Here is a 46,813-nt window from a genome sequence, read left to right on the forward strand (position 1 = left end):
TACGGCTCGATCGCCTGCAACCGCTGATCCTCCGGCGCCACCTCACGCATCTTCTGCACATACGGCCAGGCCTGCTCCCGCTCCCCCGCCAGGGCATGCAGGTAGATGAGCGAATACAGCAGGTCCGCATCCTCCGGCGCTTGCTGCAAGCCACTGCGCAAGGCTTGCAGCGCCTCGTCACGGCGGTCCAGGCGCGACAGCAGCAAACCCTGGTTGTAGCGAATGCGCGTATTGCCCGGCAACGCCACGGCGGCCTGCTCCATCCAGCCCACCGCCTCGTCCGACCTGCCACGCTCGGCCAGCAGCAAGGCAAGCATGTAGGCAAGGTTGCCTCGGTCAGGCGCCGGCATCTTCTCCAGCGCCACCCCGTCGCGCAGCAGCTGTTCGGCATCGTCCAGGCGCTGGCTGCTGCTGGCCAGGGTAACCAGGTTGACCCTGGCCGGGACGAAATAGGGGTCCATGCGCAAGGCCTGGCGATATTGCTCCATGGCCTGCTCGTCGCGGCCCTGGCGCTGCATCAGCACCGCCAGGTTGAGCCGCCCGCCCGGCAGGTCGGCGTTGCCGCGCAGCCGCTGCTCGTAATCGGCGAGCATGGCGGCGTATGGCTGGCGGTCGGCTTCAGGCAGCTGCGCGGCAGGCACGTCGGCCAGAGCCCGCACGGCTTCGTCACGCACCGCCAGGGCCGGGTCCTGCAACAACGGCAGCAAGGGCGCCACGCGCTGCTCGGGCGGCACGCGGCTGAAGCCGTTCACCGCGTAGGCGCGCACCACCGCGTCCCGGTCCTGCAGCGCCCAGCGCAGGTTGCTGCTGGCCGCAGGCCCCATGCCCGCCAACTGCTCGGCGGCGGTCGCCCTGACGATGGCAGGGTTGCTCTTGTCTGCCAGCACATAGCCCAGTCGGCCAAGGCCAGTACCGGGGTCTTCGCGCACGGCATGGAAGCTCTCGCCGTAATGGGCCGGGCGCTTGGGGTTGGCGAACCAACTGTCGATGGCGCTGGCGGCCCATGCTGGCTGGCGGTCCTTATGGCACGCCGTGCAGGCATCCGGGCCGATGCCCTGGGCAGCCAGGTCGGGCCGTGGAATGCGCAGGGCGTGGTCGCGCCGAGGGTCGACGACCATGTAGTCCTTGCTCGGCATGTGGCAGTTCACGCACTGCGCACCGGGCGAACCGGCAGCATGGTGATGGTGCTCGGGGCTGTCGTAGTCCTTGGCCTGCAGGCCGGCAAAGCGCGTGGTGTTGGGCTGGGTGTTGTGGCATTGCAGGCACAGGCCGTTGCCTTCGATGCGCACCTGGGTGGTGTGCGGGTTGTGGCAGTCGGTGCAGGTGACCCCGGCGGCATACATCTTGCTCTGGGTGAACGAGCCGTACTCGTACACTTCGCCGTCGATCTGCCCGTCGGCGTGGTACAGCCCATTGCGCAGGGTGGCCGGCAAGCTCTGGTCAAGCTGCGGGTGCCCAGGCAACTGGCCGGTGCCCAACCCCTGCCGCCGGCTGTGGCAATAGGCACACTGTTCCACCAGCCCCTTGCTGCCCAACGCCTTGAAATCCACTGCCAGCCCCTGGGCAGGCGAGGCACCCGGATTGCGCGTGGCCCAGTCGACATGGGCCTGGCTTGGCCCATGGCAGCCTTGGCAACCCACGGTCTTTTCCTGCCAGGTGCTGGCAAAGCTGTCCTTGGCATCGTCGTAGTGCTTGGCCAAACCGGTGGAATGGCAGTCGGCGCACATGCCGTTCCAGTTCTGGTAACGGCCGGTCCAGTGCAGCGGGTCGTCCGGGGCGAAGCGTTGCCCGGGATACAGCGAGAACCAGCGCTGGCCGCCCTGCTCTGCCGGCCGGCTGTCCCAGGCGATGGTCAGGGCCTGCAAACGTCCCCGCGATAGCGCCACCAGGTATTGCTGCAGCGGCGAATAGCCAAAGGTGTAGAGCACCTTGAAGTCGGCCGGCTTGCCGTCCTCGCCTTCGATATTGACGAAAAACCCATCGCCCTTGCGATAGAAGCGCGCCTTGACCCCATCCTGGTCGTAGCGCACGTCATTGAAATTGCCCAGCACGTTGGCCGCGCTGGCATCGCGCAGCGCCCAGGCATGGTCGGAATGCTGCCACTGCCCGGCCTGTTCGGCATGGCAGGCCTGGCAACTGCCGGCATCGGCGTAGCCTTCGCGGTCCTTGGCCTGGGCCGGCAACTGGCCCACGCTTGACGCGGCTGTGCTGAGCCCCGCGAAGCACAGGGCCAGCAACATCACACTGATTCCGACAAGCACCCGCAACCCCTGCACTGCCTGTGCACACCACCCCATTGGTCAGCTCCACGGTCATTACTGTTCGCCCTGTAGCAGGCTGTTGTGATGTATCCATGCCCCGAAGCATTGCTTCACCCTAGTACAGGCCGTTCGTTCCTGCGCGTCGGCGCCCGCGACGACTGGCCACAGGAGCCTCTGTGCCGCGCGATTGGGCAAAGTCCAGTTTCCTTTCTAGTATGAGAATTCGAACCGTTTGCGCTGCGCTTCAAGAAGTTTCTCAGGAAGGAGTCGAGGATGCCGTTGCCCGTCGTTAAACACCGTTACCTGCCGTTGTTGCTGGCCCTGGCCAGTGTCGCCGTACATGCCGAGCAAGAAACTACGGGCGAAGACCCGCAACTGATCCGCGTGCTGCTCGCCGCCGAGCTGGAAACCACCCTGTCCAGCCAGATGAGCGGCACCTTGGGCGAACTCAAGACCCGCTTTGGCGAGCATGTGGCCAAGGGCGCCACCCTGGCACGTTTCAACTGCAACGAGGCCCAGGCACGGGACAAGGTCGCGGTGGCGGAGCTGGCCATGGCGCGGCAGAACCTGGAAGCCAAGAAGCAGCTGCGCAAGCTCGATGCCGTGGGCGATATCGAAGTGGCCGCGGCCAACACCGAAGTGCAGAAGGCCGCTGGCGCGCGTGCCATGGGTGAGGCGCAGATGAGCTACTGCCAGGTGCTGGCACCGTTCTCCGGGCATGTCGCCAAGGTGTATGTAAAGCCCTACCAGACCGTCAGCGCCGGTACGCCGCTGTTCGACCTGGTCAGCGACGGCGCCTTGAAGGTGCGCCTCAATGTGCCTTCCAGCCAATTGAAATCCCTCAGCCCCGGCCAGCCGCTTCAGGTGACCGTGCACGAGACAGGCAAGACCTATCCCGCCAAGGTCAGCGTCATCAATGCCCGCGTCGATGCCGTGGCGCAGACCGTGGAACTCGAAGCGCGCTTCGATCAGCGCTTCCCTGAACTGATGGCCGGCATGAGCGGCACCGCGCGGTTCGACCATGACCGTGAATAGGCCGCTCCCGCACCCGCAGTTGCTGCTGCAACTGGACGCCCTGCGCGACAAGGCCATGGCCGCCGAAACCCTGGGCGCCCTGGCGTTCAGCATGGCCAACGACCTGTACCCGCTGCTGCCCTTCCACCAGGCGCTGGTGTTCGAGCAGAACAAGGCCGGCCTCGATCTGCTGTGCGTCTCGGGCCTGGCGCGGCCCAGCGAAGACTCGCCGTACCTGGTCTGGCTCAAGCGCGCCAGCCGCTGGCTGGCCGAGCGCCTGGTCGAACCACAGCCCACCTGGTTGACCCAGGACAACGCCACGCCGCCGGAGGACATCGCCCAAGGCTGGGCCGAGTGGTGGCCCAGCGGTCTATGGTGCATACCGCTGCACGGCCCTGATGGCGAGCGGCTCGGCGTATTGGTGCTGCTGCTGGAAGCAGAACCACCCGCGATGCTGCACCAGCAGCTCGACGGCCTGACGCGCACCTGGGCCTACTGCTGGCGCACGCTCACCCGGCGTCGGCACATCAGCCGCTGGCGCCCCAGCCGCCGCCAGGTGCTGCTGACACTGCTGGTGGCCGGTGCGCTGTTGCTGGTACCGGTGCGGCAGACGGCGCTGGCACCGGCGCAGATCGTCTCGCGCCAGGCACTGATCATCAGCTCGCCCATCGATGGCGTGATCGCCCAGGTGCTGGTGCGCCCCAACCAACCTGTGGAAGCCGGCACGCCGTTGTTCACCCTCGATGAAACCACCCTGCGCAGCCGCGCCGAGGTGCTCGGCAAGGAGGTCGCGGTGGCCGATGCCGAGCTGCTGGCCGCCAGCCAGCGGGCGTTCGACAACCCGCAAAGCAAGAACGAGCTGACCTTGCTGCAAGGCCGGGCCCAGCAGCGCCGGGCCGAACTGGCCGCCGTGCAGGCCCAGTTGCAGCGCACCCAGGTGGTGTCGCCGCGGGCCGGCGTTGCGGTGTTCAGCGACCCCAATGACTGGATCGGCAAACCGGTGTCGACCGGCGAGCGCATCCTGCACGTGGCCGACCCGGCGCAACCGGCGATGCAGATCCAGCTGGCCGTGGCCGACGCCATCGCCCTGGAGCCGGGCGCCGAGGTCACGCTGTTCCTCACCGCCTACCCGCTCAGCCCGCTCAAGGGCAAGATCCTCGAAACCAGCTACCAGGCCAAGGCCGGCGACGACGGCGTGGTCGCCTACCGCTTGCTGGCCAGTATCGACGAGCACTCCGAACATGCCCGCCTGGGCCTGCACGGCACCGCCAAGCTGTATGGCGGCCGAGTGATGCTCGGCTATTACCTGCTGCGTCGCCCGCTGGCCACCGTGCGTGCCTGGAGTGGCTGGTGATGCTCGACCTCAGCGACCTGCCACTGCCGCCGCTGCGCGAAGACCTGCGCCTGTGCGAAGCCGCCGACAACCGCGACGGAGAACCGGCGTGGATGATCCACGACACGGTGATCAATCGCTTCTACCGCATCGGCTGGCTGGAATTCGAATGCCTGCTGCGCTGGGGCCAGACACCGCGCCAGGTCAGTGAACAGGTGTCGCGTGACAGCGCGCTCAAGCCGGATGTCGAGCAGGTGCTGGCGCTGCGTGCCTTTCTCGAACAACACAACCTGTTGCGTCCGGGCGCCGAGCAACTGGCCAGGTTGCAGAGCGCCTTCGATGCGCGCACCTGGTCGAGCTGGCGCTGGTGGCTGCATCACTACCTGTTCTTCCGCATCCCGCTGCTGCGCCCGCAAGCCGGCCTGCAACATCTGGCCAAGGCCCTGGGCTGGCTGTTCCATCCACTCACCGGCGTGCTGGTGATCGCCCTGACCCTGCTGGGGGTGATCCTGGTGATGCAGCAATGGGACAGCTTCACCCATGCGGTGGTGGAATCGTTCTCCACCGAAGGGTTGTTCAGCTTCGCCCTGGCGCTGGTGGTCGCCAAGACCTTGCACGAGCTTGGCCATGCGCTGGTCGCCACGCGCCTGGGCTTGCGCGTCGGGCACATGGGCGTGGCGTTCCTGGTGCTGTGGCCGATGCTGTACACCGACACCGGCGAAAGCTGGAAGCTCAAGCGCGCCCACCAACGCCTGGCGATCGCTTCGGCGGGCATCGTCACCGAACTGTCGCTGGCAGGCCTGGCCACCTTGGGCTGGGCCTTGAGCGACGACGGTGCCCTGCGCAATGCCCTGCTGTACCTGGCGACCACCAGCTGGGTGCTGTCGCTGGCGCTCAACGCCAGCCCGTTCATGCGCTTCGACGGCTACTTCATCCTCAGTGACCTGCTCGATTTCCCCAACTTGCACGAGCGCGCCTCGGCCATGGCACGGGTTGCCCTGCGCCGTCACCTGCTGGGGCTGAACGAGGCCTGGCCGGAGCCGTTTCCCGTCGGCCAGCGGCGCCTGCTGGTGGCGTTCGCCTTCGCCACCTGGCTGTATCGCCTGGTGCTGTTCCTGGGCATTGCCGTGGCGGTGTACCTGTTCTTCTTCAAACTGCTGGGGATCGTACTGTTCATGGTCGAATTGGCGTGGTTCATCGCCTTGCCGGTAAAGCGCGAGCTCAGTCACTGGTGGCAGCAGCGGGCGTTCATTCCCGGGCAGCGCAAGCGGCTGTTCTACCTGTGCCTGGGCCTGCTGGTGCTGGCCTTGGCCGTGCCGTGGCACAGCCAGGTGGATGCCGTGGGCGTGGCCCGTGCCGAACACCAGCTGCGCGTCTACACGCCCTACCCGGCACGGCTCAAGAGCCTGCATGCCCCTGCCCAGGTCAAGGCCGGTGAGGTCCTTGCGGTACTCGATGAACCGGACCTGGATTCGCGCATGCGCAGCAGCGAAGCCAGTGCGCGCAGCTACCAGGCGCGGTTGTCGGGGTTGCTGGCCGACCCCAGCGGGCTGGCCGAGGATGCCGCCACCCAGCAACGCCTGAGGGTGCAGAACGAAGAAGCCCGCTCCGCGCGCAGGGAGATCGCCCGCCTCAACCTGCAGGCACCGTTCGCCGGCAGCTGGCTGGACGTGGACCGCGACTTGCAGCCCGGCCAGTGGCTCAACCGCCAGGAGCCGCTGGGCATCCTGATCGACCCCAGCCACTGGCAGGTCGATGCCTACGTTGCCCAGGACCAGGTGCACCACCTGGCCGTGGGCAACCCGGTGAAGTTCTACCCCGAAGGCCAGGCCACCGCGCTGCACGGCAAGGTACTGGCCATCGGCAGCACCCGCGCCGGGCAGTTGGCCCACCGCATGTTGTCTTCGCATTTCGGCGGCCCGGTGCCCACCAGCGGCCAATCGCTCACGCCCAACGCGGCGTTGTTCCAGGTGCTGATCGCCCTGGATGAGCCGCTGGCCAGCGTGCGCGAAACCCGCGGCAAGCTGCAGATCGAAGGCGAAAAACGCAGCGTGCTGGGCGAGCTGGGCAAATGGTTGCTAGGGGTTGGCCTGCGCGAAAGCGGCTTTTGACACTACCTCTCGGCGGCTGCTTAACCAGCTTCAAAAAACCCGTCTAGGATTGCTTAAGCTCCCGAATTTGCAGTCGAAAACTTATGAGCAGGTAAGGACATGGACATCAAAAGCAGAGCCGGCTTCGCCACTGCCTTGCGCCCCCGGTCGCAAACGGTAGCCCTTGAGCAGCGTATCCTGTTCGACGGGGCCGCCGCGGCGGCGGTCGACCAGCAGCACCACAGCGACCCCGGCACTGCAGACGCCAAGGACAGCAGCCACCCCGCCCCCACCGCCAGCGAAGCACAGACCACCGCGCAGGCCCCTGCGCCACGCAACCTGGTGGTCATCGATGCTCGCCTGGAAAACCGTGACCAGCTGGCCGCCAACCTGCCGGCCGGCACCACGGCGGTGGTGGTCGACCCCGGCCAGGATGCCATCGCCGCCATCAGCAATGCCCTGGCACAGATGGGCAAGGTCGACTCCATCCAGGTGTTCTCCCACGGCGCCTCTGGCCAGTTCACCCTGGGCAACCAGGTGTTCACCCAACAGAGCGTCGAACAACTGGGCGACCGCCTGAGCGCCTGGCGCGGTGAACTCAATGCCGGGGCCGATATCCAGCTGTATGGCTGCGACGTGGGCGCCGGCAGCGCCGGCCAGGCACTGGTCAACGAACTGGCGCGCTGGACCGGCGCCGACGTCGGCGCCTCCAGCAACGCCACCGGCAGCCAGCTGGCCGGCGGCGACTGGCGCCTTGAAGTGCGCAGTGGCGATGTGGACAAGACCATCGCCCTGGCCGCCGCCACCCTCGACAGCTTCCAGGGCCTGCTGGCCGATGCCAGCCCCACCGCCGGCCTGAGCAGCGGCGGCGCCGAGGTGCAGCTTGGTACGCAGTTCAACTTCACCGTGAGCTTCAGCAACCCGTCGACCCAGGAAGGCTACGCGCCTTTCATCGATGTGTTCATGCCGGCCACCGGCCGCGACGGTGATGACGGCGCCAGCTTCGTTTCTGCCACCTATCTGGGGCGAGCGGTAAACAGCATCGTCATCACCTTCGATGCCAGCGGCAATGCCACCCACCCGCTGGCCAAGGACGCCAGTGGCAATCCCCTGGTGATCAACGCCGCCAGCGTCGGGATGAAGCCCGGCGACCAGATGGTGGTGCTGCAATTGCCCTACGCCAGCGTCACCAACGGCCAGCCGAGCATCGACATCCTGATTACCGCGCAGCTGAGCAACCTGGCCGACACCACCTACTCCGACGGTGCGCCCAACCTCACCATCAACACCCGGGCCGGCTTCGAGTACGGCAACGACTCGGTGAACAACCCGGTCCAGGACCCGAGCCTGGTGGAAAGCGCGCTGCACAGTTTCATCGTCACGCCGACCCTGTTGCAGGTCACGCAAACGGTCAACATGCCTGAAGGCGAAACAGTTACCGGGCCGAACTTCACGCGCACCCAGACCGTCACCGTGACCCCGGCACCCGGCCAGACCCTGAACAACGTCACCGTGACCCAGACCGTGCCCGACCAGGTGCATGTCAGCGCCATCACCCCGGGCCCCGGCGGCACCCTGACCTCGGTCACCCTGCACGACGGCACGGTGCTCACCGACCCCGCCGCCATCGCCCTGGCCCTGGCCAACCCCAATGCCTTCGTGGCCAGCTACGACATCCACTACGACACCCTGAGCGGCGCCAGCGAAACCCAGGTCAACTTCTACGTGCCGGAAATCGACGCCAACGGCCGCCCGGTGATCGACCCGACCACCGGCAACCCGGTGACCATCAACTTCGGCACCGCCAGTGTCACCGGTAACTGGAACCCGCTGGACCCACGCGACCGCCCTGTCGACCCGAACGGCTACCCGTTCAGCGAAACCGGCAATGGCCAAGGCATAACCTTCGTCGCCAAGTCCATCACCCTGCTCAAGCAGGTCAACCTGCAGAACGACGTCGGCACCCCCGGCCTCACGCCCGGCGACACCCTGCGCTACACCATGGACGTGGCCATTTCCGACTTCTTCGCCTTCGGCGAGAACATCCTCGAGCAGGGCCAGTTCACCCTGACCGACCTGCTCAGCGACGGCCAGACCTTCGACCCGAGCAACCCGCCCACCCTGATCATCCAGCAGCATGGCGCTTCCCAGGCCATCACCCTGATCTTTACCCAGACGGTGAATGCCGACGGCAGCACCACGCTGGTGTTCGACATTGCCGAATCGATCCGCCGGGCCATTGCCGGCCCAGGCGTTGCGGCACTGTTCGGCGACCTGTACGCCGACGACAACCTGCAGGAAGGCGCCACGCGCATGAGCATCGTCTATGACGCGCTGATCGACGCCACCTACACCTCCGATCACCCGCCCCACGACCAGCTCAACGAAGGCGACAGCATCGGCAACAATGCCACGGTGGATGCCACGGTGCTGCGCGATACGCTCAACATCGGCGGCACTCAGACCGATGGTTCGAGCACCACCAGCACCATCGATACCTCCACGGTCGATATCGAGCTGACCCAGGTCAACGGCGGCAACCCGCCGAGCAACGGCGAACTGCGCCCGGGCGATGTGGTGACCTTCACCATCAGCTACGACCTGCTGGTGGCCGACTACGAGAACTTCAAGCTCACCGCCTACCTGCCACTGCCCCTGCTCGACGCCACGGGCATTACCTGGAGCATCGGCACCGGTGTTGGCCAATGGACCTTCGGCAGCGGCAACAACATCCTCGATGTGCCCGACAGCGTTACCACAGGCCCCGGCAACTCGATCATCTTCGACTTCGGCAACTTCGTCTCCGGCGGCCTCAACGGCGGCACCGTGCAGGTGCGCTTCACCATGAGGGTTGGCGACCAGCCCTTCGCCGACCAGCGAGCGCTCGACGTGCTGGCGCAATCGAGCCAGACCACCACGGTCGACAAGACCGTGCTGACTTCCTCCGACGTGGCAGTGATCGAATCGATCGCAGAGCCGGTGCTGGATATCAAGCATGGCGTGGTGTCCAGCAGCAATGGCACGGTCACCGGCACCACCGGCAGCTGGACCGCCCCCGGCACCACCGGTGTACCGTTCACCGGCAATGTGACCAGCCTGGCAGCAGTGGACGGCAACGTCAGCGGCATCGATGGCGCCGATACCCTGCGCCTGGCCACCGCGCTGAAGAACAGCGGTGGCGGCGGTGCCTTCGATGTCAGCACCAGCATTACCCTGCCCGCCGGCCTGTCGTTCATCGGCGGCAGCCTGGCGGCGGCCAACCTGCAGATCTACCGCGGCGACGGCACCCTGCTGGTGGCGGGCACCGACTACAGCGTCAGCGGCAACACCATCACCTTCAACGACCTGAACGGCCAGGCCGCCTTGCTGGCCGGCCGCAGCGGCACCGCCAACGACCTGTCCGGCGCCAACGTGGTGGTGATCACCTACGACGTCACGGTCGACAATGCCATCCTCGCTTCCAGCACCCTGCAAAGCACGGCGGCACTGACCAAATACGCCAGCGTCGACAATGGCCAGGACTTCACCCCCACCGACCTGGTGGAGGTGGCCAACCAGCAAGTCGCCGCGCCGACCATCAGCAAGACCTACAAGGACGGCAGCCTCACCAACGATGATTCCAGTGCCGGCCACACCACCGGCAGCAACCTGGTGATCGGCGAAAGCATCACCTACGACATCGTCGTCACCCTGCCCGAAGGCGCCACTGGCAGCCTGCGCATCAACGACCTGATCCCTCCGGGCCTGCGCCTGGACCCACGGTTCAATGGCAACCTGGGCTATGAAATCATCACCTTGACCAGCGGCAGCGCCGCCCTGGGGGCGAACTTCAATGGCGTGCTCAACGTCAACCCGCTGACCCTCGACGGCAGCGACGGCGCCGACCTGATGCTGGTGTTCAGCAATGCCGGCGCCAACGCCGACAACGTCACCGGCAACAACAGCTTCGTCATCCGCCTGGTGCTGGTGGCCAGCAACGTGACCGGCAACCAGCAAGGCACCACGCTGAACAATGGCGCGCAGCTGGTTTATAGCGACCCCGACGGCGATACCCCCAACGGCGCGGTGGCGGTGGACCGCAGTGTCAACAGCGCCCAGCAGCCCGGCGTGACCATCGTCGAGCCGACCCTCACGGTGACCCAGCAGATCACCTCGACCCCGTCGTTCGGCGGCTTCGACCAGGGTGATACGGTGACCTTCACCATCACGGTGGCCAACAACTCCGGTACCGATGCGTTCGACATCAGCCTGCTCGACGTGCTGCCGACCGAGATCGACAACCTGGTGATCAGCGGCACCATCCAGTACATCGGCGGCGCCACCAACAACGGCGGGGTCGATTTCGTCATCCTCAACGGCCAACTGGTGACCGCCAACGGTGCCAACATCGACATCGCCAACGGCGGCAGCATCGTCATCACCCTCACCGGGGTGGTCAATGCCTCCGCTGCGGGCGAAGCGGCGATTCCCAACAATGTCCAGGTGCGCTGGAGCAGCCTGGACGGCACCAACAACACCACCGATACCGTCAATGGCGAACGCAGCGGCGACGATGGTTTGCTCAACTCCGGGGTACTGAACGACTACCGCGTGGTAAGCGCCTTGCTGATCCCGGTCACCAACGGCATCCAGGTGTCGCGCGTCGGCGGCGTGACCGATACGCCGCCCGCCAACAACACCAGCGGCGCAACCGATACCAGTGGCCTGCTGGAAACCGTGGTGGTGGGCGAAATCATCCGCTACCGGGTGGCGGTACTGGTGCCGACCGGGGAGAACACCGATTACCAGATCCGCATCGAGCTGGCCGCGGGCCTTGAGTTCATCCCCGCCGACCTCAACAACATCCTGATCGCGATGGTGTCGAGCAACCTCGGCGGTCTGGTCACCGATGCCGGTAATCTGGTCATCAATGACCCGAATACCTTGTACATGCTCGGCAACCAGAACAGCGACGTCGCCTTGCCGATCCACACCGACCTGGGGGGCACGGTCCCCACCGGGATCTTCGACATCAACAACAACCGCCTGCAGATCATCACCAACGCCGATGGCAGCCAGACCATCACCTTCAACCTCGGCAACCTGACCAACACCGAGATCAATGACAGCGATATCGAAGGGGTGATCCTCGAGTTCAACGTGCGTGTCAGCAACGTGATCGGCAACCAGGACACCTCCGGCCAGTTGGGCATGACCGTGTTCGAGCACGTCGGTCCGAACGGCGGCGTCGACCGGGGCCGCAGCGACACGATCTTCGAGCGTGTGGTGGAACCCAGCTTCAGCAACATGGACAAGTCGGTCATCAACGTCGCGCCCGGCACCGTCGCCGGCACCACCGACGCCACGGTGTCGGTCAGCTTTACCCAGAACGGTGGCGTGGCCGCCTACGACACCCACCTGGTCGACCAATTCCCCAATGGCAGCAACTATCAGGTCCAGAGCATCCTGCTCAACGGCGTGCCGCTGAACCTGCTCAACCTGCCCAGTGGCATCAGCTTCAGCGATGGCACCGGGATCACCGTGGACTTCGCCCGGCTGGCGCCCAATGACACGGTGCAGGTGATCTACACCGTCACCCTGCCCAACGTGTCTTTTGCCGACAACGCCGCCAGCGCCGCCGTGCTGACCTGGACCAGCCTGCCCAGCGACTTCGAGAGCACCGGCTGGGGCGGCTCGCTGCCCGCCACCGCCGGCGGCGCCACGGGCGAGCGCAACGGCCAGGACGGCGCCAGTGGCCTGAACAACTACATCCTCAGCGACGGCGCCGGCATGGGTGTGATCCAGGGCAGGCTGTGGGACGACACCCAGAGCGCCACGGACAGCGTCACCCCTGACGGCCCCGGTCTGGACGGCATCGGCGTGACCCTGACCTGGTCCGGCGACGACGGGGTGTTCGGCACCGCCGACGACCGCGTCTTCAGCACCACCACCGCCAACGGCGGCCAGTACCAGTTTGCCCTGGTGCCTTCCGGCAGCTACCTGATCGCCGTGGACCAGAGTCATCAGGCCACCCCGGGCGGCAACTTCCGCGTGCGTATCGACACCGACACCGGTGCGGCGGTCGCGGGCCTGGGCAGCATCAACCTGACCCTGGGCGAAGGCGCCACCGGCACCGCCGACGCCGGCTACGTGCATGTCAACGAGGCGCCGGTGAACACCGTCTCCGACCAGCACGGCCAGGAAGACACGGTAATGCACATCGGTGGCCTGGCCATCAGTGACGTGGACGTGAACGCCGGCAATGCCGACGGCATCATGACCATTACCCTGAGCGTGCTGCACGGGGTCCTCTGGCAAACCGCCACCCCGCCCGCCGCCACTGCCACGCCACCCGCGGGCGCCGGCCGCACGCTGGTGCTCACGGGCACCCTGGCGCAATTGAATGTGTTGCTGAGCCAGCTCTATTACAAAGGCGACCAGGACTTCAACACCTTCCGCAACGCCGAAACCCTGACCATGGTCACCAATGACCAGGGCAACTTCGGCGATGGGCCGCTCAACGGCGACGGCATCCCCGGCCAGAACCCGGCCGATGCACTGACCGACACCGACGTGATGAACATCATCATCGACCCGGTCAACGATGCCCCGGTGGCCCACGCCGACCTGGCCATTGCCGTGGAAGCCGGCGGCTTCAAAAACGCCGACCCCGGGGTGAATCCCACCGGCAACGTGCTGGACAACGACACCGACGTCGATATCCAGACCAACAACGACGTGCTCACCGTCACCCACATTGCCAGCGTCACCAACCCGGTCGGCGTGCCGGTGGATGGCAACCTCGTCACCGTGATCCAGGGGCAGTATGGCACCTTGGTGATCAGGCCCAACGGGGGCTTCCAGTACATCGTCGACAACAGCAACCCGGCGGTGGAGGCGCTGCGCACCGCCGGCAACTTCCTCATCGACACCTTCGGCTACACCATCGTCGACAGCGGCGGCCTGACCAGCAGCGCGATACTGCAGATCGACATCCATGGCACCAACGATACGCCGATAGCCAATGGCGACGTCGCCACCGCCATCGAGGCCGGCGGCACCAACAATGGCACGCCTGGGCAAGACGCCACCGGCAACGTCCTGACCAACGATACCGACGTGGACTCCGTGGCGCTGGGCGAAACCAAACAGGTCAGCGCGGTGCGCTTCGATGGCCTGGGCGGCGGCCGGATCATTCCGGTTGTCAGCGGCCAGCCGACCAGCATTCTGGCCAACTTCGGCACCTTGACCATCAACGCCGACGGCAGCTACCGCTATGTGATCGACAACAGCAATGCCGCCGTGCAGGCGCTGTCGCCCGGGGATTCGCTGGTCGAGCAGTTCACCTACCAGATGGTCGACGCCGGTGGCTTGAGCTCGGTGACCGTGCTGGTGATCACCCTCCAGGGCGCCAACGATGCACCGGTGGCCGTGGACGACCGTGGCACGGCCACCGCCGGTGCCAGTGATGGCAGCCCGGCGCCGGTCAATGCCAGCGGCAACGTGATCACCGGCAACGGTGGCATCGGGGCCGACACCGACGTCGACCGCCTCGACCAGCCGACCGCCACCCAGCTCAAGGTGGACGGCGTGCGCAGCGGCCTTGAAAGCGCTGGCGGCACGCTCACCGCAGTGGCCAACGGCGCACCCGCGAGCATCGTCGGTACCGTGGCCCGCCTGGCCAACAACAGCCTGATCAGCGGCAACTTCGGCCAGCTGACCCTGAACGACGACGGCACCTACACCTTCGTGGTCAACAGCGCCGACCCGGCCATCCGCGCGCTGGCGGCCGGGCAAAGCCTGGACGTGATCTTCACCTACCAGATCCACGACAGCGGTGGGCTGACCGACCAGGCGCAACTGGTCATCACCGTCACCGGGGTCAATGACCCACCCGTGGTCAACCCGGTCATCATCGACGCCATCGAAGCCGGCGGGCTGAACAACGCCATCCCTGGCCTGAACCCCAGCGGCAACATTCGCACAGCGTCCAGCGACCCTGACGGCGACACCTTGACCATCAACACGGTGATCAGCCCCACCGGCAACATTGCCACCCCCGGCCAGGCGCTGGCCGGCAACTATGGCAGCCTGGTGCTGGATGCCCAAGGCAACTACCGCTACGTGGTAGACAACAGCAACAGCGCGGTGCAGGCCCTGCGCACCAATGCCGACCAGCTGACCGAGGTGTTCCAGTACAGCGTCAGCGATGGCAACGGCAAGGTCGTCACGGCCACCTTCACCGTGATCATCCATGGCCGCAACGACACGCCCATCGCCGCCGATGACGCCGCCATCGCCATCGAGGCCGGCGGTGTCAACAACGGCACGCCGGGCCAGACGGGCAGCGGCAACGCGCTGGGCAACGACAGCGATGTGGACGCCGGCGACAGCAAGACGGTCGATGGTATCTACCTGGGCACCCTGGCCGCGGGCGGTACCTTTGTCCAGGTCACTGCCGGGGCCACCGTGGTGGCCGGCACCTACGGCACCCTGAGCATCGATGCCAACGGCAACTACGTGTACACCGTCAACGACAGCCTGGCGGCCGTGCAGGCGCTCAAGGCCGGCGAGCAACTGCGCGAAACCTTCACCTACCGCATGCACGACACCGACGGTGCCAGCTCCCGGGCGCAGATCAACATCACCATCGAAGGTCGCTATGACACGCCGGTGGCGCGCGACGATTTCGCCTTCGCCGCAGCCTTGAACGACGATGGCAGCGGCGGACGCAACCCTACCGGCAATGTGCTGAACAACGATACCGACGTGGATGCCAACGACACCAAGGTGGTTACCGCCGTGGGCGCGGGCGCGGAAAGCAGCAACCCGACCCTCGACCCGCTCACCGGCAGTGCCACCGTCACCACCAACTACGGCACCCTGACCCTCAACGCCGACGGCAGCTACCGCTTCGTGGTCAACTCAAACGACCCCGACATCATTGCCCTGGGCCCGCTGGGCTTCGTCATCCAGAACTACACCTACCAGGTGACTGACGGCGGTGGGCTGAGCGATACCGCCACCCTGACCATCTTTATCCGCGGCGAGAACCAGCCGCCGATCGCCGGCCCCGACCAAGGCCAGGCCATCGAGGCTGGCGGCGTCGACAACAGCATCCCGGGCAGCAACCCCAGCGGCAACGTGATGGACAACGACAGCGACCCGGACACGATCAACATCCTGTTCCCGGAAACCCTGGAAGTGCTGGCGTTCTGGAGTGGCGACGGTCCCCTGCCCGGCAATGCCAGCCTGGTCGGGCAGACCTTGCGCGGCCAGTACGGCGACCTCACGCTGAACGCCGACGGCACCTGGAACTACGTGCTCGACAACAGCCTGCAAGCCGTCCAGGCCCTGCGCGTCAGCGGCCAGACCCTGGTCGACAACTTCACCTACCTGCTGAGCGACATCTGGGGCGGCACCGCCAATGGCTTGCTGAGCATCACCATCGACGGGCGCAACGACTACCCGCAGGCCCATGACGATATCGCCGACGCCGTGGAAGCCGGTGGCGTGAACAACGGCACTGCGGGCGTCGACCCGCGCGGCAATGTGCTGGACAACGACACCGATATCGACGGCGTGCAATACGGTGAAACCAAGACCGTGGTGCAGTACACCGGCGAAAACGGCCGCACCGCCAGTGCGGGCGAAGTGCTCCAGGGCCTCTACGGCACCCTGCTGATCAATGCCGACGGCAGCTACCAGTATCTGGTCGACAACGCCAACCCCACCGTGCAAGCCATGCGCACCGCGGGCGAGTCGCTGCGGGAGGTGTTCACCTACCGCATGCGCGACACTGCCGGCATCACCTCGGATGCGCGCCTGACCGTGACCATCCAGGGCGCCAACGACAACCCGGTGGCCCGCGACGATGCCAACTTCGCCAGTGACCAGGTGCCCGCACCGCACACCAGCGGCAATGTGCTGCCCAACGACAGCGATGTGGACGGCGGTGACGGGCTGACCGTGACCGGCATCCGCACCGGCCAGGAAAACGGCACCGGCACCCCGGGGGTGATCGGCCAGCCCATCGCCGGCCGGTACGGCACCCTGGTGCTCAACGCCGATGGCAGTTACACCTACACCATCGACCTGAGCAACGCCGAGGTGCTGGCAGCAGCGGGCCTCGGCCAGGTGCTCAAGGACTTCTTCACCTACACCATCAGCGACCTCGCCGGAGCCACCGACCAGGCCCTGCTGACCATCACGCTGGATATTTCCACCCCGTACATTCCGCCAGGGCCGTACTTCGACCGCGACAGCCGCGCAGGCACCGCGACGCTGCCCTTGCCGGATGTGTCCCCGGCGATCTTCGTCGCCCCGGTGGTGGAGCGGATCAACGATAACCTGACCCTGTCCGCCTGGGGCGCGGACGGTAGCGATGTGCGCCTGTTCGCCACACCCGAGATAGAAAGCCTGTCGCTCGGCAGCGGGCTTGGCCAGGTCAATGGCCAGTTCGTGGCGCGCGCGGTGGGCGAAAGCCGGCGCGGCAGCGCCGAAGACAAGAACTGGGTCGACGGCCGCCACGGCGTCATCAGCCTGAGCGCTGATGGCCTGCTGCCGGACCCTTCACTGTGGGCACCGTTCCCCACCGACATGGTGCCGGTGGCCCAAAGCAAACCTCAGCCCGCGCATGGCTTCCGTGCGCAGTTGCGTGAAGCCGCCGAACGTCGCGGCAGCAATGCGCCATGAAGTTGATGACTATTCACGGATGGACCAAGGATCGCCTATGCCAGCACTGCCATTGAAAAGCCTGAGCACCTTCACTGTCGTCAGCATTCTGCTCAGCGCCTGCTCGGCCTTCGAGCCCAAGCCCTACACAGAAGACGAGATGCGACAGCGGGTGATCGACGACCAGGCGCGCATGTACAAGGAGCAGGAGCCGGTCAACGGCCCTATCACCTTCTACGAAGCATCGGCGCGGGCCCTGAAATACAACCTCGACTACCGCCTGAAGCTTCTGGAAAGTGCGCTGGCCTCGGACCTGCGTGATGTGTCCAGCCACGAGATGCTGCCGCGCCTGGTCGCCTCGGCCGGCTACGCCGGGCGCAACAACGACTCCGGCGGCACCTCGATCGGGATCGAGGACCGCCAGGTCAGCTTGCGGCCCTCGACCTCCGAGGAGCGCTACCGCACCCTGTACAGCCTCGGGCTGTCCTGGAGCTTGCTGGACTTCGGCGTCGCCTACTTCCGCACGCAGCAGAAGAACGACCAGATGCTGATGGCCGAGGAGCGCCGGGAAAAGGTCGCCCAGAATGTCCTGCAGGACGTGCGCAACGCCTATTGGCGCGCGCTGGGTGCCCAGCGCCTGCTGCCGGAAGTGGACGGTCTCTTGATGCGCACCCACCGCGCCCTGACCTCGGCCCGCGAAGCCGAGGGCAGAGGCCTGTTGCCTCGTCAGGACATCCTCGCCTACCAACGCGCCCTGCTCGACTCGGTGTACATGCTCACCGTGCGCCGCCAGGACCTGGAGTTCGCCCGTGCCGAACTGGCCGCGCTGATGTCGCTGCCGCCCAATACCCGCATGGTACTGGCCGACACCAACGAACAACCGCTGCCGCTGCTGACCAGCAACGTCGAGCAGCTGGAGCGTCTGTCGCTGGAGCGCCGCCCGGAAATCATGGAAGAGTGGTACCGCAAGCGCGTGAGCATGAACGACCTGAAGATCGCCAAGGCCCAGTTGTGGCCGAACGTGAGCTTCAACTATGGCTACGAGTACGACTCCAACAAGTACCTGTACAACAGCGACTGGAACCAGACCGGCATCAATGTCTCGATGAACCTGCTGCGCCTGCTGCAGTACCCCGATATCAACGCAGCGGAAAAGAGCCAGGAAAAGACCGACGACATGCGCCGCACCGCGCTGTCCATGGCGATTCTCACCCAGGTCCGGGTCGGCCTGCTGCGTTACCAGCTGGCCCGCCAGGAAGTGGAGTTCGCCGACGAAAGCCTGCGTGTGGACCAGAGCCTGCTCAACTATGCCCAGTCATCGCGCAGCGCCGCGCTGGGCAGCGAACTGGAGCTTATCCGTGCCGAGGGTCGCATGCTGCTGTCGCGTTACCAGCGCGAGGCGGCCTACTCCGATGCCCAGGCAGCCTGGGGCCGGCTGTACAACTCTATCGGCTTCTCGGTGATGCCCAAGGAAATCGAGCAGCATGATGTGAAGACCCTGGCCCGGGAGATTCAGCGCACGGTCGAGAAGCAGACCCAGGACAACCTGATGGCTGCGGGCAAATGAACCTGAAGGCGCATGAACAAATCTTCATATACGCCAAGAGTGCCTTGATAGCGGGGTGAAGCACCCGGCGCCCTGCCCCGCCGCCGGCCCTTGCCTTGAGGGCCGGCGCCGGTACGCGTAGCATCGCCGCCCCGCATGCTTGTGGGAGCCGGCTTGCCGGCGATTCGGGTGCGTAGCACTCGTCTACATCCATGTCGGCTGGCCTGGCGTAATCGCCGGCAAGCCGGCTCCCACAGGTTTCGCGTTCAGCCAACACACCATCGCCCATGCCCCAGCCGATCCCCCTCAAGGACCACGAACAGGAAAAGCACCTGGTCAACCGCCGGCTGCTGGCCTGCGCTGCCCTGGTCTTCAGCCTGGTCGCCGTTCTGGTCGGCCGGCTCTATGTGCTGCAAGTGCTGCAGCACGACCAGCAGAGCGCGGTATCGGAAAACAACCGAGTACACGTGCTGCCCATCGCCCCCGAGCGCGGGCTGATCTACGACCGCAACGGCGTGGTACTGGCCGACAACAAACCCAGCTTCGACCTGACCATGACCCGAGAGCGCGCCGGCGATTCGGCCAAGGTGCTCGATACCCTGGCCCTGGTCCTGGGACTTGGCGAGGACGAGCGCAAGCAGTTCGACAAGGACCTTCGCCGCGGCCGCAAACCCTTCGAGCCGGTGACCCTGATGGTCGGCCTGAGCGAGGAGCAGATCGCCCTGGTGGCCGTGAACCAGTTCCGTTTGCCAGGCCTGGAGGTGGAGCCGCAGTTCATCCGCGAGTACCCCATGGCCGAGCACTTCGCCCATTCGGTCGGTTACGTCGGGCGCATCAACGAGAAGGAAACCAAGACCCTCGACAGCACCGAGTACCGGGGCACCCAGTCGATCGGCAAGACCGGTATCGAGCACTTCTACGAAAGCCAGCTGCACGGCCATGTGGGTTACGAGGAAGTCGAGACCAACGCCCAGGGCCGGGTGATGCGCGTGCTCAACCACCAGGACCCGACCCCTGGCAAGGACATCATCCTGAGCCTCGACGCGCACCTGCAGGTGGCCGCCGAAAAGGCGCTGGGTGACCGCCGGGGTGCGGTGGTGGTGCTCGACCCTGCCAATGGCGACGTGCTGGCGATGGTCAGCAACCCCAGCTTCGACCCCAACCTGTTCGTCAAAGGCATCAGCTTCAAGCAATACGCCGCCCTGCGTGACTCGATCGACCGGCCGCTGTTCAACCGTGTGCTGCGCGGCCTGTATGCGCCGGGCTCGACGGTCAAGCCGGAAGTGGCCATCGCCGGTCTCGACAGTGGCGTCATCACCCCCGGCAGCCGGGTGTTCGACCCGGGCTACTACGAGCTGCCCAACTACGACCACAAGTACCGCAACTGGAACCACAGCGGCGACGGCTGGGTGGACATGTACACCGCCATCATGCGCTCCAACGACACCTACTTCTATGACCTGGCACACAAGCTGGGCATCGACCGCCTGCACGACTACATGGCCGAGTTCGGCCTGGGCCAGAAAGTCTCGCTGGACATGTTCGAGGAAGCCCCGGGGCTGATGCCTTCGGCCCAATGGAAGCGCGCCACCCGCCGTCAGGCCTGGTACCCCGGCGAAACGCTCATCCTCGGCATCGGCCAGGGTTACATGCAGGTCACGCCGCTGCAGCTGGCCCAGGCCACCAGCCTGCTGGCCAGCAAGGGCGTGTGGCATCGCCCGCACCTGGCCATGACCGTGGGTGGCGAAACCCCGCTCGACCCCAACCCGATGCCTGATATCGTGCTGCACGACCGGCATGCCTGGGACCAGGTCAGCCAGGGCATGCAGATGGTCATGCACGACCCGCGCGGCATCGCCCGCGCCGCCGCTGCCGGCGCCCAGTACCGCATTGCCGGCAAGAGCGGCACGGCGCAGGTAGTGGCGATCAAGCAGGGGGAGCGCTACAACCGCAACAAGACCCTCGAACGGCACCGTGACAATGCCTTGTTCGTAGGCTTCGCCCCAGCGGACCACCCCAGCGTGGTGGTGGCGGTGATGATCGAGAACGGCGAGGCCGGGGGCCGGGTGGCGGGGCCGGTGGTGCGCGAGGTAATGGATGCCTATCTGCTCGATGAACAGGGGCATCTGAAGCCGCAGTATGCGGGCGGGGCGGTGGCCAAGCCGGTGCCGCACACCTAGGGCGGCTGCGCAGCCCATCGCCGGCAAGCCGGCTCCCACAGGATCGCCACAATGCTTGAGGGCTGCGCAGTCCCTGTGGGAGCCGGCTTGCCGGCGATGAGGCCCTCACAATCACTGAACGCACCCCGTTCGGGAACACATCCGTTTCAAAATGCTACAACTGCTAGCAGCGTGGTCGCCTTTTACGCCCATCCTGTGCATCCGCACCCAGCCATGCTTTTATTTTATTCTCAGTATTTTCAATAGCTTGAACTCGAAAAACAAAAATCGCGCGCGTTACCAGGCCCGATTTTTGCTTGAATATTCAAGTGAATAGTAATGCATAACCCAAATTCCAAGAGTTCGCCCAAGCGATCCGTTCCACGTCATACCGTGCGAGGCATCCATGACCCCTGCAAACCGTGTTACCGACGACCACTTCCAGTCCTGGCTCAACCAGGTCAATGAAGCCTGCGGCCATTTCAACGGCCGCAAGCTCGACCCAGGCTTCGTCGGCCAACTGGAAAAATGCCAGGTAGGCCAGATCTCCATGAGCATCGTCGACATGACCCAGGTCAACCTGTTCCGCGGCCAGCGGGAGATCCGTGCCAGTGGCGCCGACAACTACTACGCGGTGCTGCAGCTGGCCGGCACTTCGCGCATCGAGCACCAGCAAGCGTGCATCGAACTGCAGGCCGGCGACCTGACCCTGATCGACGCCAGCACCCCGCTGGACATGCACTTCCATCAGCGCTCGCGGCAGCTGTCGCTGATCCTGCCGCGCGCCCAGGTGCAAAGCGGCACCCGCGGCGTCGGCGTGGCCTGTGCCAAGCGCATCGAGGCGAAAACGCCGCTGGCCAGCATGGCCCGGCAGATGATGATCGAAGCCGGGCGTACCCAGTACATGGCCAACAACGAAAGCCTGGCGGTGCTCGACGCGCTGATCGCCCTGCTGCGTCCGGCCATCAGCCACGACGCCATACCCGGCAGCCATGAGCGCATGTTCCGCAAGGCCCTGGCACTGATCGACCAGAACATCACCTGCGAGAGCCTGAGCCCGGAATTCATCGCCCGTGAAGTGGGTATTTCCATGCGCAGCCTGTACCGCATCTTCGCCAAGCACGAGCTGGTCATCGCCCAGTACATCCGTAACCGCCGCCTCGACTTCTGTGCCGAAAGCCTGCGCAACCCGGCCATGGACCAGAAAGTCTCGTCGCTCGGTTATGCCTGGGGCTTCTCCGATTCGAGCTATTTCAGCACCGCGTTCAAGGCACGCTTCGGCATGACCCCAGGCGAGTACCGCAAGCGCCACGCCAACTGATCGATCGCCTGGGCCGGCCTCTTCGCGGGACAAGCCCGCTCCCACAGGATTTCCTCGGTCCTGATGGCTTGAGTTGATCCTGTGGGAGCGGGCTTGTCCCGCGAAGAGGCCGGTACAGGCACCCCACCTGGCAACCCTGGCAAACAGCCTGGCAGGCAGAGCAAAACCCGGTGCGCCAGGCTGGCGCACAATCAAGTCATAGACCAACAAGAAACAACCCTGGAACCGTACTGATGTCGACCGTCATCCCCAGCAAATTCGCCATACCTTTCCTGCTTGCCACCTTGGCCAGCCCCCTGGCACTGGCCGAAGAATGCGCAGTCCCACAAGCCCAGCAAGGCGAACAGGTGTTCGCCCGTGATTGCGCTGCGTGCCACTCGGCCCAGAAGAACGGCCCGACGATGATGGGCCCCAACCTGCACGCTGTGCTGGGCCGTGCCCCAGGGACCGTGCCAGGCGCCAACTATTCGCAAGCCATGAAGTCGCGCCAGGCCGCCTGGACCGCCCAGGGCATCAGTGCGTTCATCGAACAACCACAAGCCGCCGTACCAGGCACCTACATGCCTTATGCCGGCTTGCACGATGCCGCCGAACGGCAGGCGGTGACCTGCTTCCTCGCCGGCCTCAAGTAACCCCCGCACTTGTCCGCCAAAGGCCCCGCAATGGGGCCTTTGGCGTTTTGGCACGCTGCCAAAGGCAACTGGCAGCCAGGGCAAAAACCTGCGTTGGGGCTTCCTGCATGATCCTTGGCATGTCTTCGGAACTTCTGCCAAACCCATAACAAAGGAAGCCAGACCATGCTGCACCGCCCGTTCCGTCTCACCCTGGCCGCAGTGCTCGCCGGGGTCTCGCTGCAGGCGTCCGCCCTGGAGCTCTACGGCGACGCCGAGCGCCACCTCAACGCCAATATCGAGGCGGTGTTCGGTGCGTTCCACAGTGAGGAAAGCTACGCCATCGCCCGCGACCAGGAAGGCTCCACGTCGTGGCGCGAGGGCTACATCAAGTACGGCCTGAGCGGCGACCAGCGCCTGGGCGGTGCCGGCTCGATGTATGGCGCCTTCGCCCTGCTCAGTTCCGGCACCTGGGGCGATGGCGACGCGGCAGGTTTCAGCGACGGCAGCGAACGCACCACCAAGATCGAGGACGCTTACGCCGGCTGGAAGTCCGGCAACCTGGTGCCCATGCTGGGCGAGGACGGCATCGACCTGTCCTTCGGCAAACAGATGGTGGCGGTCGGTGACGGCTTCCTGATCCAGGGCGATTCGCTGAACATCGGCAAGGGCCTGGCCGACGGCGAGTTCAACCGTGGCGGCGCCTACTACCTGGCCGCGCGCAAGAGCTTCGACAAGACCGCCGTGCTGCGCCTGGGCGGCAGCCAGGGCTGGCGCGGCGACCTGATGTGGCTGCAATCGGACAACCGTGCCCAGGCCAACACCGAAATGCACGTGGCCACCCTGGAGCACGTGGCAGAGGCCGGCACCGTCGGCCTGACCTACATCGGCACCACCCACGTCGACGAACAGTACGCCTCACCGCAACAGCTGGAACGTGACGGCATGAAGACCTACAGCCTGCGCGGCCAAGGCAATGCCGGGGTGGAGAACCTGTTCCTGTCAGGCGAATACGCCAAGCAGGACAAACCCCACACCAGCACCGAGGATGCCTGGTACCTGGAAGCCGGCTGGACCTTCGCCGACCTGCCGTGGCAGCCGAACGTCAGCTACCGCTACAGCCGCTTCTCGGAACAGTACGACACCCTGTTCTACGGCCTCGGCCGCGGCCTGGGTACCTGGTTCCAGGGCGAAGTGGCCGGCAACTATGCCAGCCCGTTCAACAGCAATGCACGGATCCAGAAGGTAGGCCTGACCGTCAGCCCTACCCCGTCGCTGAACCTTGGCGCCCTGTGGTTCAAGTTCGACACCATCGACCGCAATCTGGGCAACGCGGACGGTCGCGAGCTGGATGTGTACGCGGAATGGACGATCAACGATCACCTGATGGTCGTGCCGCTGGTGGGCCTGTACCAACCTGACCGCAGCTTCGAACAGGGCGGCACGCAACTGGGTAACGACAACAACAACCTGTACACCCAAGTGGTGTTCGTCAGTACCTTCTGAGCAGGGGCGCAGGGGGTGCAGTGCGCCCCTTGGCAGTCAGAGCGTTTCCAGGTTGTGGAACACCACTTCCAGCATGCGGTTGAGCCGCTGCACCTGGGCTTCGGTCAAGCCCTTGAAGCTGCGCTGGAACAGCTCGCGAGTCACATCCTGCATGCGCTCGATGTTCTGCAGGCCGAGCTCGGTGATGCGCACCTGGGTCACCCGCCCGTCTTCCGGGCTGGGTGAGGTATCCACCAGGCCGTCGTCCTTCATGCGGTAGACGATCTTGGTGATGGTCGACAGCTTGGCGATGGCGTGGGTGGAAATCTCGGAGATGCTCGATTCACCGTTCTCGTTGAGGATCCACAGCACGCGCCAGCGCGGCACGTCGAGGTCGATCTTCTTGAGCAGACGTTCCATGTTCTGGGTGTAGCGACCATGCACACGGGCCAGCCAGTAGAAAGGGAAATCTTCCTTGCGAAAATCTTCGCTGGCCGGGTCGTGGTGGCTATGGCCTGTGTTCTTCGAGTTGCTCATCGATTCACTACTTGTGCGGAAATAGTCGCGCCATCATAGACGTTTCCGCGCATTTGGCTACCAGCAGGCGCCACACAATACTGGAATATTCAGTTGACATTTCACGTATTTGCCACGCATGTTAAGCGCTGGACCGTGGTCCGGCATCCTTTCCCGAAAAGGTTTGATAACAATGACAATCATAGTTGAAACCCTCGACCTGGGCGGCGCCGGCCCCCGTGTCGTGGTCAAGGACACCATCGATGTCGCCGGTACCGCGACCCGTGCCAGCAGCCAGGCGCTGGAGCAGGCACCGCTGGCCGAACGGCATGCCGAAGTGGTCAGCCAGCTGCTGGCCAACGGTGCGCGCCTGACCGGCAAGGTCAGCCTGCACGAGCTGGCGTTTGGCACCACCGGCATCAACCACTACACCGGCACCGCGGCCAACCCGCGCTTCCCCGGGCGTATTCCCGGCGGCTCGTCCAGTGGTTCGGCGGCGGCGGTGGCCGCAGGACTGGCCGACTTCAGCCTGGGCACCGACACCGGTGGCTCGGTGCGTATCCCGGCCTGCTGCTGTGGTGTGTTCGGCCTCAAGCCGACCTTTGGCCGCGTCAGCCGCAAGGGCGTGATGCCGGCACGCAGCAGCCTGGACTGCGTCGGCCCGTTCGCCGCCAGCCTGCCGATGCTGGTGCGGGCCATGAGCATGATCGACCCCACCTTCGTGCCCGCCCAGGTGCCGGCCAAGGCCCGCATCGGCGTGCTGCGGGTCACCGCCGAGGCCGCCATCCACAAGGTGGTGCACGGCGCACTGACGGCCAGCGGCCTGCCGCTGGGCAATGTCGAACTGAAGCATTTCGGTGCGGCCTATGACGCCGGCATGGTGGTGATCAACCGCGAAACCTTCGAGGGCTGTGGCCACTTGCTGGAAACCGGCAAGGTCGGCACCGATATCGCCGGCCGCCTGGCCGCTGCGGGCAAGACCACCGACAGCGCGCTGGCCGAGGCCGAAGAAGTGCGTCGTCGCTTCACCGAAGAAGTCGACCAGGCCCTGGCCAGCTTCGACGTGCTGGCGCTGCCGACCATGCCCGACTTCCCGCTGCGCCTCGAAGAAGCTGCCGACACCCGCGCAGTGCTGGGCATGACCTCGCTGGTGCGGCCGTTCAACCTGTCGGGGCACCCGGCCTTGAGCATTCCGCTGGGCAGTGCCGCCGGGTTGCCGGTCGGCCTGCAGCTGGTAGCGGCCAAGGGCGCTGACGAAAAACTGTTGGCCGTGGCCGAGCGCTTGTTGCTGAACCTTTATCAATCCTGAGGCTATGCCGATGACCGATAGCCAAGCCTTGATGAGCCGCCTGCAACGCTTCGAAAGCCAGCAGGCGATCCGCGTGTGCATCAACCGCTACATGGAACTGTGCGATCAGCTCGACGCCAGCACCCCGCTGGACGAACTGGCCGGGTTGTTCACCCATGACGCCGTGTGGGAAGGCAAAGGGGCCAAGTATGCCGCCAGCTTTGGCGGCTACCGGGGCCGCGAGGCGATCCGTGCGATGTTCGCCACCTACATGAAGACCCCGGCGCACTTCGCCTTGAACGTGCATTTCCTGACCAGCGAAGTGATCGAGGCAGAGGGTGATCAGGGCCTGGGCCGCTGGGTGATGCTGCAGACCAGCACGTTCGCCGATGGCGCCTCGCACTTGAACGCTGCCCGGCTGACGGTGCGCTTCGCTTTGGAAGAAGGACAATGGCGCATGGCGCATTTCCAGACCGAGAATTTGTTCAGCCGGCCGGTGAGTGAATGGAACAGCGAGGCGGCGCTGCCGGTGCCTGAGCGGTGAAACAGCTTTCTGAAAGCAGCCGCGTTACTTGTGGGAGCGGGCTTGCCCCGCGAACACGGGCGAAGCCCGTGCCAAGCGGCTCGAGTGTCTCAGCCGGCCTCTTCGCGGGGCAAGCCCGCTCCCACAGAGAACCCTCAGACCACCCACCTGTCACATTTCGGTCACGCCACCGTCGTAATCTGCCGGGCACCTCTATGCCAAAGGTTGCCCGGCATGCTGCGCCTGCTGCTCCTGCTACTTCCCCTGCTGCCCCTGACAGCCGTCGCCGAGCCTGCGCACCTGCGCGTGCAAGGTTCCAACACCATCGGCGCTACCCTGCTGCCGGCGCTGGTCCAAGGTCAACTGCGCGCCCAAAAGGCAACGGCCATCGAGCAACGGCCAGGTGCGATGACCAATGAAACCGTGATCACCGCCCGCGACGCCCACGGCCAGCCGCTGCGCATCGACATCGCGGCGCACGGTTCAAGCACCGGCTTCGTCGCCCTCGGCCGTGGCGACGCGGACCTGGCGGCGTCCTCGCGGCCCATCAGCGACGCCGAGTTGCGCCAGCTCAAGGCGCTGGGCAACCTGCGCGCGGTCCGTGCCGAACAAGTCATCGGCCTGGATGGCGTGGCGGTGATCGTCCATCCCGACAACCCCTTGCCCCAACTGAGCACGCGACAACTGGCCCAGATCTATGCCGGCCAGATCCAGCGCTGGGAACAGTTGGGTGTGGCCGGCGGGGCCATTCACCTGTATGCCCGGGACGACCGCTCCGGCACGTTCGAAACCTTCAAGGCCCTGGTGCTGGAGCCCAACCACGCCGAGCTGGCGGCAAGGATTCAGCGCTTCGAGGCGAGCGACGAACTGGCCGCAAGGGTCGCAGCCGACCGCCAGGCCATCGGCTTCAGCAGCCTGACGTCGGTACACGGCGCCAAGGTGCTGGCGATCGCTGAAGGCGATGCCCCGGCGATGCTGCCGGAGCGCCCCTTGGTGGCCAGTGAAGACTACCCGCTGTCGCGGCGCCTGTACCTGTACTTGCCGGCCAATCCCAAGCCCCAGGCCAAGGCCCTGGCCGACTTCGCGCAAAGCGCGGCCGGCCAGGCCATCGTCGCCGAGCAGGGGTTCGTTTCCCAGCAGATCAACGCACAGGCGGTGCCCGCCCAGGCCGACATGCCGCCGCGCTACCGCAGCCTGGCCCAGCAGGCCCAGCGCCTGAGCGTCAACTTCCGCTTCCAGGAAGGCAGCGCCAGCCTCGATAACAAGTCACTGCGCGATGTACAGCGGGTGGCCGACTACCTGCGCCAGGCCGGCAAACTGCAAAGCAAAGCCGTGCTGGTGGGCTTTGGCGACCCCAAGGAAACGCCAGGCCGCGCCGCCCTGCTCTCGCGCCTGCGCGCCCAGGCGGTACGCCGCGAGCTGGCGCGCGAGGGCGTCGAAGTGCAGGAAGTGACCGGCATGGGCGATGAGCTGCCAGTGGCAGGCAACGACCTGGAACAAGGGCGGTTGCGCAATCGTCGGGTGGAGGTGTGGGTGTACTGAGGCCTACAGCCAGCAGGGTGTTGCGACGGCAACTGTTGCACGGCGAACAGGCCTTCAACACTTCTTCATGCAGCGCAACACAAGAAACCGAGTTTTCGCGCCAATCGCCTGATTTAGAAGGCATTTAATTCTGGCATGGCCCCTGCAGACATGGATTCAACCATCCAGTCTCCGAGGTCAACATGCCGACTGAAACCCTCTCTGCGGACTACGACATCCGCCACCCCCACGCTCACGTCATCGCCGATGACGCCGAAGCCCTCAGCGTCGCCCACCGGGTCGCCACCTTGCTGCGTGAAGGCGCCGCCGAACGCGACCGCAACCGTGAGGTACCCGCCGACATCGTCGACGCCTACTCCAACAGCGGCCTGTGGGGCATCACTGTCCCACGTGAACATGGCGGCGCCGAAGTGTCCTTCGCCACCTTGGCGCAGGTCATCGCCATCGTCTCCGCCGCCGACCCTTCGCTCGGTCAGATCCCGCAGAACCACTATTGCCTGCTCGAAGACATCCGCCTGCAGGGCACCGACGAACAGAAGCGGTTCTTCTTCGACCTGGCCTTGCAAGGCAACCGCTTCGCCAACGCGCTCTCGGAAACAGGCGGCAAGACCGTGCAGGACATCAGTACCCGCCTGGTCGCCGAGGCCGACGGCTATCGCATCGATGGCCGCAAAGGGTATTGCACGGGCTCCCTGTACGCCCATTGGCTCGGCGTACTCGCCCTGGACGAACAAGGCCGGGCCCAGCTCGCCTTCGTACAGCGCGGCACACCCGGCCTGGTCATCGTCGATGACTGGAGCAGCATGGGCCAGCGCACCACTTCAAGCGGCACAGTACTGCTGGACGGCCTGCGCGTGCCGGCCTTCAACCTGTTCCCCAGCTACCGCTCCTATGAACGCCCGACCCTGGCCGGACCGTTCGCCCAGCTGACCACCGCCGCGATCGACGCCGGCATCGGCCGGGCGGCGCTGGATGACACCATCGCCTTCGTCCGCGAGCACGCCCGCCCGTGGATCGACGCCAAGGTCGAGCGCGCCGGCGATGACCCGCTGACCATCATCCAGGTCGGTGCCCTGGAAATCCGCCAGGAGGCCGCCGAGGCCTTGCTGGAGCGTGCCGGGTGGGTACTGGATGCGGCCAAGCCGGCGCCGGACGAAGACAACGTCGCCGCCGCCTCGCTGGCCGTGGCCAAGGCCAAGGTGCTGACCACCGAGGCCGCCATCGAAGCCAGTAACCGCCTGTTCGAGCTGGGCGGTACACGCTCCTCGCTAACCCGCCACAACTTCGACCGGCACTGGCGCAATGCCCGCGTGCATACCCTGCACGACCCGGTGCGCTGGAAGTACCACCTGGTTGGCAACTGGGCCTTGAACGGCATCAAGCCGACCCGTCACGACTGGAACTGAGGCCCGCGCCATGACCAAGCAGATTCGCCTCAACGCCTTCGCCATGAACACCGTCGGCCACCTGTCGCCCGGACTGTGGCGCCACCCGCGCGACCAGGCCACCCGCTACACCGATATCCACTACTGGACGGAACTGGCCAGAACCCTGGAGCGCGGCTGCATCGATGGCCTGTTCATCGCCGATGTCCTGGGGGTGTACGACGTGTATGGCGCCAGCGCCGACGCCGCCTTGAGCAGCGCCGCCCAGGTACCGGTCAACGACCCGCTGCAACTGGTGCCGGCCATGGCCGCCGCCACGCGCCACCTGGGCTTTGGCGTGACCGCCTCGGTGTCGTTCGAGCACCCGTTCCCGTTCGCCCGGCGCATGAGCACCCTCGATCACCTGACCCAGGGCCGCGCCGGCTGGAACATCGTCACCTCCTACCTGGCCAGCGGTGCGCGCAACCTCGGCCAGCGCGACCAGTTGAGCCATGACCAGCGCTATGCCCTGGCCGAGGAATACCTGCAGGTCTGCTACAAGCTCTGGGAGACCAGCTGGGAAGACGATGCGGTCTGCGCCGACCGCGCCAGCGGCGTCTACGCCGACCCGCGCAAGGTGCATGGCATCGCGCATGAGGGCACCTATTTCAAGGTGCCTGGTTTCCATCTCAGCGAGCCGTCCCCCCAGCGCACCCCGGTGCTCTACCAGGCCGGCGCCTCCAGCCGTGGCCGGGCGTTCGCCGCCGCCAACGCCGAATGCGTGTTCGTCGCCGCACCGAGCAAGGCCGTGCTGAAAAAGCAGGTGGCCGACCTGCGCGCCGCCGCTGTCGGGGCCGGCCGGGCCGCCGACAGCGTGCTGGTCTTCGAGCAACTGACGGTGATCGTCGCGGCCACCGACGAGGCTGCCCTCGCCTTGCTGCGCGAGTATCGCGAATACGCCAGTGCCACGGGGGCCTTGACCCTGATGTCGGGCTGGACGGGCATCGACTTTGGCCAGTTGGAGCCGGACCAGGTGCTGCGCGAAGTATCCAGCGAGGCTATCCAGTCCGTCGTCGAGGCATTCACCCGGGCCGACCCATCGCGCAGCTGGACCACCGCCGAAATCGCCGACTACTGCGCCATCGGCGGCGACGGGCCGGTGCTGGTGGGGTCGGCACAGACAGTGGCCGACCAGTTGCAGGAATGGGTCGAGGACACCGATGTCGACGGCTTCAACCTGGCCAGTGTGGTGGCCCCGGAAACCTTCACCGCAGTGGTCGAGCTGCTGGTGCCGGAGCTGCAGGCACGCGGGCTGTTCAAGCGCGAATACGCCGAAGGCACCCTGCGCAACAAGCTGTTCGGCCAGGGCGATCGCCTGCGCGCGCCGCACCCGGTGGCGACGCTGCGCCAGGAGGCACGGCGATGAGCGAGTTGCTGGCAAACCTGGACTGGTCAGAAATCCTTCAGGCCTGCATCGATACGCTGAGCATGCTAGGTGCGGCGCTGGGCTTCACGGTGTTGTTCGGGCTGCCGCTGGGCGTGCTGCTGTACCTCACAGGGCAACGCCAACTGCTGGCCAACGCCCCCCTGTATCGCTTGCTGTCGATGGTGGTGAACGTGCTGCGCTCGCTGCCGTTCATCATCCTGCTGATCGTGCTGATCCCGCTCACCACGGTGCTGACCGGTACTTCGCTGGGCGTGCGCGGCACCATCCCGCCGCTGGTGGTGGGCTGCACACCATTCTTCGCACGTCTGGTGGAAACCGCTCTGCGTGAAGTCGACCGTGGCCTGGTCGAGGCCAGCCAGGCCATGGGCGGCAGTATCCGCCAGATCATCTGGCACACCCTGCTGCCCGAAGCCCGCACCGGGCTGCTCGCAGCCGTCACCGTCACCGCCATCGTGCTGGTGGATTACACCGCCATGGCCGGGGTGATCGGTGGCGGTGGCCTGGGCGACCTGGCCATTCGCTTTGGCTATCAACGTTTCCAGACCGACGTGATGGTGGTCACCGTGCTGCTGCTGATCGTGCTGGTACAGGCGCTGCAGATGGGCGGTGACCGCCTGGTTCGGCACTTCACCCGACGCTGACTTCAATACCTTCAGGATCACTCCCATGAAAAAGACCCTTGCTGCCCTCGCTACACTCATCGCCGCCAACAGCTTTGCGGCGCAGGCCGCCGAACACCTGGTGGTCGGCGCCACCCCGGTACCGCACGCCGAGATCCTCGAATTCGTCAAACCCACCCTGGCCAAGGAAGGCGTCGACCTCGACATCAAGGTGTTCAACGACTTCATCCAGCCCAACCTGCAACTGGCGCAAAAGAACCTGGACGCCAACTACTACCAGTACCGCCCGTTCCTCGATGACTTCAACAAGTCCCGCCATACCAACTTGGTGCCGGTGGTCGGTGTGCATATCGAGCCCTTCGGCGCTTACTCGGCCAAGTACAAGACCCTGACTGACCTGCCCGACGGCGCCAGCGTGGCCATCCCCAACGACCCGGTGAACACCGGCCGCGCCCTGGTGCTGCTGGCCGAAGCCGGGCTGATCAGCCTCAAGGACCCGAGCAACCCGCAGTCGACCCAGCGCGACATCACCGCCAACCCGCACCACTTCAAGATCCGCGAACTGGAAGGCGCCATGTTGGCGCGCTCGGTGAAACAGGTGGACCTGGCCTTCGTGTTCGCCAACTACGCCCTGGAGGCCGGCATCGACACCAACAGCGCGCTGATCGTCGAAAAGGGCAAGGACCTGTACGTCGAGTACCTGGTTGCACGCCCGGACAATTTGCAGGACGAAGGCCTGCAGAAACTGGCCAAGGCGCTGAACTCGCCAGAGGTCCGCAACTTCATCCTGACCCGCTACAAAGGGCAGATCGCCCCGGGCTTCTGATCAGCGAGAACGCCACCCATGACCCGCTTCCCACAAGAAGTCCTGGCTGCAACCGCGCAATTGCAGTTGCGCGGCATCCACAAACGCTATGGCGACCTGCCGGCTTTGGCGGGTATCGACCTGCACATCCGCCAGGGCGAGGTGTTCGGGATCATTGGCCGCAGCGGTGCAGGCAAGTCCACCCTGTTGCGGCTGATCAACCGGCTGGAAACGCCCAGCGCCGGGCAGGTGCTGATCGAGGGCGAGGACATTGCCACCCTCGGCACCGTTGGACTGCGCCAATTGCGGCGCAAGGTCGCGATGATCTTCCAGCACTTCAACCTGCTGGCCAGTCGCACGGTCGCTGAAAACGTGACGCTGCCGATGCAGATGGCCGGCGTGCCGGCCCACGAACGCGCACGCCGCGCCCAAGAGTTGCTGCAACTGGTAGGGCTGGCCGACCGGGCCAATGCCTACCCAACGCAGCTGTCGGGCGGGCAGAAGCAGCGTGTGGGAATCGCGCGGGCCCTGGTGCTGCAACCGGACATCCTGCTGTGCGACGAAGCCACCTCGGCACTCGACCCGCAAAGCACCCGCGCCATCCTTGCGCTGCTGCGCGATATCAACCAGCGGCTGGGCCTGACCATCGTCCTCATCACCCACGAGATGGAAGTGATCCGCGACCTGTGCGACCGCGTGGCCGTCCTGGAGCACGGCAGCGTAGTCGAACAGGGCGAGGTCTGGCAGGTGTTCGGCGCGCCGCAGCACGCGGTCAGCCGGTTGCTCCTGGCCAGCCATGAGCGCCCGCGGCAGGCCACGGATGAGGCTGCCGGGCACGCGCATCTGGAGCTGCATTTCACGGGTGTGAAAGGCATCGAACCTGACCTGGGGTTGCTGGCCACCGCCCTGGGCTCGCAGGTGCGGCTACTGGAAGGGTCGATCAAGCGCATACAGGGCCGGGCCCTGGGCAGGCTACGCCTGGCGGTGGCCGGTGAGGCGTCTGCTCCAGAGCTGCTGCAACGGGCGCGAGCAATCGCCGACTGGGCGCAGTGGGTGCATTGACCCCTGCCATTTCAGGCAAAGTTTTGTAACAGCGCGCCATTCGGCATCACGCGTCAATGGGTCTAGGCTCAAAGCCATGTGATACCGGGCCCCTCTGACGGCGACCGCGCCGCCATGTCGGATCACTGTTGCCATGCAACGTCGACATTCAAGGAGGGGCTCATGACAGCTCTACAGACATTCCTCACTACACCATTTCTCGGCACCAGCACCTGGTTGTGGCTGGTGTTCATTGCCATCGTCATCGGCTTGCTGGTGCTCGACCTGGGCGTGCTGCACCGGCAGAACCGTGAAATCGAAATGCGCGAGAGCCTGCTGCTGTACACAGGCTATTTCAGCGTGGGTGTGCTGTTCGGTGTGTGGGTCTGGCACGAGCTGGGCGCGCAGTCGGCGCTGGAGTTCTACACCGGGTTCCTGGTCGAGCAGTCGCTGTCGATGGACAACGTGTTCGTCATGGCGATGATCTTCGGCTTCTTCGCCATCCCCCGCCGCTACCAGCACCGGGTGCTGTTCTGGGGCATCCTCGGCGTGGTGTTCCTGCGCGCGATCATGATCGGCGTTGGCGCGACGCTGGTGCAGAATTTCGAATGGGTGCTCTATATCTTCGGTGCGTTCCTGCTGTTCACCGGGGTGAAGATGGCCCTCTCGAAGGAGGACAGCCACCCTGACCTGGCCAATAACCCGGTGCTGAAGTTCGTCCGCCGGCACATGCGCGTGACCGACCAGATCCATGGCGCGCACTTCTTCGTACGCCTCACCCCGCCCGGCCACAGCAAGGCCCTGCGCTACGCCACGCCACTGTTCCTGGCGCTGGTGCTCATCGAGCTGGCCGACCTGGTGTTCGCCGTCGACAGCGTGCCAGCGATCTTCGCCATCACCCAGGACCCGTTCATCGTCTACACCTCGAACATCTTTGCCATTCTGGGCCTGCGCTCGCTGTACTTCGCCTTGTCGGCCTTGATGCACCGGTTCGTGTACCTCAAGTACGCGCTGGCGCTGGTGCTGATCTTCATTGGCTGCAAGATCTTCTACCACGGCATGGTCGGCAAGGTGCCGGCGCTGCTGTCGCTGGGGGTGACGTTCGGGTTGTTGCTGGGTGGGGTGGTGGTGTCGTTGATCAAGACGCGGGGGGAAAAACCTGCGGTGGATGCCGAGCCGGCCGAGCCGCTGGCGGGTGACAGCACCACGGCTCAGGCGAAGAAAAAGGACCCAGAACTGCGGCATGAATGACCGAAGCGCCACAATCGAACTTTCCTACAGAACCTATGGAAATCTGCTGATTGTGGCACTACTTCCCCCTTAGTCAGCATGCGCGCTCCCTGCACAAGGAGTGCCTCATGCAAAAACTGCCGATACCTGATTTCACCCAATTTCGCGTCAGTCGCAAACTCATCACCGCCATTGGCCTCCCGGTTCTCGCCGTGGGTGCCCTGGCGGCGTTGTTCAACGGCGTGTATTTCTACAACGAAGCGGGTCAGATGACCCACGTGCGTACCCTTTTCGGCGAAGAGAAAGTGGTCGAAGACGTCGGCTACGCCACGAAATGGTTTGGCCGCAGCACAGCCTGGCGCCGAACCATCGGCGTGCAATCTTCCTTACAAGCCGACAGCTCGGAAGATGCCCGCAGCGGTCACCCCTCGGTAACCCTCGACAACCTGCCCATCGTGTTTCTGGGCAATGTCGATGCCAAGGCTGAATTCAGCACCCAGTTCCGCCTGCCCTCGGGCGACGCCTTCCTGAAAATCGCCCAGGAATACCGCACGCCGGACAACTTCCTGCAGCGCGCACTTTTGCCTGCGGTCAAGGAAACGCTGCAGGCCACGGCCTCGCTGATGAGCGCCGATGACTACTACGCCGGCAACCGCAGCCATTTCGGCGCCGAGTTCGAGAACCAGCTGCGCAATGGCCTGTACCTGACCAGCCGCAAGGAGATTCGCGTGCAGCGCGACAACTACCCTGCGCAAACGGCCATTCTCCAGTCAGGCACGGAGCAAGGCAGTTTTGGTGATAATTCCGCGACCCGCTTCGTCATCGAGAAGAAGCTCGACAAAGACGGCCAGGAGCTGCGCAAACAGCAGCAGTTTCGCCTGTTCGGGGTCGAAGTCGTTGACGCCAGGGTCACGCATATCGATCCCAATCCGCAGTATCAGCAGCGCATGGTAAGGGTGCAGCAGGCGCTGGCGGAGCTTGCCGTTGCACGGCAGAACCGGCTCAAGGAGGAGGAGGAAAAGGAACTGGTGTCTGCCCGAGGTGCCAAGGACGTCGAGGCCAAGCGGCAGGAGAGCCTGCGCCAGCAGATCGAACGCACCACCGAAGCCGAAACCGAGAAGCAGCTGACACTGATCAACGCCGAACGGGAAAAGCGCCGCGCCGAGATCGACAAGCAGACTGCTGAATTGCTGCGCGACAAGGCCCGGGTCAATGCCGAGGCCACCAAGGTCACGGCCGATGCGGAAGCGTATGCGCGGGAAGCAGCGATCAAGGCGGATGGTGCGCTGCAGACCAAGCTCGATGCATTGGTACAGATCAATCGGGCCTGGGCTGAAGCGGCGGCGAAGGCACCGGTGCCCAATGTGATGATGGGGGGTGGCTCGGAGGCAGGGGTTGGTCGTCAGGATGAGATGAGTAAGCTGATGAGCGTGTTGGCGACGAAGGCGGCCAAGGATCTGATGGTGGATCTCAAGACGCCGTAATCGCCTTGCCCCCTGTGAAACCTGATTGCCAAGTGTCACAGGGGGCAAGTAAATCGCGGCCAGTGGTGAGCTCGCGAGCAGGCCATCTACTTGAAATCGAACATTGCCCATGCGGTCATCAACCAGATGAATCCGCTCATGCTCAACCAAGCTGATATCACCAGTCGCTTTTTGAGGTGGGTAGGGAACGCTTTCAACTCATCTAAATCCAGCATTCCTCTACGCGCAGGGTACCAAGGAAATGCAACTAATCCACTTGCCGTGCATATAACCATCCAGCGCCACTTGAAACTACCACTACCCCATGCAGATTTCACTGCTTCGAAGTATGGGCTGCTGGTGATGGCCGAGCAGACAACATGATAATCCTTTGTCATTGTTGTATACGCACTCATGGCAACTCCCGGGATACCTATGACGAAAGGGCTGAGTAAAAAAATTAGCTTTGCCATCACCGGCCAGCCCGTTATGTCAATCATTGGTAACCTCGTAGATGAGTTCACCTGTTGCTTCACCGAATGCTCCGCCCCCCAAACCTCCTGCCAGTCCCGCCGCTCCCACTAGCACCATGCCGCAAACTGGTACACCAAGTCCTCCAGATCCTATGGCAAAGACGGCACATACTGTGCCTGCCGCCGAGCTTGCAGCTGAAGCCCCTAGCGCCCCTCCGACCAGTCCAGCAGAGAAACTGCCCGTCTCAGTCAATCGGATTTTTTTGCAGGCAAGGGTTTCGCCAGCGCGACATACATCCTGAACTTTCATATACGATGAAACGCCACCCAACCCTACTGCGGCATATCCCCCATACTTCAGGTACTTACCAACCTTCGCCACTTTCTCCAGATGTGTCGTATACCCTGGAATCTGCCCCGCCCCACCCGCTTTTGACCAATGATGCACAAGGCTCTTAGTCGAGATATTCAAGCTCTTCTTGAGACGCTCATAACTACCAAGATTCAGCTGCTTGTTGAGAAAAGCCGCCTTCAACTGTCCATCCAACTGCTGCAACAGCTGACGCCGCGACGCAAAGAACTCCCGGCTATTCAAATGCCCATGCCGCAGAAACTCTCGCTGATGTAATTGATCGATCTGCTGCAACGTCATGCTGACCTGCTTCAACCCCTGGTCCAGCATGTCCTTGCCCACGCCCATCGACTGGCTGGCACCACTGAGCAGCCCGGCAATTTCAGCCTGGTGCTGCATCATGAAATCCGACTCCGCGAAATCGAGCACAGCCAAAGCACGCCGCGCATGTTCTGCGGCGGCCATCAGTTGCCCTTCCTCACGGGTACACGCATCAGCGTTGTCCGGATCACCGATGACAAAGATCTCCCCAGCCTTGAACCCCTGTTCGAATGTCGGATTCAGCCGCTGTAATCGGGAAATCGGCAAGGTGCTGTCATGCTGAGCCAACTCCATCAGCACCTGTGGAAACGACATGCTTCGGGGAAGCACATAAAAGCCCGGCTCCAATGATCCGGGCATGCTACTCATTCCAACGGGTGAGTAATGACTTGGGGGTGTGGGTGTGGGTGTAGCTGTCGATCGTGCCGCAACACTTACACCACGGCTTGCAGCGGCTGATTGCCTGGATGGCGGTTCACCGTGCAACGGCGCCACTACCCGATTGGTACCTGACGGACAGCCACAGGTTACCAATGCACCATCCATGGCAACCCGTTTTCCGGCAGAAGTGAAGTGCCACACGCCTTCGGCGACTGTTCCTTCCTCGCCACAACGCGGGCAAGGCGTCGTCGGGTCTCCCTCCCTCAGCACCCAGCGACCATCCGTGATGTATCCAGCATCGGTAGCGATGCATACAGCGCCGGTGGTAGTGACATCACCATCTACCGCCTGACCTTTTCCTTCCAGATTGACACGCATTAGCAGGCTCCCTGCGCATTGATTAGGTTTTGAAACCTAACAGCAACTCAGGGGGAAAATTGCCCACAGATGCGAAATAGACATTTCCTACAAGTAACACAGAATAATCCTTCAAGAACTGCGCTAACCAGTTAATGCGGGACAAGCATTGCACCCGTTCTGGCTATGTGGTCCTCCTTGGCTGTAAGTCACGACGAGATTCTCCTTCTCTCACGCGAGAACAAGGAATATCCTACAGCGTGAAAGATTGACTACGCCCTGCCAAACTCTCTACTTTCCCGCTCACTAGTCAAGTCACAACCTTAATCGAACAAGACAAAACTAAATTACCAATACAAAGGAGCCGCATCAAGCTCCGAAAATAGAGATCAGATACGTGAATATTCTCAAGAACCAGTATCGATGGGTAATCTTAGCTGCAGCCACTTTCGCACAAGCGTGCGCTTGCTTCTTCGTTCAGGGCTTTGGATCTATCGCGCTGGATGTCAAATCCGAGATGAACCTCACCAACTGGCAGATAGGTACACTGATTTCGGCTGCCCAATTGATCCCACTTGCCGGACTCTTGATTGCTGGCGAGTTGCTGGACAGGTACAGCGAGCGGTTTGTTGTAGGCATTGGTACCCTGATCGTTGGGGCCTCACTGTGCAGCGCTGTGCTGGCCAACTCCTACACTGAGTTGCTTATAGCGCTTATCATATTAGGCTTTGGCTATAGCACTGCCCAACCCGGGGGAAGCAAGTCCGTATCCAATTGGTTCAAAGGAAGCCAGCTAGGTTTTGCGATGGGCATTCGACAAGCCGGATTACCATTGGGTGGCGCGATGGCAACACTGCTACTTCCATTTATTGCCATTCAATACTCGGTTCCAGCAGCTTTCCTGGCGGGCGGGCTGATAGCATTGTTCGGTGCTCTTCTGTTCATGCTGCTATACAAAACGCCAGACACACAACAAAGCACCGAAAAAAAACAAATCAACCTGAAGCTGGCGATTAAATCACGACTTTCCATGGCCTCGCACCCTTCCATGAGAAAGATCATGATGTCTGGCGCTAGCCTTACCGCCTCCCAGTACGCCATCTCAGTGTTCTTGGTTTTGTACCTTCACACTTCACTTGGCCTTGAAAGCTCCATTGCGGCAATGATGTTCTTCGTTGTGTTAGGAGCAGGCATAGCAGGACGAATCATCCTGGCGGCCTGGAGCGATCGTTGCAAGGCAGGAAGATACTTCCCTGTGATGACTTGTCTAGGCGCAGTAACCGCCATACTGATACTTCTCCCTTTTTTGAAAACTCAAAACCTGGCAATCCTAAGTGCATTCATGGCTTTGACTGGCTTCTTTGCCTATGGGTGGTACGGCCCTTGGGTAGCCTATATCGCAGAGACCGCTCCCGCTGACCGCAAGGGCTTCGCGCTGGGAATGGCCATGACAGCCAATCAGGTATCCGTAGTATTGATACCTCCGATTATTGGTCTATCGCGAGATAGCCTCGGCACCTATGCCTATGGCTGGGGAGCACTGGCGATTGTTTCTGCCATTGTGCTGTTTACTACCAGCACCTCCAAATACCGCGGAAGTGTTGCTCAGAAGGATTATTAAACAGGTAACGCGGGACAAGCATTGCGCCCGTCCCGCAAAACCATCAGCAGCAACTACCGCCCACTACGCAACATCTCCGCCGGCACATACTTACCGATCTCATACTTGCCAATCGCCGCCCGATGCACTTCATCCGGCCCATCCGCCAACCGCAGGGTACGCTGCATCGCATACATATAAGCCAACGGGAAGTCCCCGCTCACCCCTGCCCCGCCATGCATCTGAATCGCCCGGTCGATCACCTTCAAGGCGACGTTCGGCGCCACCACCTTGATCTGCGCGATCTCGCTGCGCGCCACCTTGTTGCCAACCGTGTCCATCATGTACGCCGCTTTCAGGGTCAGCAGACGCGCCATGTCGATCTCCATGCGCGAGTCGGCAATCTTGTCGACGTTGCCACCCAACCGCGCCAGCGGGCGGCCGAAGGCGGTGCGCGCGACCGAACGCTTGCACATCAGCTCCAGCGCCCGTTCGGCCATGCCAACCGAACGCATGCAGTGGTGGATGCGGCCTGGCCCCAGGCGACCCTGGGCGATCTCGAAGCCGCGGCCTTCACCGAGGATCACATTCTCGTAAGGCACTCGCACGTTCTCGAACAGCACTTCGGCATGGCCGTGGGGCGCGTCGTCGTAGCCAAACACCGGCAGCGGCCGGACGATCTTCACCCCCGGTGCATCGGTCGGCACCAGCACCATCGAGTGCTGCTGGTGGCGCGGGCCATCCGGATTGGACAAGCCCATGAAGATCATCACCTTGCAGCGCGGGTCACAGGCGCCGGAGGTCCACCACTTGCGGCCATTGATCACCCACTCGTCACCGTCGCGCACGGCGGTGGCGGCCATGTTGGTGGCGTCCGAAGAGGCCACGTCCGGTTCGGTCATGGCGAATGCCGAGCGGATCTCGCCACGCAGCAACGGCTCCAGCCACTGGCGCTTCTGCGCCTCGCTGCCATAGCGCACCAGCACCTCCATGTTGCCGGTGTCCGGCGCCGAGCAGTTGAACGGCTCCGGCCCCAGCAGCGAGCGGCCCATGATCTCGGCCAGGGGTGCATATTCCAGGTTGCTCAGGCCGGCGCCGTATTCCGACTCGGGCAGGAACAGGTTCCACAGGCCTTCGGCGCGGGCCTTGGCCTTGAGCGCTTCCATGATCGCGGTGGGCTGCCAGCGGTCACCCTCGGCGACCTGGCGCTCGAACACCGGTTCTGCGGGATAGACATGGGCATCCATGAACGCGGTCACGCGCTCGCGCAGTGCCTGGACCTTGGGCGAATAGGCGAAATCCATCGGGGCTACCTTCACGGTTCGAAGTACATGGACAGAGCCTAGAGCAGCCGCACTCAATCCACCTAGTCTATTTTCTACGTGTATAAACATTCATAACCGATATATGATCGCCCAATAATTCCAACAAAGAGCGGCGCCATGAACCTCAGCAAGGTCGACCTCAACCTGTTCATCGTTTTCGACGCGATCTACACCGAAGCCAACCTGACCCGCGCCGGACAAATCGTCGGTATCACCCAGCCTGCGGTCTCCAACGCACTCTCGCGGCTGCGCGAAACCTTCAACGACCCGCTGTTCGTGCGCACCGCCCAGGGCATGGTGCCCACGCCCATGGCGCAGAACATCATCGGCCCGGTGCGCAATGCCCTGGCGCTGCTGCGCACCTCGGTGCAGGAAAGCCGCATCTTCAACCCGCAGCAGGCCAACAAGACCTTCCGCATCAGCATGACCGACCTCACCGAGGCGGTGATCCTGCCGCCGCTGTTCCAGCGCCTGCGTCGCCTGGCCCCATCGGTGCTGATCGAAAGCTTCCCGTGCAAGCGCCGCGAAACCACCAAGGAGCTGGCCGCCGGACGCCTGGACTTCGCCGTCGATGCGCCGTTGAACACCGACCCCCAGGTGCGCCACGTCAAGCTCATGCAGGACCGCTACGTCTGCGCCCTGCGCCCGGGCCACCCGCTGGCCGACGCCAAGCTCACCCTCGATGCCTACCTGGGCATGACCCACATCCATATCTCCAGCCGCCGCAACGGCCTGGGCTACGTCGACCTGGCCCTGGGCAAGATGGGCGTGCAGCGCAAGGTCGCCTTGCGCTCGCAGCACTACCTGATGGCCTCCCAGGTGCTGCAACAGACCGACATGGCGATGACCGTGCCGGAACGCTTCGCCCGCCGCCATCAATTGCGTTACCAGCCGCTGCCGGTGGACGTGCCGGCACTGGAAACGCACCTGTACTGGCATGAAAGCACCGACCAGGACCCGGCCAACCGCTGGATGCGCGAGCAGATCATCGAGTTGTGTGAGCGCGTGGTGGCTGAGGAAGAACGGGCATTAGCCCCAGCGTGAATTGATTTCTACATTGAGCAGGATATGGAGAAATTTTTTCTCCATATCTCCCAATGCCGCCGAACAAAAGACAAATTCGTTTCGCCCCTCGCGGGTACGCTTGCTGCAACGAACGCCGATTCCACGGCGACAGCCACGGACCCGCCTCCATGCCAAGCGCCCCGCTCTATTTCGACTACGCCGCCACCACCCCCGTCGACGACCGGGTCATCGAGTCCATGCTCACCTGTCTTGGGCAACAAGTGAATTTCGGCAACCCCGCCTCCAGTGGCCACGCCTATGGCCAGGCGGCGCGTGAAACGGTCGAGTATGCCCGCCAACAAGTGGCCGAACGCGTCGGCGCCAGTGCCGATGAACTGGTGTGGACCTCGGGCGCCACCGAATCCAACAACCTCGCACTCAAAGGCATCGCCCAGGGCATGGGCCAGCCGGGCCACCTGATCACCAGCCAGCTGGAACACAAGGCGGTGCTCGATACCGTCAGCGAACTGGAACGGCAAGGGTGGACAGTCACCCGCCTGGCACCGGACGCCGCGGGCCTGATCCAGCCCTATGCGGTACAGGCGGCATTGCGTGCCGACACCCGCCTGGTGTCGTTGATGGCGGTCAACAACGAACTGGGTACCGTCACCGACTTTGCAAGCATCGGCGAACGGGTGCGTGCCCATGGCGCCTTGTTGCATGTGGATGCCGCCCAGGCCGTGGGCAAACTGGCCATCGACCTGCGCAACACGGCGGTCGACCTGATGTCGTTCTCGGCGCACAAGGTGTATGGCCCCAAAGGCATCGGTGCGTTGTACGTCGGCCCCCGCGCACGTGAGCTGATGCGTGCGCAGATGCACGGGGGTGGCCATGAGCGTGGACTGCGCTCGGGCACCTTGCCGACCCATCAGATCGTCGGCATGGGCAGCGCCTTCGCCCTCGCCGGCCAGCCCGGTGACAGCGAGCACCAGCGGTTGGAGCAGCTGGCCAAACGGCTGCGCGACGGGCTGCTGGCCCTGCCTGGGGTCAGCCTCAATGGCTGCCCGCAGCAGCGTATTCCCCATACCCTCAACCTGTGCATCGAGGCGCCGGGGTTCAACAGTGCGGCGTTGGCCAGTGAGCTGGCGTTGTCGACCACCTCGGCGTGCAATTCGGCGAGCAATGCGGCGTCGCATGTGCTGTTGGCACTGGGGCTGGATGAACAGCGGGCGCGCAAGAGCGTGCGCATCAGCATCGGGCGGTTTACCAGCGAGGCGCAGGTGGACAAGGCGATCGAGGTGTTTGCGCGGGTGGTGGCGGCGGGGGCGGTTGCGTTGTGGTGAGGGGCTCCTGGCGATAGATTTTTTGTGGATTTGAGATCGAGCGCCGCCCGCGCGGCGCTCGATCTCAACTACAACATCACAATCACGACATGCACCTTCACGCCCTCCCCAGTCAAAGGAAGGTAAACACCTTCGCAGCCGGCAACCGCGACTTGTTCAGCCCGGCATTGAAGTCCGCCTCGCTGCGGTAGCCCAGGCTCAACACCACCACGCTGGTGTACCCCTGCTCGCGCAGCCCCAGCTCGGCATCCATGATCTTGCTGTCGAAACCTTCGATCGGCGTAGCGTCCAGGCCATGGGCGGCAGCGCCGAGCAGCGCGGTGCCCAGGGCCAGGTAGGTCTGCTTCTCCATCCAGTGCTGCAGGTCTTTCTGGTCGAAGCGATGCAGGTTCACGTAGTGGCGCCGGCTCTGGTTCTGCCCGGCGCGGGCCTGCTCGTCACGAAAACGACCGTCGGCCGCTTCCTGGTCGAGCACCGTGTCCAGGTGCGCCTCGGTCATTTCAGTGCGGGTGCAGAACACGATGACATGGGACGCATCGAGAATCTTCGGCGTGTTGTAGGCATAACCGTCGACCGTGCTCTTGGCCAGGCGGGCCTTGCCCTCGGCGCTGTCGGCAACGATGAAATGCCAAGGCTGCGAGTTGACCGAGGACGGGCTGTGGCGCAACTGCTCAAGCAAGGCATCGATGGTGGCCTGAGGGATCTTGCGGGCGGCATCGTAGGCCTTGGTGGTGTAGCGGCGTTTGGCCAGGGAGACGGTGTCCATGCGGGTAACTCCAATACAGGGAAGAGGATTTGTGCCGCATACTATCTTTCCTGCAGATAAGAAAAACCGGCAGAATGCAGCAACACTTTCACCCCTGGAGTGAAAATGCTCCGCATCACCGACCTCGAACTGTTCGTGCGCAGCAGCGCGCTGGGCAGCTTCACTGCTGCGGCCCACGAGGCCGACCTGTTGCCCGGGCAAGTCGCCGCCGCGATCAAACGCCTTGAACGCGACCTCGACGTGCGCCTGTTCGCCCGCACTACCCGCAGCCTGCGGCTCACTGCCGAAGGTGAGCTGTACCTGCCCACCGCCCTCAACGTGCTGGAGAGCCTGCGCCAAGGGCGCGACAACCTGCACGGTGCGCACAGCACCCTGCGCGGCGTGCTGCAGGTGTCGGCGCCTTCCGACCTTGGGCGCAATATCCTCCTGCCGTGGTTGAGTGATTTTCGCCGCGAGCACCCCGACCTGAGCCTGCGCTTCTTCCTCTCCGACCAGGTTGCCGACCTGTTCCGCGACCCGGTGGACGTGGCCATCCGTTATGGCCTCAACGAAGAGGCCAACTACATCGCCCTGCCCTTGGCACCGTGGAATCGCCGCGTGCTGGTGGCCTCGCCGGATTACCTGGCGCGTCATGGCCGCCCGCAACAGGTCGACGACCTGCAGCAGCATGCCTGCCTGCTGTACCTGCAGCTGGGGCGGATCTATGACAAATGGCGGCTGGGCAACCGCACGGTGCAGGTCAGTGGCCCGCTGTTCAGCGACGACGCCGATGTGGTGCGGCGCTGGGCCCTGCTCGGCGAAGGCATCGCCTACAAGTCGTGGCTGGATGTCAGCGCCAATGTGGCCGCGGGCGAACTGGAGGTGCTGCTTGCCGAACACCCCGGCGAGCTCACGCCGGTGACCTTGGTTTGCCCGCATCGCAAGCAACTGTCGCCCGCCGTCTCGCAACTGCACCTGTGGCTGCGCGAACGCTTCACCGCCCTGCAGCCTGCACAAATGTTCTAAACCGTCCGCGCCGTCTACGGTAATGTGAACTGCCCTGTACAACCGCAGCCCCGCCGTCATGAGCAACTGGATCGACCTCAAGCAAGACGCCGTCACCGGCATCGAGTCGGTTCGCGCGCATTTCGTCGGCCATGCCTACGACCCGCACTGGCATGACAGCTTCCTGGTCGGTTTCACCGAACAAGGCGTGCAGCAGTTCGATTGCCGCCGGGTGCGCCACCGCAGCACGCCGGGGCACGTGTTCCTGCTCGAACCCGGTGATATCCACGACGGCCACGCGCCGACCGAAGAAGGCTTTACCTACTCGACCCTGTACCTGCAGCCGCTGTGGCTTGAGGCCGAACTGCGCGCGCTGTTCGAGCAGGCGCCGAGCGACAGCCTGCCGAGCATCGCCGACCCGTTGTGCCATGACCTGCGCCTGGCCGGCGCTACCGCCCGTGCCTTCCAGGCCGTGCATGGCGAGGAGCTGCGCATCGTACGGCAAACGGCCACCGATGACCTCATCAGTTGCCTGACCCGCCACCTGCACTGGCGCAAGCGCCTCAACCCAGACCCGCGCCTGCCGCTGACCGCGCAGCGGGCCCGGGACTACCTGCATGCCCACCTGGACCAGGACATCAGCCTCGATGACCTCGCGCTGGCCTGCGGCGTCGACCGTTTTCGCCTGACCCGGGCGTTCAAGGCGGCGTTCGGCCTGGCACCGCACGCCTACCTGATCCAGCTGCGCCTGGCCCGTGGCCGGCACCTGCTCGCCCACGGCCAGACGCCCAGCGAAGTGGCCATGGCCCTGGGCTTTGCCGATCAGAGCCACCTGGGGCGCTGGTTCCGTCGCGCTTACCAGCTGACCCCGGCGGATTACCGTCGCCGCTGCTCAAACCTTCCAGACTGACCCGCGGCAATGGCCGAGCATGGGGCTCTGATTACCCGGAGCCTCTCACCATGTCGCATTCGTTGTTGCCGTTCATCCTCTTCGCCCTGGTCGCCAGCATCAGCCCCGGGCCGACCAATTTGCTGATACTCGCCCATGGTGCACGCCGGGGGCTGCGCGCCAGCGTGGCGCCGATCCTGGCCGGCTGTGGCGCGGCGGCGGCGGTCGTGCTGCTGGTTGGGCTGGGGCTCGGCGAACTGCTGATGCGCCATCCGCTGGCCCAGCAACTGATGAGCTGGGCCGGGGTGCTGTGGTTGAGCTGGCTGGCGTGGCGCATTCTGCGCAGCGCGGGGCAACCGCTGGACGTCAGCGCAGACAAGCCCTTCAGTGCTTTTAGCGCCGCTTCCCTGCAAGTGGTGAACCCGAAGGTATGGATGATGGCCGTGGCGGTGATTGGCGTGTTCGCCGCGCCCATGCTGCCGGTCTGGCAGTTGGCGCTGGTGTTTCTGCTGATTGCGCTGCCGTGCATGACGGCCTGGGCATTGCTGGGGGTGGGCAGTGCGCGCTGGTTGCAGGCACCGGAGCGGTTGCTGTGGTTCAACCGGGGGTTGGCGGGGATGTTGCTGGTGTCGGCTTGGGCTGCTTTGCTGGGCTGATGGTGTTGGTGGCTGTACCGGCCCTATCGCCGCGGTTCGTCGCCACGAC

Annotated in this window: 31 protein-coding genes; 25 read left to right on the top strand and 6 right to left on the bottom strand. The window is 64.3% G+C overall.

The features are described 5' to 3' along the window. Positions 1-2,240 (bottom strand): tetratricopeptide repeat protein (locus tag PMI38_RS22490; protein ID WP_238540210.1); only part of this gene is annotated, 2,240 nt, incomplete at its 3' end. A 294-nt stretch (positions 2,241-2,534) separates the two neighbouring features. Between PMI38_RS22490 and PMI38_RS22495 the strand changes: the two genes are divergently transcribed. The 9 genes from PMI38_RS22495 to PMI38_RS22535 all read left to right on the top strand — a co-directional run bounded on the left by PMI38_RS22495 (position 2,535) and on the right by PMI38_RS22535 (position 24,494). Continuing rightward, positions 2,535-3,296 carry an efflux RND transporter periplasmic adaptor subunit gene (locus PMI38_RS22495; protein ID WP_008099238.1) on the top strand — a complete coding sequence of 254 codons (762 nt, stop codon included), beginning with the start codon at positions 2,535-2,537 and terminating at the stop codon, positions 3,294-3,296. Next, a complete protein-coding gene (locus tag PMI38_RS22500) occupies positions 3,283-4,629 on the top strand; it encodes an efflux RND transporter periplasmic adaptor subunit (RefSeq protein WP_008099240.1) in 1,347 nt (448 codons plus the stop codon). The genes PMI38_RS22495 and PMI38_RS22500 overlap by 14 nt, the downstream gene beginning before the upstream one ends. Then, on the top strand, positions 4,629-6,719 hold the full coding sequence (locus PMI38_RS22505; RefSeq protein ID WP_008099243.1) for an HlyD family efflux transporter periplasmic adaptor subunit: 2,091 nt from the start codon (positions 4,629-4,631) through the stop codon (positions 6,717-6,719). Before PMI38_RS22500 ends, PMI38_RS22505 begins: the two co-directional genes overlap by 1 nt. Before the next feature lie 99 nt (positions 6,720-6,818). After that, positions 6,819-17,372, top strand: a complete 10,554-nt coding sequence (locus tag PMI38_RS22510; RefSeq protein WP_008099253.1) for a VCBS domain-containing protein — start codon at positions 6,819-6,821, stop codon at positions 17,370-17,372. A 37-nt stretch (positions 17,373-17,409) separates the two neighbouring features. Beyond that, positions 17,410-18,918, top strand: a complete 1,509-nt coding sequence (locus PMI38_RS22515) for a TolC family protein (RefSeq protein WP_008099260.1) — start codon at positions 17,410-17,412, stop codon at positions 18,916-18,918. 266 nt (positions 18,919-19,184) lie between these two features. Further along, a complete protein-coding gene (gene mrdA, locus PMI38_RS22520; RefSeq protein WP_008099261.1) occupies positions 19,185-21,077 on the top strand; it encodes a penicillin-binding protein 2 in 1,893 nt (630 codons plus the stop codon). Positions 21,078-21,462: 385 nt separating this feature from the next. Further along, entirely contained in the window at positions 21,463-22,377 is a 915-nt protein-coding gene (gene feaR, locus PMI38_RS22525; RefSeq protein ID WP_008099262.1) for a transcriptional regulator FeaR, read from the top strand. Between the two features lie 233 nt (positions 22,378-22,610). Beyond that, positions 22,611-23,009 carry a c-type cytochrome gene (locus PMI38_RS22530; RefSeq protein ID WP_008099263.1) on the top strand — a complete coding sequence of 133 codons (399 nt, stop codon included), beginning with the start codon at positions 22,611-22,613 and terminating at the stop codon, positions 23,007-23,009. Between the two features lie 165 nt (positions 23,010-23,174). Continuing rightward, positions 23,175-24,494: a hypothetical protein gene (locus tag PMI38_RS22535; RefSeq protein WP_008099264.1), complete on the top strand. Its 1,320-nt coding sequence runs from the start codon at positions 23,175-23,177 to the stop codon at positions 24,492-24,494. Positions 24,495-24,530: 36 nt separating this feature from the next. On the opposite strand, the gene PMI38_RS22540 is transcribed toward PMI38_RS22535, so the two are convergent. Beyond that, entirely contained in the window at positions 24,531-25,010 is a 480-nt protein-coding gene (locus PMI38_RS22540) for a MarR family winged helix-turn-helix transcriptional regulator (RefSeq protein WP_008099266.1), read from the bottom strand. 172 nt (positions 25,011-25,182) lie between these two features. Between PMI38_RS22540 and PMI38_RS22545 the strand changes: the two genes are divergently transcribed. From PMI38_RS22545 to PMI38_RS22590, 10 genes are all read left to right on the top strand, one after another. After that, positions 25,183-26,298, top strand: a complete 1,116-nt coding sequence (locus PMI38_RS22545) for an amidase (protein ID WP_008099268.1) — start codon at positions 25,183-25,185, stop codon at positions 26,296-26,298. A 10-nt stretch (positions 26,299-26,308) separates the two neighbouring features. Then, the gene (locus PMI38_RS22550) at positions 26,309-26,821 is read left to right on the top strand and encodes a nuclear transport factor 2 family protein (protein ID WP_008099270.1); all 513 of its coding nucleotides are present in this window, start codon (positions 26,309-26,311) and stop codon (positions 26,819-26,821) included. 213 nt (positions 26,822-27,034) lie between these two features. Beyond that, the gene (locus PMI38_RS22555; RefSeq protein ID WP_008099272.1) at positions 27,035-28,342 is read left to right on the top strand and encodes a substrate-binding domain-containing protein; all 1,308 of its coding nucleotides are present in this window, start codon (positions 27,035-27,037) and stop codon (positions 28,340-28,342) included. 182 nt (positions 28,343-28,524) lie between these two features. After that, entirely contained in the window at positions 28,525-29,748 is a 1,224-nt protein-coding gene (locus PMI38_RS22560) for an SfnB family sulfur acquisition oxidoreductase (protein ID WP_008099274.1), read from the top strand. A 10-nt stretch (positions 29,749-29,758) separates the two neighbouring features. Further along, the gene (locus tag PMI38_RS22565) at positions 29,759-31,132 is read left to right on the top strand and encodes an LLM class flavin-dependent oxidoreductase (protein WP_008099276.1); all 1,374 of its coding nucleotides are present in this window, start codon (positions 29,759-29,761) and stop codon (positions 31,130-31,132) included. Further along, positions 31,129-31,794 carry a methionine ABC transporter permease gene (locus tag PMI38_RS22570; RefSeq protein WP_008099278.1) on the top strand — a complete coding sequence of 222 codons (666 nt, stop codon included), beginning with the start codon at positions 31,129-31,131 and terminating at the stop codon, positions 31,792-31,794. The genes PMI38_RS22565 and PMI38_RS22570 overlap by 4 nt, the downstream gene beginning before the upstream one ends. A gap of 25 nt (positions 31,795-31,819) precedes the next feature. Beyond that, positions 31,820-32,599, top strand: a complete 780-nt coding sequence (locus PMI38_RS22575) for a MetQ/NlpA family ABC transporter substrate-binding protein (RefSeq protein ID WP_008099280.1) — start codon at positions 31,820-31,822, stop codon at positions 32,597-32,599. 18 nt (positions 32,600-32,617) lie between these two features. Further along, positions 32,618-33,640 carry a methionine ABC transporter ATP-binding protein gene (locus PMI38_RS22580; protein WP_008099282.1) on the top strand — a complete coding sequence of 341 codons (1,023 nt, stop codon included), beginning with the start codon at positions 32,618-32,620 and terminating at the stop codon, positions 33,638-33,640. 162 nt (positions 33,641-33,802) lie between these two features. Then, the gene (locus tag PMI38_RS22585; RefSeq protein ID WP_008099283.1) at positions 33,803-34,870 is read left to right on the top strand and encodes a TerC family protein; all 1,068 of its coding nucleotides are present in this window, start codon (positions 33,803-33,805) and stop codon (positions 34,868-34,870) included. Positions 34,871-34,977: 107 nt separating this feature from the next. After that, positions 34,978-36,333: an SPFH domain-containing protein gene (locus PMI38_RS22590; protein WP_008099284.1), complete on the top strand. Its 1,356-nt coding sequence runs from the start codon at positions 34,978-34,980 to the stop codon at positions 36,331-36,333. A gap of 86 nt (positions 36,334-36,419) precedes the next feature. On the opposite strand, the gene PMI38_RS27160 is transcribed toward PMI38_RS22590, so the two are convergent. Together PMI38_RS27160 and PMI38_RS22595 are read right to left on the bottom strand one after the other, a co-directional pair. Further along, positions 36,420-36,812 (bottom strand): hypothetical protein, encoded by a 393-nt coding sequence (locus PMI38_RS27160; protein ID WP_157214886.1) that lies wholly within the window; start codon positions 36,810-36,812, stop codon positions 36,420-36,422. Continuing rightward, entirely contained in the window at positions 36,805-38,217 is a 1,413-nt protein-coding gene (locus tag PMI38_RS22595) for a PAAR domain-containing protein (RefSeq protein ID WP_008099285.1), read from the bottom strand. Before PMI38_RS22595 ends, PMI38_RS27160 begins: the two co-directional genes overlap by 8 nt. Before the next feature lie 376 nt (positions 38,218-38,593). Here PMI38_RS22595 and PMI38_RS22600 point away from each other — a divergent pair, with 376 nt between their 5' ends. Continuing rightward, positions 38,594-39,817: an MFS transporter gene (locus PMI38_RS22600; protein WP_008099286.1), complete on the top strand. Its 1,224-nt coding sequence runs from the start codon at positions 38,594-38,596 to the stop codon at positions 39,815-39,817. Positions 39,818-39,870: 53 nt separating this feature from the next. On the opposite strand, the gene PMI38_RS22605 is transcribed toward PMI38_RS22600, so the two are convergent. Next, a complete protein-coding gene (locus PMI38_RS22605) occupies positions 39,871-41,100 on the bottom strand; it encodes an acyl-CoA dehydrogenase (RefSeq protein ID WP_008099287.1) in 1,230 nt (409 codons plus the stop codon). A gap of 138 nt (positions 41,101-41,238) precedes the next feature. On the opposite strand from PMI38_RS22605, the gene PMI38_RS22610 reads away from it, so the two are divergent. Together PMI38_RS22610 and PMI38_RS22615 are read left to right on the top strand one after the other, a co-directional pair. Next, on the top strand, positions 41,239-42,165 hold the full coding sequence (locus PMI38_RS22610) for a LysR family transcriptional regulator (RefSeq protein ID WP_008099292.1): 927 nt from the start codon (positions 41,239-41,241) through the stop codon (positions 42,163-42,165). A 149-nt stretch (positions 42,166-42,314) separates the two neighbouring features. Next, complete coding sequence (locus tag PMI38_RS22615; protein ID WP_008099293.1) at positions 42,315-43,469, top strand: cysteine desulfurase family protein; 1,155 nt, start codon at positions 42,315-42,317, stop codon at positions 43,467-43,469. A gap of 112 nt (positions 43,470-43,581) precedes the next feature. On the opposite strand, the gene PMI38_RS22620 is transcribed toward PMI38_RS22615, so the two are convergent. Continuing rightward, complete coding sequence (locus PMI38_RS22620; protein ID WP_008099294.1) at positions 43,582-44,235, bottom strand: oxygen-insensitive NAD(P)H-dependent nitroreductase NfsB; 654 nt, start codon at positions 44,233-44,235, stop codon at positions 43,582-43,584. A 105-nt stretch (positions 44,236-44,340) separates the two neighbouring features. On the opposite strand from PMI38_RS22620, the gene PMI38_RS22625 reads away from it, so the two are divergent. Genes PMI38_RS22625 through PMI38_RS22635 form a run of 3 tightly spaced genes read left to right on the top strand, consistent with a single transcriptional unit; the run spans position 44,341 to position 46,764 of the window. Further along, a complete protein-coding gene (locus tag PMI38_RS22625; protein WP_008099295.1) occupies positions 44,341-45,240 on the top strand; it encodes a LysR family transcriptional regulator in 900 nt (299 codons plus the stop codon). 58 nt (positions 45,241-45,298) lie between these two features. Beyond that, complete coding sequence (locus PMI38_RS22630; RefSeq protein ID WP_008099297.1) at positions 45,299-46,129, top strand: AraC family transcriptional regulator; 831 nt, start codon at positions 45,299-45,301, stop codon at positions 46,127-46,129. 50 nt (positions 46,130-46,179) lie between these two features. Then, on the top strand, positions 46,180-46,764 hold the full coding sequence (locus tag PMI38_RS22635; RefSeq protein WP_008099299.1) for a LysE family translocator: 585 nt from the start codon (positions 46,180-46,182) through the stop codon (positions 46,762-46,764). The last annotated feature ends 49 nt before the right edge of the window (positions 46,765-46,813 follow it).

The sequence above is a fragment of the Pseudomonas sp. GM84 genome, assembly GCF_000282535.1.
GTDB lineage: Bacteria > Pseudomonadota > Gammaproteobacteria > Pseudomonadales > Pseudomonadaceae > Aquipseudomonas.

What these genes read in the sequence shown, in the direction of transcription:
- PMI38_RS22625 (WP_008099295.1), top strand. Translation starts at nt 44,341, where the DNA reads ATGCTCCGCATCACCGACCTCGAACTGTTCGTGCGCAGCAGCGCGCTG.
- PMI38_RS22630 (WP_008099297.1), top strand. Translation starts at nt 45,299, where the DNA reads ATGAGCAACTGGATCGACCTCAAGCAAGACGCCGTCACCGGCATCGAG.
- PMI38_RS22580 (WP_008099282.1), top strand. Translation starts at nt 32,618, where the DNA reads ATGACCCGCTTCCCACAAGAAGTCCTGGCTGCAACCGCGCAATTGCAG.
- PMI38_RS22500 (WP_008099240.1), top strand. Translation starts at nt 3,283, where the DNA reads ATGACCGTGAATAGGCCGCTCCCGCACCCGCAGTTGCTGCTGCAACTG.
- PMI38_RS22505 (WP_008099243.1), top strand. Translation starts at nt 4,629, where the DNA reads ATGCTCGACCTCAGCGACCTGCCACTGCCGCCGCTGCGCGAAGACCTG.
- mrdA (WP_008099261.1), top strand. Translation starts at nt 19,185, where the DNA reads ATGCCCCAGCCGATCCCCCTCAAGGACCACGAACAGGAAAAGCACCTG.
- PMI38_RS22615 (WP_008099293.1), top strand. Translation starts at nt 42,315, where the DNA reads ATGCCAAGCGCCCCGCTCTATTTCGACTACGCCGCCACCACCCCCGTC.
- PMI38_RS22540 (WP_008099266.1), bottom strand. Translation starts at nt 25,010, where the DNA reads ATGAGCAACTCGAAGAACACAGGCCATAGCCACCACGACCCGGCCAGC.
- PMI38_RS22550 (WP_008099270.1), top strand. Translation starts at nt 26,309, where the DNA reads ATGACCGATAGCCAAGCCTTGATGAGCCGCCTGCAACGCTTCGAAAGC.
- PMI38_RS22555 (WP_008099272.1), top strand. Translation starts at nt 27,035, where the DNA reads ATGCTGCGCCTGCTGCTCCTGCTACTTCCCCTGCTGCCCCTGACAGCC.
- PMI38_RS22515 (WP_008099260.1), top strand. Translation starts at nt 17,410, where the DNA reads ATGCCAGCACTGCCATTGAAAAGCCTGAGCACCTTCACTGTCGTCAGC.
- PMI38_RS22590 (WP_008099284.1), top strand. Translation starts at nt 34,978, where the DNA reads ATGCAAAAACTGCCGATACCTGATTTCACCCAATTTCGCGTCAGTCGC.
- PMI38_RS22620 (WP_008099294.1), bottom strand. Translation starts at nt 44,235, where the DNA reads ATGGACACCGTCTCCCTGGCCAAACGCCGCTACACCACCAAGGCCTAC.
- PMI38_RS22495 (WP_008099238.1), top strand. Translation starts at nt 2,535, where the DNA reads ATGCCGTTGCCCGTCGTTAAACACCGTTACCTGCCGTTGTTGCTGGCC.
- PMI38_RS22595 (WP_008099285.1), bottom strand. Translation starts at nt 38,217, where the DNA reads ATGCGTGTCAATCTGGAAGGAAAAGGTCAGGCGGTAGATGGTGATGTC.
- PMI38_RS27160 (WP_157214886.1), bottom strand. Translation starts at nt 36,812, where the DNA reads ATGATTGACATAACGGGCTGGCCGGTGATGGCAAAGCTAATTTTTTTA.
- PMI38_RS22565 (WP_008099276.1), top strand. Translation starts at nt 29,759, where the DNA reads ATGACCAAGCAGATTCGCCTCAACGCCTTCGCCATGAACACCGTCGGC.
- PMI38_RS22560 (WP_008099274.1), top strand. Translation starts at nt 28,525, where the DNA reads ATGCCGACTGAAACCCTCTCTGCGGACTACGACATCCGCCACCCCCAC.
- PMI38_RS22575 (WP_008099280.1), top strand. Translation starts at nt 31,820, where the DNA reads ATGAAAAAGACCCTTGCTGCCCTCGCTACACTCATCGCCGCCAACAGC.
- PMI38_RS22535 (WP_008099264.1), top strand. Translation starts at nt 23,175, where the DNA reads ATGCTGCACCGCCCGTTCCGTCTCACCCTGGCCGCAGTGCTCGCCGGG.
- PMI38_RS22570 (WP_008099278.1), top strand. Translation starts at nt 31,129, where the DNA reads ATGAGCGAGTTGCTGGCAAACCTGGACTGGTCAGAAATCCTTCAGGCC.
- PMI38_RS22530 (WP_008099263.1), top strand. Translation starts at nt 22,611, where the DNA reads ATGTCGACCGTCATCCCCAGCAAATTCGCCATACCTTTCCTGCTTGCC.
- PMI38_RS22610 (WP_008099292.1), top strand. Translation starts at nt 41,239, where the DNA reads ATGAACCTCAGCAAGGTCGACCTCAACCTGTTCATCGTTTTCGACGCG.
- feaR (WP_008099262.1), top strand. Translation starts at nt 21,463, where the DNA reads ATGACCCCTGCAAACCGTGTTACCGACGACCACTTCCAGTCCTGGCTC.
- PMI38_RS22545 (WP_008099268.1), top strand. Translation starts at nt 25,183, where the DNA reads ATGACAATCATAGTTGAAACCCTCGACCTGGGCGGCGCCGGCCCCCGT.
- PMI38_RS22585 (WP_008099283.1), top strand. Translation starts at nt 33,803, where the DNA reads ATGACAGCTCTACAGACATTCCTCACTACACCATTTCTCGGCACCAGC.
- PMI38_RS22635 (WP_008099299.1), top strand. Translation starts at nt 46,180, where the DNA reads ATGTCGCATTCGTTGTTGCCGTTCATCCTCTTCGCCCTGGTCGCCAGC.
- PMI38_RS22510 (WP_008099253.1), top strand. Translation starts at nt 6,819, where the DNA reads ATGGACATCAAAAGCAGAGCCGGCTTCGCCACTGCCTTGCGCCCCCGG.
- PMI38_RS22605 (WP_008099287.1), bottom strand. Translation starts at nt 41,100, where the DNA reads ATGGATTTCGCCTATTCGCCCAAGGTCCAGGCACTGCGCGAGCGCGTG.